General features: G+C 43.8%; 49 protein-coding genes (1 of these 49 only partly in view). 25 read left to right on the top strand and 24 right to left on the bottom strand.

Going from position 1 to position 57671, the window contains the following annotated elements; translation table 11 throughout:
- Positions 1-28: 28 nt before the first annotated feature.
- Positions 29-1057, bottom strand: a complete 1029-nt coding sequence (locus R7E29_RS08210; RefSeq protein ID WP_005376346.1) for a site-2 protease family protein — start codon at positions 1055-1057, stop codon at positions 29-31.
- A gap of 422 nt (positions 1058-1479) precedes the next feature.
- Here R7E29_RS08210 and R7E29_RS08205 point away from each other — a divergent pair, with 422 nt between their 5' ends.
- The 4 genes from R7E29_RS08205 to R7E29_RS08190 all read left to right on the top strand — a co-directional run bounded on the left by R7E29_RS08205 (position 1480) and on the right by R7E29_RS08190 (position 6337).
- A complete protein-coding gene (locus R7E29_RS08205; protein WP_005376347.1) occupies positions 1480-2715 on the top strand; it encodes an outer membrane protein transport protein in 1236 nt (411 codons plus the stop codon).
- A gap of 20 nt (positions 2716-2735) precedes the next feature.
- Positions 2736-5144, top strand: coding sequence for a VolA/Pla-1 family phospholipase (locus R7E29_RS08200; protein WP_054575996.1), 2409 nt, complete (start codon positions 2736-2738; stop codon positions 5142-5144).
- Between the two features lie 136 nt (positions 5145-5280).
- A complete protein-coding gene (locus R7E29_RS08195; RefSeq protein WP_054575997.1) occupies positions 5281-5490 on the top strand; it encodes a YgdI/YgdR family lipoprotein in 210 nt (69 codons plus the stop codon).
- 289 nt (positions 5491-5779) lie between these two features.
- Positions 5780-6337, top strand: a complete 558-nt coding sequence (locus tag R7E29_RS08190; RefSeq protein ID WP_054575998.1) for a PhnA domain-containing protein — start codon at positions 5780-5782, stop codon at positions 6335-6337.
- Between the two features lie 185 nt (positions 6338-6522).
- Here the strand turns inward: R7E29_RS08190 and R7E29_RS08185 are convergent, their stop codons facing one another.
- The 3 genes from R7E29_RS08185 to R7E29_RS08175 all read right to left on the bottom strand — a co-directional run bounded on the left by R7E29_RS08185 (position 6523) and on the right by R7E29_RS08175 (position 10378).
- Positions 6523-6714, bottom strand: coding sequence for a hypothetical protein (locus tag R7E29_RS08185; RefSeq protein WP_005376351.1), 192 nt, complete (start codon positions 6712-6714; stop codon positions 6523-6525).
- 279 nt (positions 6715-6993) lie between these two features.
- Positions 6994-8013: a TerC/Alx family metal homeostasis membrane protein gene (locus tag R7E29_RS08180; RefSeq protein WP_054575999.1), complete on the bottom strand. Its 1020-nt coding sequence runs from the start codon at positions 8011-8013 to the stop codon at positions 6994-6996.
- A 622-nt stretch (positions 8014-8635) separates the two neighbouring features.
- The gene (locus tag R7E29_RS08175; protein ID WP_005376363.1) at positions 8636-10378 is read right to left on the bottom strand and encodes a bifunctional metallophosphatase/5'-nucleotidase; all 1743 of its coding nucleotides are present in this window, start codon (positions 10376-10378) and stop codon (positions 8636-8638) included.
- 268 nt (positions 10379-10646) lie between these two features.
- Between R7E29_RS08175 and R7E29_RS08170 the strand changes: the two genes are divergently transcribed.
- Positions 10647-12281 carry an ATP-dependent endonuclease gene (locus R7E29_RS08170; RefSeq protein ID WP_017634174.1) on the top strand — a complete coding sequence of 545 codons (1635 nt, stop codon included), beginning with the start codon at positions 10647-10649 and terminating at the stop codon, positions 12279-12281.
- 153 nt (positions 12282-12434) lie between these two features.
- Here R7E29_RS08170 and R7E29_RS08165 read toward each other — a convergent pair whose 3' ends face one another.
- Both R7E29_RS08165 and R7E29_RS08160 read right to left on the bottom strand, forming a co-directional pair.
- A complete protein-coding gene (locus R7E29_RS08165; protein WP_054576000.1) occupies positions 12435-12917 on the bottom strand; it encodes a DUF1097 domain-containing protein in 483 nt (160 codons plus the stop codon).
- A 228-nt stretch (positions 12918-13145) separates the two neighbouring features.
- Complete coding sequence (locus R7E29_RS08160) at positions 13146-14051, bottom strand: LysR substrate-binding domain-containing protein (protein WP_005376369.1); 906 nt, start codon at positions 14049-14051, stop codon at positions 13146-13148.
- Positions 14052-14352: 301 nt separating this feature from the next.
- Here R7E29_RS08160 and focA point away from each other — a divergent pair, with 301 nt between their 5' ends.
- Positions 14353-15804: a formate transporter FocA gene (gene focA, locus R7E29_RS08155; protein ID WP_054576001.1), complete on the top strand. Its 1452-nt coding sequence runs from the start codon at positions 14353-14355 to the stop codon at positions 15802-15804.
- Between the two features lie 137 nt (positions 15805-15941).
- On the opposite strand, the gene R7E29_RS08150 is transcribed toward focA, so the two are convergent.
- The 3 genes from R7E29_RS08150 to R7E29_RS08140 form a co-directional block, all read right to left on the bottom strand.
- Complete coding sequence (locus R7E29_RS08150; RefSeq protein ID WP_017634178.1) at positions 15942-16511, bottom strand: YceI family protein; 570 nt, start codon at positions 16509-16511, stop codon at positions 15942-15944.
- Positions 16508-17047 (bottom strand): cytochrome b, encoded by a 540-nt coding sequence (locus R7E29_RS08145; protein WP_005390157.1) that lies wholly within the window; start codon positions 17045-17047, stop codon positions 16508-16510. The genes R7E29_RS08150 and R7E29_RS08145 overlap by 4 nt, the downstream gene beginning before the upstream one ends.
- A 174-nt stretch (positions 17048-17221) precedes the next feature.
- Positions 17222-17464, bottom strand: coding sequence for a DUF2164 domain-containing protein (locus R7E29_RS08140; protein WP_042520836.1), 243 nt, complete (start codon positions 17462-17464; stop codon positions 17222-17224).
- 183 nt (positions 17465-17647) lie between these two features.
- On the opposite strand from R7E29_RS08140, the gene R7E29_RS08135 reads away from it, so the two are divergent.
- Both R7E29_RS08135 and R7E29_RS08130 read left to right on the top strand, forming a co-directional pair.
- A complete protein-coding gene (locus R7E29_RS08135; protein WP_005376385.1) occupies positions 17648-18280 on the top strand; it encodes a hypothetical protein in 633 nt (210 codons plus the stop codon).
- 187 nt (positions 18281-18467) lie between these two features.
- On the top strand, positions 18468-19256 hold the full coding sequence (locus tag R7E29_RS08130) for an EAL domain-containing protein (protein WP_054576002.1): 789 nt from the start codon (positions 18468-18470) through the stop codon (positions 19254-19256).
- Positions 19257-19283: 27 nt separating this feature from the next.
- Here R7E29_RS08130 and R7E29_RS08125 read toward each other — a convergent pair whose 3' ends face one another.
- The 3 genes from R7E29_RS08125 to R7E29_RS08115 all read right to left on the bottom strand — a co-directional run bounded on the left by R7E29_RS08125 (position 19284) and on the right by R7E29_RS08115 (position 21468).
- Positions 19284-20543, bottom strand: coding sequence for a DEAD/DEAH box helicase (locus R7E29_RS08125; RefSeq protein ID WP_054576003.1), 1260 nt, complete (start codon positions 20541-20543; stop codon positions 19284-19286).
- Between the two features lie 67 nt (positions 20544-20610).
- On the bottom strand, positions 20611-21213 hold the full coding sequence (locus R7E29_RS08120) for an ACP phosphodiesterase (RefSeq protein ID WP_053303599.1): 603 nt from the start codon (positions 21211-21213) through the stop codon (positions 20611-20613).
- Positions 21214-21294: 81 nt separating this feature from the next.
- Positions 21295-21468 carry a hypothetical protein gene (locus R7E29_RS08115; RefSeq protein ID WP_017820948.1) on the bottom strand — a complete coding sequence of 58 codons (174 nt, stop codon included), beginning with the start codon at positions 21466-21468 and terminating at the stop codon, positions 21295-21297.
- Between the two features lie 314 nt (positions 21469-21782).
- Here R7E29_RS08115 and R7E29_RS08110 point away from each other — a divergent pair, with 314 nt between their 5' ends.
- Positions 21783-23213: a methyl-accepting chemotaxis protein gene (locus tag R7E29_RS08110; protein WP_005376380.1), complete on the top strand. Its 1431-nt coding sequence runs from the start codon at positions 21783-21785 to the stop codon at positions 23211-23213.
- 430 nt (positions 23214-23643) lie between these two features.
- Here R7E29_RS08110 and R7E29_RS08105 read toward each other — a convergent pair whose 3' ends face one another.
- Both R7E29_RS08105 and R7E29_RS08100 read right to left on the bottom strand, forming a co-directional pair.
- Complete coding sequence (locus tag R7E29_RS08105; protein WP_047103569.1) at positions 23644-24312, bottom strand: HAD-IA family hydrolase; 669 nt, start codon at positions 24310-24312, stop codon at positions 23644-23646.
- A 195-nt stretch (positions 24313-24507) separates the two neighbouring features.
- Positions 24508-25017 carry a hypothetical protein gene (locus tag R7E29_RS08100; RefSeq protein ID WP_005386088.1) on the bottom strand — a complete coding sequence of 170 codons (510 nt, stop codon included), beginning with the start codon at positions 25015-25017 and terminating at the stop codon, positions 24508-24510.
- 145 nt (positions 25018-25162) lie between these two features.
- Between R7E29_RS08100 and R7E29_RS08095 the strand changes: the two genes are divergently transcribed.
- The 4 genes from R7E29_RS08095 to glgC all read left to right on the top strand — a co-directional run bounded on the left by R7E29_RS08095 (position 25163) and on the right by glgC (position 30909).
- Positions 25163-25633 (top strand): CreA family protein, encoded by a 471-nt coding sequence (locus tag R7E29_RS08095; protein WP_005397614.1) that lies wholly within the window; start codon positions 25163-25165, stop codon positions 25631-25633.
- Positions 25634-25866: 233 nt separating this feature from the next.
- On the top strand, positions 25867-27171 hold the full coding sequence (locus R7E29_RS08090; RefSeq protein WP_005376376.1) for an inosine/guanosine kinase: 1305 nt from the start codon (positions 25867-25869) through the stop codon (positions 27169-27171).
- A gap of 234 nt (positions 27172-27405) precedes the next feature.
- Positions 27406-29154, top strand: a complete 1749-nt coding sequence (locus R7E29_RS08085) for a formate--tetrahydrofolate ligase (RefSeq protein ID WP_104976103.1) — start codon at positions 27406-27408, stop codon at positions 29152-29154.
- A gap of 537 nt (positions 29155-29691) precedes the next feature.
- A complete protein-coding gene (glgC, locus tag R7E29_RS08080) occupies positions 29692-30909 on the top strand; it encodes a glucose-1-phosphate adenylyltransferase (RefSeq protein ID WP_033906540.1) in 1218 nt (405 codons plus the stop codon).
- 97 nt (positions 30910-31006) lie between these two features.
- Here the strand turns inward: glgC and R7E29_RS08075 are convergent, their stop codons facing one another.
- Positions 31007-34168, bottom strand: coding sequence for a chitinase C-terminal domain-containing protein (locus R7E29_RS08075; RefSeq protein ID WP_136977116.1), 3162 nt, complete (start codon positions 34166-34168; stop codon positions 31007-31009).
- 277 nt (positions 34169-34445) lie between these two features.
- Positions 34446-35327, bottom strand: coding sequence for an AraC family transcriptional regulator (locus tag R7E29_RS08070; protein ID WP_005386077.1), 882 nt, complete (start codon positions 35325-35327; stop codon positions 34446-34448).
- 206 nt (positions 35328-35533) lie between these two features.
- Here R7E29_RS08070 and R7E29_RS08065 point away from each other — a divergent pair, with 206 nt between their 5' ends.
- The 7 genes from R7E29_RS08065 (at position 35534) to R7E29_RS08035 (ending at position 42075) form a co-directional block, all read left to right on the top strand.
- Positions 35534-36682, top strand: coding sequence for an iron-containing alcohol dehydrogenase (locus tag R7E29_RS08065; protein WP_047103556.1), 1149 nt, complete (start codon positions 35534-35536; stop codon positions 36680-36682).
- Positions 36683-36976: 294 nt separating this feature from the next.
- A complete protein-coding gene (locus R7E29_RS08060) occupies positions 36977-37633 on the top strand; it encodes a lysoplasmalogenase (RefSeq protein WP_005376394.1) in 657 nt (218 codons plus the stop codon).
- A 169-nt stretch (positions 37634-37802) separates the two neighbouring features.
- The gene (locus tag R7E29_RS08055; RefSeq protein ID WP_005376395.1) at positions 37803-38537 is read left to right on the top strand and encodes an amino acid ABC transporter ATP-binding protein; all 735 of its coding nucleotides are present in this window, start codon (positions 37803-37805) and stop codon (positions 38535-38537) included.
- Entirely contained in the window at positions 38537-39334 is a 798-nt protein-coding gene (locus R7E29_RS08050; RefSeq protein ID WP_005376396.1) for an amino acid ABC transporter permease, read from the top strand. The genes R7E29_RS08055 and R7E29_RS08050 overlap by 1 nt, the downstream gene beginning before the upstream one ends.
- Before the next feature lie 9 nt (positions 39335-39343).
- A complete protein-coding gene (locus R7E29_RS08045; RefSeq protein ID WP_054576007.1) occupies positions 39344-40162 on the top strand; it encodes a transporter substrate-binding domain-containing protein in 819 nt (272 codons plus the stop codon).
- 81 nt (positions 40163-40243) lie between these two features.
- The gene (locus R7E29_RS08040; protein ID WP_054576008.1) at positions 40244-41164 is read left to right on the top strand and encodes an amino acid ABC transporter permease; all 921 of its coding nucleotides are present in this window, start codon (positions 40244-40246) and stop codon (positions 41162-41164) included.
- Positions 41165-41256: 92 nt separating this feature from the next.
- Positions 41257-42075, top strand: a complete 819-nt coding sequence (locus R7E29_RS08035; protein ID WP_054576009.1) for an EAL domain-containing protein — start codon at positions 41257-41259, stop codon at positions 42073-42075.
- A gap of 106 nt (positions 42076-42181) precedes the next feature.
- Here the strand turns inward: R7E29_RS08035 and R7E29_RS08030 are convergent, their stop codons facing one another.
- Positions 42182-42715 (bottom strand): RNA-binding S4 domain-containing protein, encoded by a 534-nt coding sequence (locus R7E29_RS08030; RefSeq protein WP_005376400.1) that lies wholly within the window; start codon positions 42713-42715, stop codon positions 42182-42184.
- Positions 42716-42941: 226 nt separating this feature from the next.
- Between R7E29_RS08030 and R7E29_RS08025 the strand changes: the two genes are divergently transcribed.
- Positions 42942-43895, top strand: coding sequence for an endonuclease/exonuclease/phosphatase family protein (locus R7E29_RS08025; protein WP_258630355.1), 954 nt, complete (start codon positions 42942-42944; stop codon positions 43893-43895).
- Between the two features lie 17 nt (positions 43896-43912).
- On the opposite strand, the gene cra is transcribed toward R7E29_RS08025, so the two are convergent.
- On the bottom strand, positions 43913-44893 hold the full coding sequence (cra, locus tag R7E29_RS08020; RefSeq protein WP_005386066.1) for a catabolite repressor/activator: 981 nt from the start codon (positions 44891-44893) through the stop codon (positions 43913-43915).
- A 373-nt stretch (positions 44894-45266) separates the two neighbouring features.
- On the opposite strand from cra, the gene fruB reads away from it, so the two are divergent.
- From fruB to fruA, 3 genes are read left to right on the top strand one after another with little or no spacing between them, the layout of a single operon-like run.
- Positions 45267-46400, top strand: a complete 1134-nt coding sequence (fruB, locus tag R7E29_RS08015) for a fused PTS fructose transporter subunit IIA/HPr protein (RefSeq protein ID WP_054576010.1) — start codon at positions 45267-45269, stop codon at positions 46398-46400.
- A gap of 9 nt (positions 46401-46409) precedes the next feature.
- Complete coding sequence (gene pfkB, locus R7E29_RS08010) at positions 46410-47381, top strand: 1-phosphofructokinase (protein WP_054576011.1); 972 nt, start codon at positions 46410-46412, stop codon at positions 47379-47381.
- 18 nt (positions 47382-47399) lie between these two features.
- A complete protein-coding gene (gene fruA / locus R7E29_RS08005) occupies positions 47400-49133 on the top strand; it encodes a PTS fructose transporter subunit IIBC (RefSeq protein WP_054576012.1) in 1734 nt (577 codons plus the stop codon).
- Positions 49134-49215: 82 nt separating this feature from the next.
- Here fruA and R7E29_RS08000 read toward each other — a convergent pair whose 3' ends face one another.
- The 4 genes from R7E29_RS08000 to R7E29_RS07985 all read right to left on the bottom strand — a co-directional run bounded on the left by R7E29_RS08000 (position 49216) and on the right by R7E29_RS07985 (position 55295).
- On the bottom strand, positions 49216-49926 hold the full coding sequence (locus tag R7E29_RS08000) for a hypothetical protein (RefSeq protein ID WP_005376411.1): 711 nt from the start codon (positions 49924-49926) through the stop codon (positions 49216-49218).
- A 175-nt stretch (positions 49927-50101) separates the two neighbouring features.
- On the bottom strand, positions 50102-53161 hold the full coding sequence (locus tag R7E29_RS07995; RefSeq protein ID WP_005386052.1) for an efflux RND transporter permease subunit: 3060 nt from the start codon (positions 53159-53161) through the stop codon (positions 50102-50104).
- Positions 53161-54222, bottom strand: coding sequence for an efflux RND transporter periplasmic adaptor subunit (locus tag R7E29_RS07990; RefSeq protein ID WP_054576014.1), 1062 nt, complete (start codon positions 54220-54222; stop codon positions 53161-53163). Before R7E29_RS07990 ends, R7E29_RS07995 begins: the two co-directional genes overlap by 1 nt.
- Positions 54222-55295: an efflux RND transporter periplasmic adaptor subunit gene (locus R7E29_RS07985; RefSeq protein ID WP_054576015.1), complete on the bottom strand. Its 1074-nt coding sequence runs from the start codon at positions 55293-55295 to the stop codon at positions 54222-54224. Before R7E29_RS07985 ends, R7E29_RS07990 begins: the two co-directional genes overlap by 1 nt.
- A 160-nt stretch (positions 55296-55455) precedes the next feature.
- Here R7E29_RS07985 and vdeR point away from each other — a divergent pair, with 160 nt between their 5' ends.
- Positions 55456-56184: an efflux transporter transcriptional repressor VdeR gene (gene vdeR, locus R7E29_RS07980; RefSeq protein WP_017820966.1), complete on the top strand. Its 729-nt coding sequence runs from the start codon at positions 55456-55458 to the stop codon at positions 56182-56184.
- A 70-nt stretch (positions 56185-56254) separates the two neighbouring features.
- On the opposite strand, the gene gcvT is transcribed toward vdeR, so the two are convergent.
- On the bottom strand, positions 56255-57373 hold the full coding sequence (gene gcvT / locus R7E29_RS07975; protein ID WP_054576016.1) for a glycine cleavage system aminomethyltransferase GcvT: 1119 nt from the start codon (positions 57371-57373) through the stop codon (positions 56255-56257).
- Between the two features lie 260 nt (positions 57374-57633).
- Positions 57634-57671, bottom strand: partial view of a helix-turn-helix domain-containing protein gene (locus R7E29_RS07970; RefSeq protein WP_005376429.1) — the 3' end only. It continues 586 nt past the right edge of the window; only the last 38 of its 624 coding nucleotides appear in the window; its start codon lies off the right edge, out of view — the gene reads right to left on this strand; it ends in the stop codon at positions 57634-57636.

The following is a 57671-nucleotide window of genomic DNA, read 5'->3' as shown; positions in this document are numbered from 1 at the left end:
CTCCCTAGGGAGCTTTTAATGATTCTAATCAAGTGCCCAATATCTGTAGCGGCAAACTTAACAAACTATCTCCGAGAGTGGCAAAATACCAGATGATAGAAACAAAACCTCCGACAGAGACCAAGTACCAAGCCAGTGAGAATAGCTGCCCATAACGGGTTAATGGCAATAAATGGCTTTGATGTCGAGCTCTCCATTCCATCACCACTTCCAACATTCCCATTAACAATAAAAACCCTAGCAACGTCAGACCGAAATAGTAACTGATAAAAATGCCTAATAAAGCGGTCGCAATACTGCCAACTAACCCGACCCAAGTATTCATTGAGAAGGTAATACTTTTGAGCACATGGCCACCATCTAATGGTAAAATAGGCAGCAGATTAAATAGGTTTAGCAAGGCGTTAAACACAGCAAGCCCAGCGAAGATCACCTCACCAGTCATCCAATAAAGCAAAGTAAAAACAATACTAAGTACTAAACCGAAAAATGGTCCCATGATTGAGATAACCACATCCTGCCAGCGCGTGTTTATCTTTTCGTCACTTAGCGCCAAACCACCTAGGAATGGAATCAAATAGATTCCTTTGGTCTTCATTCCAAAATACTTCATCGCTCTAATGTGACCATATTCATGGAAAACCAAACAAGCGATCAACGCTAGCGCGAACTCGATGGAAAATAGCCAAGAATATGCAGCGAGACTTGCAGACGCTAACGCCACTTTAATAACTTTCGCACTTTTAAGTGCTTTCATCCCAAGAGATACGAGGCCTATTACACTTAAACGCTTTTCGGATGGTGGCGTAACTTCTGGCACTTGGCGCTCGATGTCTTTTTCATTTCGACAACCTTCATTGATGAGCTCACCGTTAATTGTGACCTTGTAACTCAATTCAAACGGTTGCCATGTTAAAGAACACTCCAAATGACAGTTCAGGATTTCCTCACCCGCAGAGAGCTTAAACTGGTGTAGACAAGTCTCTGCGGTATTGTCACTGGCATCGATTTGAGACACCAACGTATTATCCCAATATAACTGCTGCCACCCAGCCATCGATCCTTCGAGCCTTAGCGAACGACCTAAAAATTCAACATTCAGTAATTCCAATGCGGTTCCTATTGCGTCTATTGAATAACTACATAGCGAGCGCGAATTATGCCTGTGAAGTGAAGAAACCGCAAAGCGAGCTATCTCTTGATTTGATCGTTATTTAACTATAAAGCTCGCAAAACAATTCTGGTCGTACCATTCTCTTCAAAAATATAACGATAATACATGCCCTTACAAGCCATCGTTTGACCTATGCATCATATTTAAAACGCAAAATACGCTCAAACTTTGACAAGTTATTAAACATACAATTAACATTACATTTACATCACCGTTGTATTTCGCGTATTAACAATTGGTGTAAGTACCACACAACAATTACAAGGACTTCGGTCCAGCATTATGACACCCTAGGAGGGTCAAGGATGAACAAGAAGCACTGCTCTCTGCTTACAATTTCAATATTGTTTGCGTGTAATGCCCACTCAGCGGGCTTCCAGGTAGCTGAACATTCGGCATCTGGTCTTGGTCGAGCATTTTCAGGTGAAGGGGCTGTCGCAGATAATGCCAGCGTCCTTGCCCGTAACCCTGCAGCAATGACACTTTTCAAAGAAGCTCAATTTTCGGGCGCGTTATCTATCATCGACCCTGAAGTCGATGTGTACGACACTGTAAACAATGAACACGCGAAAGATGTCGCTCCTTTACAGATCGTGCCAGCAGGTTATTACATCAGCCCTATCAATGATAACTGGGCTTGGGGTATCGGTATGTTCACAACATACGGTGTTGCTACCGACTATCCAAATGATATTTCCGCAGGTGATATGGCGGGTGACACTTCCCTACTTTCAGTAAACATCAACCCCAATGTCGCTTACCGTATCAACGAGTCTTTCAGTGTCGGTGGTGGTATCAACCTCGTATACGCTGAAGCAGAGCTGACTCGTCACAAAGGCGCACTCGCCGGTATTTTAGGTGGTAATAAGTCCGATAACCTTGTCGGCATGGAAGGCGAAACTTTCGCTTGGGGTTGGAATGTCGGCGCTTTATTTGAGCTAAATGAAAACAACCGTTTTGGCTTTGGCTACCGCTCTAAGGTTGATCTAGATTTTGATGACGGTGAGTTTAGTAGTTACGACTCTGGTCGAGCTTCATCACCAAAAGTTGATGGCCGTTTAAAAATCTCTCTCCCTTCAATTATCGAATTATCGGCTTTCCATCAACTGAATGAACAATGGGCTGTACATTACGGCTGGCAACAAACCGACTGGAGCACATTTAAAGAACTAAAAGCGACCAGTAACGAATGTAATGACGGAGTATGTTTCTTTAAACCTGAGAAATATGAAGACAACAATCGCTACTCCATTGGTGCAACTTACATACTTAATACAGACTGGACATTCCGTGCAGGCTTTGCGTACGACGAACAAGCAGGTGAAGCGACATTGAGTATCCCTGACAGTGACCGTTTTTGGTACAGCGCGGGCCTAACTTACGCAATGAGTGAGAATTTAACTTTCGATGCAGGCTTTGCACTTGTTAAGAGTAAATCAGGCTCTTTCACTGAGACAAATGCTCTGGGTGAAGAGATTAAGTTTGACTCAGAAGGTACTGCTTACATCAGCGCGGTACAGATGAACTACACCTTCAAATAATGGGATTACGGAGTAAACCAATGAAACACACGTTTAAATTATCAATGCTTTGTTCTGCAATCCTTCTTGCTGGTTGTGGTGATGATACCTCCAGCTCTGGTACTTCCGACAAAGTTCAATTTGAAGATGAAGTCCAAGCATTGCTTGATCGCGAAACATCCATCAGTTTTACGCTTCAAGGAGCGAACGCAGATGTACCGGCACCGTCTTACTTATTAATGGACACAAGCGATGGTACGCTTGGTCTGCCAACTGATGGCGATGATGCTTTAACCAACCCTAGAGCCTCAATGAACACGATGGATGGATGGTCAACGTCTATGCCAATCGTTCTTAACTTCAACGGCGACGGTTTTGCAACGGGCATGCTGTCGTCTGGTGTTAAAGTCATCAAGATTAACCAACGCTTAACCGAGTGGGACGGTAAATCTAACCCAATCGAAGAGGTACTCGTTCAGAATCAGGACTACGTAGTTCAAGCAAAAGGTAGCTCTCTATACATCCAGTTCTTGGCTGCACTTGATGAGTCAAGCGAGTACATTTTTGCGGTTACACAAGATGTTACTGACGTGAATGGTGAGCCAATTGGTACATCAGCAAGTTATGCGACTGGTAAATCGAAAGAAATCGTTTATGAAACTGGCGACCTTGCTTCTGTTCAAGCAGTCACTCAGGCGGTTGAAGGCATTTTTGGTCTAGCTCAAGTTAATCCTAACGACATCGTTTACTCCTCATGGTTCAGTACCCAGTCTGTAGGTGATACGTTAGCGGCAGTCAAAGGAGTAACCGCTACTGGTTTTTCTACTGGCGCAAACACACTAAATACCGTTTACAAAAATGACTCAAACGAAGGTTCAGTAGACTTATCAACGGCCTACACAATAACGCTCGGTGAAACCCAAGACTTTAGCACTGCGCTAGACTCTGACGATGACTTTAGTAAATACATTAGCGATCTAGACGCAGCTAAAACGGCAATTAAAGGCCTTTACATGCAATCAGGTGCCGATGTAAGCGTGACACAAGGTGTGGTAAGACTGCCTCATTACTTGGAAAAAGGCGCAAGCTGGAACATGCAACCAATGGTATCTGCGATGCCAAGCCTAGCGAAGCTAAGCGCAGCATTAGCGGATCCGAACGAGCAAGCAAACATGGTTCAGCAGCTATCAACAGGCGTTTTTGCAAATGATCCTGTTGATGTGACAAAGCTTGCTACAGATCCTACAGAGCAGCTAAAACTTGTTGGAGCTAAGCTTACTCTTACCGATGGTACCCAGCTTGATAGTGAGCGTATTATTACTCGCTACTCGCCTGTTCCCGTAGTGAAATCGGTTGAAGATGTCGAAGTACTGGTCTTCACACCTAAATCTGGCGTCGCGACAGACGTTGTGATTTATCAACACGGCATCACCTCAGCGAAAGAGAATGCGTACGCGTTCGCGTTCAATATGGTAAAAGCAGGTGTGGCAGTTATCGCTATTGACTTACCTATTCATGGTACGCGCAGCTTAGATGAACAACGTTCCGCAAATGCGAATGTACTGGCTTATCTAAATCTTTCCAACTTAGCCGTTGCGCGTGACAACCTACGTCAAAGTGTTCTGGATGTGTTAGGTTTGCGCGCTAGCTTGGTAGTATCTGCTCAAGGCGGTCTTTTAGCTGGAAGTCCTCTGCAAGGCTTCAACCCAATGACGGGTTCAAAAGTCAAAATGCTAGGTCATTCACTTGGCGGTATTGTAGCTACATCCGCCGTCGCAGCAGCAAACAATACATTGGGCAGCCCTACTGCGGATGCGCTGTACACCTTTAGTTCTGCATCAGTACAGAACTCTGGTGGACAAATTGGTAATTTGTTACTGGGTTCAGACAATTACGGCCCTCAGATCAAACATAACCTCGCTTATGCAGCATCAAAAGACTATGCGAATTACGCTGATGCATCATGTGCGGATCTAGAAGATAAAACATGTTACGAAGCATTTGAGGCTGCGGCAACGGAAGCTCAAGTAGCAGCGCTAGAAGCAGGTTTCTCACAATTTATCTATGCAGCACAGACTACACTAGACACTGTCGATCCGTTCACAAACGCTTCAGATTTAGTGGCATCTGGTTCGCTAACGACACCATTCTTTATGACAGAAGTGGATGGCGATAGCACAGTACCAAACAGCGTTCCAAATGCACCATTCGCGGGTACTGAACCGCTTGCTAATAAGCTAGGGTTGAAGACTGTGAACAGTACGGACACTGATGTGAATGCAACTGCGAGCTTTGTACAGTTTAATGCTACTGCATCGCACAGTACTTTTGCTTCGCCAAATGGCACTCTGTCTGATATTGATCATCATGTAGAGATGCAGATGGAAAACACTGACTTCTTAATGGATGACGCACTAACAGGTGTCACTAACACTTCTGTTTTGAAGTAATCGCAACACCCTTCCTACCAAAGCCCAGTTTCTACTGGGCTTTTTCATTTCAATTCTATTCAAACCCACTCATATTTCCTCTGCTATAGTTAAATCGATGTCTTTGCCTAACTCACTTGTTTAAAAGGAAAACTCTATGCGCGTATTGACTGTTATTGCCACTGTATTACTTCTTTCTGCATGCGGAAGTAGCCAATATCTGATGTCGACAAATGAAGGGAAAATTATTACCTCTTACGGTAAACCAGACCTGAACGAGGAAACGGGTATGTACGAATATGAAGACATGGATGGTAAAGAAATGAGTATTTCAAAAGAGCATATTGTCCAGATTGTCGAACGTTAACGACAGGCCCTCTGTAAATTAGAGGGCTATGTTCTAGCCACCCTCTCTTTACATTTACCTCTTTTAGGCTTGTAATCGTTGTAGGAATTGACACAACCAATTCATAAGCCAAAACAATCAATAGTGTCTTTTATACTTCCGTATTATTTATTTAGCGAATATTTTACATCTTCACCTTAATCAGGTTGGAGTATTGTAAAATCTAGTCTTTAATTCGCTAACACCCTTTTATTTCTCAGGATAAAGTGGATAATACCGCCACAAAATAACATTACTAAGGTGAGTCCTTATGTCTATTGAAGCTACTCTGCTTGCGCGCTGCAAGTCAAAATGTGAACTGTGTTCTTCTGAATCTCAACTAACTGCATACGCTGTCCCACCTCACGGTAATGTGACGGTTGATACTGCCATCATGGTTTGTGATAAGTGTCTGGGTGAGATCGATGAGCCAAAAGACATTAACCACTGGCGTTGTCTAAACGAAAGCATGTGGAGCCAGGTTCCTGCTGTACAAGTGACGGCATGGCGCCAACTCACTCGCCTAAACACAGAAAGCTGGGCTCAAGATGCTCTTGACATGATGTACATGGAAGAAGAGCAAATGAACTGGGCAATGAAAGGGATGTCTGCTGACGATAAAACGGTTGACTGTAACGGCACTGAACTTAAGAAAGGTGACGATGTAACAGTAATTAAAGACCTACCAGTAAAAGGCACTAATCAAGTAATCAAGCAAGGTACCGTGATTCGTGGTATTAGCCTTGGCGATGATCCAAAGCTAGTTTCGGGTAAGGCAAATGGTGGTCAGTCGATGTACGTGATCGCAGAATACTGCCGCAAGAAGTAATATCGCACTTCAGTCATGTCAAAACGGGGCACCAATGGTGCCCCGTTTTTCTATACAACACTTAATCTACTCTCATGTCTACCTCCTCTAGAGTGTTTCTTTTCTAGGGCGTAGGTTGAGTAGGCATGTTTTACAAATAAAAAAATACCGGCTCATAGGCCGGTATTTCTTACATTATTTCAATATTAACGGTACATACCGATGTCTTTTTGAATATGTGCTGACAAGTCTTCTGCGTAGTAACTGCGTGGCGCAGTGTTATCTACAAATAGAATGTCCAGTAAGTGAGCAATCAGTCCTTTGAAGTTAACCGCGTAGGTTTTCTTATCCATAGAGGTTGGTAAAGCTACATTTGTCATTTGCATTGCTTGTGCCATGATTGCCTCTCTTTAAAAGCAGTAGTCTGTTTAGTTGGTTGTATATTAGTCAGTTTCTTATTGTTTAAGAAATGACAAATTTTACCCATTCAAATTAGAATTTCTAATAAAACAAACTCATTACAAAACTCAAAAATACAAATGAATAATAACGGCATAAATAATCACAATTTCCGTAATTACATTGAATAACTGAACATTACCTGCATAATCGCCCCTTAACTCACAACATATATTTAACAATATTTTTCGTTATTTCTTTTGATTTTTGTTCTTACTTTATATTTTTTGATTAGTAATATTAACGCTAGTTTGACGCTTCGCTTTATTTTTTAGGAGTGATGCCACCACTGCCGATGTCATCACAACAACTAAAAATGTGAGAGACCATGTTGTCGGAATCTCATATTCTGTTCCAACCAATAGCATTTTCACCCCGATAAACATCATGATTACTGATAATGCTGGTTTTAAGTACACAAACTTGTCTAACATTGCTTGAAGAACAAAGTACAGCGATCGCAAACCCAATAATGCAAATACGTTCGCGGCTAAGACTAAAAATGGCTCTCGCGTTACCGCGAATATAGCTGGTATAGAATCCAACGCAAACATAACGTCCATTACTGCAATGACACCAACAACGATCAGCATCGGTGTTGCCACCCACTTACCAGCTTGCTTTAAGATTAAGTGATTTCCTTGGTAGTCATCTGTAACTGGCAATACCTTTCGAATCAACTGCTCCGGATATGGATTAACCTCTTCTGCTTCGCCTTTGTCGCGAGCTAGCTTAACACCTGTCCAAATAAGGAAAGCAGCAAATAAGTACAATACCCAGTGATACTGTGCAAGTAACTGAGCGCCAACCGCAATCATGACAGCGCGTAAAACTAGCGCACCTATCACCCCCCAAAGCAATGCTCTCGGACGCAAATGCTCCGGCACACTGTATTGTGCAAAGATGATGGCAAACACAAACAAGTTATCCACGCTTAACGACTTCTCTAGTAAGTAACCAGTTAAGAATGAAATCGTTGCTTTGTCGTTCGTATAAGCACTATGTGGCGCGTAAAAGTCCCAGAATAAATAAATAGAACCTGCAAAAACAAAGGCAAGCAAGAACCAAAAAACACTCCAAACGATGGCTTTTTTCATCGTGATAACGCCACCACGTGTTTGATAGATATCAAGCGTAACAAGAACAAGGGTAAATAAACCAAAAGCACCATACATCGCTAATGATTCTTGAAGAGGCACCGATTGGCTCAATTGGGTGGTACTTTCGATAAGAGACATATTTCCTCCCATGGCGGAAGGACTTCGTTTGGTGACCTTCCGCATACAATAACAACCAACAGCCACATAACGATTATGTGCTGCTAGTCAATGAATGCGTTGGTCTCGTTGAAGTGTTGATGTGAATAAACCACGTAACACCTTTACTTACCGGATAAGCTGATGCTTAACGAGATGACGATAAGTAAACTTGCGCTAACTACTCCCCAAACGTCGACATAATAACGCCGAGCGTCAGGCTTTCCAACAAAAAAACCTTGTCTTATCGAAATAAAATTCTTATCAAAAATCAGGAAGCACTATAAAAAGAAAGAAATGGATTCAACCACCGCAACTATAGTAAACAGACAAAAAGCAGCAAATGGCTCAAGACAAACTCTTCATTGGTTAGAGGCCTAACGGGGAAGATAGATACAAAAAAGGAGCATTACTGCTCCCTTTTGTAGCATCCACATTCTTAGCAATTCAAAAGCCGCTTAGAGGCACAAAGTAGACCAGTGTTGACCAAATTGCGATCCAGGCAACCACGACTGCCGTATCTGCCCAATCTTTATTCCACATACTGCCATCCTCATCAACCCATGTAGTAAGTGGAGAGCAGCAAAATCAATACCAGTATCTATTATCGACGTCGCTTTGTGTAAAGTTTGTGACTTTGATTCAAACAGTTTGGCTCATCGGTCAGGAGTTCAATAAAACAATCAGCCATGGACAAACTGGTCACACGTCCTTCTCCTTTCATCTCCTGCAATGCGTCGTACCCCTCTTTCCCTTTCATCGTATAGGCAGAAGAAGTCCCTCGATACCAAACATCATCTTGAACACCAACCCATTGTTTGCCATCAAAAATCACTAATGATTGAACTCTTTCACCTTTTGGGGCATCTGCGTGGTACTCGAAGTTTAAATTGTAAGTGTACGGATAACTGCCAGATCCAGTGCCTTCTACGCCATTGTTGAGTGCATTATTTATCGCGCCTTCAAGTGCACGGCGAATAGCGCTGCCTTTTACATCGTAAAAGCCGATAGGAACGGCAAAAGGCAACAGCCGTCCGGCAATGTCTGCCACTGTAATGTTGCCAGGGTTCAAAGAGGTTCGCACGCCACCCGCATTATGAATTGCAAATTGAACGTCATATCCACGTTTGTTTAAACAGTGCAGAAATGATCGGGCAACGGAGGAAGCCAACTCACTCTCACCAAATTCATCGGGAATTCTCACATGACGCTTTTTGGTGTCAACACTAGCAATGACTTGTGACTGTAACTGCCTGACCTGAGGAATATATTTATCGCTCAGGATCGCTTGAGTTTCCGGGTGTTTCTTACAAACCACGACATTCGGTTGACCATGGATGAAGTCGCACGCGGTTTCGAATACACCTTGGTCGAGCTGTTGGTTTAGCGTCGAGTCCCAAAAAATACGTCGACCAAGCAACAGTTCATTTTGTCCACTCAACATCGTTGCTTTACCGTGTTCATCAAACTCAATGACGCAGTGCCCCATTGTCAAAGCATGGAAACCCGCTTGCACCACATAGGTATCATTAATTTTGATACCGTAGGGATCGTCTTGTCCTAACCCTATTGATGAAAAATCACCTTGCAACCGGTGGCTGTGTCCACCAACAATTATACCAATACCTGCGACTTGCTCAGCTAACTCTAAATCACCTTCATAACCTAAGTGGCTCAGAAGAATAATATTTTTTATACCTGATGAATGGATTTGTTTTACGGTCGCCTTGGCGGTTTCAATTGCTGAGTGAAAAGGCGTGTCTGCATCAGGGTTTGCGATGTCGCTCATTTTATCTATGGATAATCCGAAAATCGCGACCCGCTCACCATGGAATTCTTTAACAATGTATTGAGCGCTCTGTGTATCCGGTTGGTAACTATATACATCCTTGCAATCACTGATACGGTGAGGTTTTTTAAGTGATTCATTGGATAAATCCCAGTTGCCAGCAAGCAATGGGAACTGAGTACGTTGGCAAAACAATGCAACTGGCTCATTCCCCATATCTAATTCATGGTTACCTAACGCCATTGCATCAATCTTTAATGCGTTCAATAAGTCGGCATTGGCTTTGCCTTTAAATAGTGAGAAATACAGCGTGCCTTGGAAGCAATCTCCGGCATGGAGGAACAACATCCCATGACCTTGGCGCTGAGCATCATCTCTTAACTGCTCGACTCTGGTTGCGATACGAGAAAAGCCGCCAGCACTGACATAGGGTTCTAGCGTGAGTTCATTGTTTATCTTAAGCTTTAACTGTAATGACGTTGGTTCAAAGTAGGAATGTGTGTCATTGATGTGTGCCAGTTTGATTCTCACTGGCTTATGATTGTTATTCATCTTCATCTTCTCTTTTTTCATTCCTTATAATAATAAGAAGTGAATCATGACAGAATCATGAATTTTATGAAACTGCGATTTAGGATTTCATGTTTAAGTGATCACGATGCTGTCCCCCAGCTTTGAAAGCAAGCCTCGCTTGTAACGGTCTCTATTCAGTAAGAGGCTCTCGTAATTTTGTGAACTGAGCTTAACTCAAAAATTCCGAATTCATATATGCTTAGGAGTAGCAAAATAACTCTCGATAATTCAAATAATTGCAAGGAGGATTGAGATGAGACTAGAACGCATCGAAATCTCCGGGTTTAGAGGCATCAAACGCCTTTCACTCTCTTTTGACGAACTCACCACGCTTATCGGTGAAAACACGTGGGGCAAATCATCATTGCTCGATGCCCTTTCCATCGCACTACCTGCCAATGGCTCATTGTATCAATTCAAACTGAAAGATTTTCACGTTGACTACTCAATTTCTCATCCACAAACACAACACTTACAGATCATTGTTTGTTTTAAAGCACAGGATAAAAACGAAGTAAAAGCGGGACGCTACAGACGCATAAAGCCTACATGGTGCACCAACGAAGATGGTGAGCAAGTCATTTACTATCGTATTAGTGCGTCTCGCGATGAGCACGGCATTAATACAAAGTACGCGTTTTTGGATCATAACGGCAAACCCAAAAAACTTCACCACTCAGAGAAACTCGCTATTGAGTTAATGACACTTCACCCTGTAATCCGACTACGTGACTCCCGACGCTTCCCAGATTTAAACCATGTCAACGGCGATGGTAAAAATGCTCGGATTGAAAAACGAATCAACAACACCTGTCGACGCTTATTGGCTATGCCTGGCCATGTGAATAAAGGTGAGATTCGTAGTAGCCTCGACTCAATGCAAACGCTTGTTGAACACTATTTCGCGTTCAGAAGTGTCAGTAAAGGCAACCCACGCAAACCTCGTGATGGTCTTTTCTATACAAGCCCTTCCTCTGATAAAGGCTTGAGTCAGTTCTTGAAAGAAACCAATGACAAACAAAGCCGCTTGCTTTTAATGGGGTTACTCAATGCCTATCTTCAAGCTAAGGGTCCCACCGATTTAAGGCGCTGTGCGAGACCAATACTGATCATTGAAGATCCAGAAGGTCGACTGCATCCAACTCATCTAGCGAGAGCGTGGTCCTTATTGCAATTGTTGCCAATGCAAAAGATATTAACCACCAACAGTGGCACGTTACTTGGTTCTGTTCCACTGTATTCAATCCGACGTTTAATTCGGTTATCAGACAGAACCATCGCTAAGAGTTTAAACTCAACAAAGTTTGGTCGAGACGAGTTGCGCCGAATTGGTTTCCATATTCGTTTTCATCGTTCAGGAGCATTATTTGCGCGGTGCTGGTTACTTGTTGAAGGCGAAACCGAAGTTTGGCTTTTTCATGAACTGGCTCGTCAATGCGGGTATGACTTGGCTGCTGAAGGGGTTCAAATCGTTGAGTTTGCTCAATCAGGTCTAAAATCACTCATCAAAGTAGCAAAAGAGTTTGGTATTGATTGGCATGTCGTTACCGATGGCGACCCAGCAGGGAAAAAGTACGCGCATGCAGTGCGAGCACAGCTCGACCATGATCAGGAAAGGCATCGACTTACGGAGTTACCCGACCGAGACATCGAGCACTTTCTGTACAACAATGGTTTTGAACTTTTCTTTAAGGACATCATCAAAGTTCCTCATGACCACCCTATCCCTGCTAAAAAAGTCGTAAATCGTGTTTTGAAAAAACATGCAAAACCGGACTTAGCTTTGGCTATTGTTTCTCATTGTGAAGAGAAAGGCATGGAGTGTATTCCTGTTCTTCTGCGCTGGACACTTAAACGCGTTGTTACCATGGCCAACGGCAATACATGAGTTAGGCGTATTTTACACTCAGCGTATTGTCTTGTAATACAAAAAAAGCACACCAATTTGGTGTGCTTGTATCAAACATCATTAATTTTGATTAAGGGTATTGAGAGGGATAAAACTCAATACACAGTGGATACCAATAAGATCGGGGGTTCACTACTGTGCTTGCTCAGCAAGCGAAGAAGAAGTAGCGGTTGATTTCGTATGCAACCATAGCCCTGTCGCTTTCATTAGATAGCCAAACACACCACCTAGCAACAACGATGGAATGACTAGTTGCCAGTTTCCGTCAGCCGCAAATGTTGCGCATGAACCAATAAAAGTACCAGGGATGTACGCGAGCCAAGCCTGTTTAGCTTGAATACACATGAAGAATGCCACAATAGCGGTAATCACATAGCCAATAATTTCCAACCCCACGTAAGTGGAACCGTGAATAATTACCATTGCCCAGAATACGCCTGTCATATTGGTGATTAAGCTGATACCTAGTCCTTTCAATCCGCTCGTTGGCGCTGCAAAGTAGCTCGTGCAACCTAAAAAACCAGCCCAAGAAAGCAAACCTGAAGAGATGGCGATCCAACCCCATACGCCAGATAAAATTCCAGTAGTGATAGAAATAGCTAAAAGTGTCGTCATGGTAGTCATACCTGCTCGGCTATTATCGTACCTATATGGTTCAATAACTGCCTTCATACATTGAAATCAAGGACACATGTTAGATACATCAGCTCAGCTTATCGGTGATATTGATCACAATAAGATATTATTATTTTCACAATTTACATTAAAAGTTTGACGCAACCGATAAATCAACAGATTTAGGGAATAAACCCAACTCATCTCGTAGGCATGTTTAATCAACCTTTAAAGAACTGAAGGCTTCCCCTTCATCATTCGCAGTCCCTCTCTTTTAATGCAGTCGACTAATGGGTTTTCTGCCATATCTGAGCGCCATATAAATGAAAGCGTCCTTTCCATTTTTAACTCAGGTACATTTAATGCCACAAGATGACCTGCTTCTATATATCGCTCTACATCTAAATACGGTAAGCAAGTAAGGTACTGACCATTAGCAACTAAACTACGTAACACCGGAACGTGTTCGTACTCGCGCCACACATCCAAATCTTCAATAAGGTGGTGAATAGAACTATCAAATGTTTTTCGTGTGCCAGAGCCATGCTCTCTTAGTACCCACTTCGCTTGCTCTAACTGCGCAAGGCTAACAGACTGATTACGCGCAAAAGGATGATGAGAAGCTGCGACAACAGTAAGATGATCACGACACCATACTTCTTGGTGTAAACGGTTATCATCACAGCGCCCTTCAATAATCCCTAAGTCATACTTGTAATCTAATACCCCATCAATCACCCCTTTTGTACTTTGTACACCGAGGGAAATACGCATTTCTGGAAAGTCATTATCAATGATACTGATAAGGTCGGGAACTAAGTGCTCTGCTGGGGTTTGACTCGCTCCCATGCGAATCTCACCACTCAATAAATGTTGCTCATAGAAGCCCATTTCAATCTGCAATGCATCTTGTAGCAAGCGTTTTGCTTTTGGTCGTAACCACATCCCCCAATGGGTTAACGCCATTTGCTTGCCTTGCCTCTCAAACAACGGCCTGCCAAGCATCTTCTCTAATTGCGCAAGCGACATACTCGTCGCTGATTGTGTTAAAGCCAATTTTTCTGCGGCTTGGCTTACACTGCCGGTATCTGCAACTGCGTCGAAAACCGCTAATTGCTTAAGTGAGTAGCGCAAAGTGTCCTCCATTATTAGTGGGTATTTCCCAATCCCCACAATTGTTAAAGCATGCCCCAATAAGCAATAGAGTTCATTTTACCTGGCCCCGTAAAGTTATCAATTAATTTGATGAGGTTTCTAAATATTATCAATTTTACCTTACTAACCGTTCTCCCTATTCTGAGTACGCGGTTCGGGAACACCGCAAGCCTCAATGGTTTTGAAACCGAAGTCATTGAGGCTCTTAATAAAAACAACAATTTCATTTTTGAGTTAATAACCAAGGATTTTTTATGCGATTACAAATTAAGGAGTCAATATGGCGGTGACCAGTTCTCAAAATCACCAGTATTTTTCTCCAAAAGAGATGATGGTTGAAGCGGAAAAATTTGCGTTAAGTAAGGCAAACAAAACCAGCAGTATGACATTAAGCCTCGCCATTATGGCCGGCGCGTTCATCGGGTTAGCATTCTTGTTTTACATCACGGTGACCACCGGCAGTACGGGCGCTGGTTGGGGCTTGAGCCGCCTAGCTGGTGGACTCGCATTTAGCATGGGATTGATCCTCATAGTGATCTGCGGTGGTGAATTATTTACCAGCTCCGTCCTATCCAGTATTTCTTGGGCCAATAAGCAAATCTCGTTCGGTAAGATACTTTCGATCTGGGGCAAAGTTTACGTTGGTAACTTTATTGGTGCGATGTTCCTACTTGCGTTGGTTACTGCTGCTGGTCTTTATCAGATGGATGGCGGTCAATGGGGATTAAATGCGCTTAACATCGCACAACACAAACTTCACCACACTCTCATTCAAGCGTTTGCACTCGGTATTCTCTGTAACCTGTTGGTCTGCCTAGCGATTTGGCTGACATTTAGTTCTGCAAATGCAATGACAAAAGCAGCAATGACAATTTTGCCTGTGGCAATGTTTGTCAGCAGCGGTTTTGAGCACTGTGTTGCGAACATGTTTATGGTTCCACTTGGTATTGTTATCGCGAATTTTGCACCTGAATCTTTTTGGGCATCTGTCGGTGTGCCCGCGTCACAATACACAGACCTAAACATTAGCCACTTTATTACCGCTAACTTAATTCCTGTCACGCTTGGCAACATCGTCGGCGGAGCGGTATTAGTTGGCCTTTCAAACTGGTGTATTTTTCGCCGACCAGAACTAAAAGCAGCGAATATTTCTTCTATCACTACAACTACAACACTGTCGTCAGTTAAGGATTTCACCATGAAAAATGCCTCTTTTGTTAAAGACATTATGAACCAAAAACCAGTCACCATTCGTGCAGAAACGCCAATTGCAGCCGCGCTGGATGTGTTACTTGATAACAACGTAACTAGCGCACCTGTTGTAGACGTACAAAATCGATTAGTTGGCTTCTTCTCTGCTCACGATGTGATGGTAGAACTATGGTGTGAGGACTACATTCCGGTGAAAGACCAAAAAGTCGTCGACATCATGAGCCGAGATGTGGTCGCAATTGACGCTGGTGATCGTCTCGTTGATGTTGTGGAATTCCTATGTATCGATAAAGAGCAGTTGTACCCAGCGAGCAGTATGGGTATTGCCACTCGCTTGACGTCTTTGTCTCTCGAAGAACGCGCTAAAAGTATCAAAGTAAGTAAGCCACAAGTGCTTCCTGTGCTTGAAAATGGGCAGATGGTCGGGGTGGTTACTCGTACTGAAGTATTAAAAGCACTACGCCCGATTTTTGGTGAGCGTTTAAACTTGGTGGAAAAAAGTGAGTTAGAAACAGCGTAATTCGCTAAACATTTACAACGTCTATTGGCTTTCAATCGCTATCACTGACTGGTTTATCGATGTTAGTGATGTGATTAAGATAATAAAAAAGCGCTCTTCAAGTGAAGAGCGCTTTTAGTGTATCTAAAAGGAACTAATTACTTCTTAATACCTTCGATATGAAGTTCCATATCGACGTAGCTTGAAGCACCCATTACTGGGATGTCAAAGTCAGCAAGCTCTAGGCGAGTGTTGCCAACAAAGCCAGCGCGCTCGCCGCCCCATGGGTCACTGCCAGCACCAACGAATTCAGCCTCAATAGTAATAGGCTTAGTAACACCGTGTAGCGTTAGATCACCAGTTACATCTAGTTTGCCATTGCCTTTATCAACCACTTTTGTGCTCGTAAAGGTTGCTTCACTGTATTTACCAGCATCGATGAAGTCACCACTACGAATGTGTTTGTCACGTTCAGCATGGTTTGAATCTAGGCTGGTTGTATCAACAACAACATTTACTTTTGAGTCAGCAATGTTGTTTTCATCAAAAGAAAAGTCACCAGAAAATGTATTGAAACGACCTTTGATGAAACTGTAACCCAAGTGGCTAACTTTAAAGTTGATTGAAGCGTGAGCACCTTTGGTATCGATGACATAATCTGCAGCTTGCGCACCAAATGGCAGTGCCATAGCGATAGCTAATCCTGTAGCGAAAAGTGACTTTTTCATTTTGAAGCTCCTAACATTTTTCTTAATGTGTTGTCTTTATCGATAAAGTGGTGTTTTAGTGCAGCAATAGCATGTAAACCTGCAATCAGGATGACTGCCCAAGCTGCATAGAAGTGAATCTCACCTGCAATATCTGATTGGCCTGGGAATAACTCTCCCGCTCCTGGCACGGTGAACCAATTAAACACTTCGATGCCGCGTCCATCAGACGTTGAAATGAGGTAACCTGAAACAAAGATGGTGACCAATAGTAGGTACATGACACCATGCGCTGCTTTAGCAGCAAGCACTTCGTAACGTTTGCCTTCTACCTTTGGTGACGCCGTCACATGTTTCCATACGATGCGTGCCAAAGTTAAAATAGCGAGTAAAATACCGACAGAGCGATGGTAATGCGGCGCAGTTCGATACCATTCGCTGTAATAGCTAAGGTCGACCATCCACAAACCCACTGCAAATAGACCAATAATGCACAGCGCTGATAACCAATGCATCACGCGTGCAGTAAGGTTGTAATTCTTTACCAGTGTATCCATCTCAAGTTCCTAGATATATTCCTAAGTTAATGCTGAGCAAGAAACACTACATTAACCTATTTACGTCATATGAAACAGATTATTTACCATCATTTACATCCAGCCAATGGTACCGTATCTATCAAGTTGTTCGAATTTTTTGAAGGAACTTTAAATCGTTTGTAAAACTGAAACTTACAGCTTAATTTCTTGTTCTATCTCATACAGCTCTTCGGAAACTTCTAACATTCTGCGTTCAACCAGTAACTTAGCATCTTCAACACCCTTGTTATAGTAAATTGGCCCTAGTTTTTCTGTAATAAAATCAATTAGAAACTCACTATCGAACTGGCCAATTTCAACATCTAGCTCGTCTTGCATGTAATCTTGAATGGCGGTGGCCAGCGCCTCTTTTTGTGCGCGTTCTAGCTTTATCATTTTTTCCCTTTCAAATTTTTGTTCAACTTCTGCTTCTTTCGTGTTGTTCTATTAAAGATTAGACACGGTCATTTGTGAGAAATTTGGTGTTTAGATCAAGAAGTTGCCGAAGTAAATTAGTCTATTCTCAAAAGACTATGCTAACCTTTTGCAGTTCGTTTTGTAATTATTAAGGGATATTCTTTGCTACTCGACCTAGTTATTCAAAGTGTTAATGATTTTCAAGACGACTGTCTTAAGCTGTGTGAAAAGCATTACCCTGCGGTGCATAACCAAGGCATGAGTGAGCATCATCTTGGTCTCGCGTTTTCAAGAAGGATGGAACATACTTTTCGTCACTTTGGATACAACTGCGTGATAAAGCCAATCGAAGTGTTGGATTCTCCAGACCTTCCCCATCACTATCGAATTTCATCCGACATCGGCACTGTCTGGGTTCTGAGTCACCATATGGTCAGTGCCGGAAAATCTTGCCGGGAAAACTTACTCTCATCAATTACCGAATGGCAGAGTGAATATGGCTATGCCTTACAGCCTAATGACCTACTCTTTTTGGTTTGCGATCATTGGATAAGTCGCAGCAAAACGAGCCGAGAATTGCTTCATTGGTGGATGGGGGAACTACCCGATCAGATCAACGAATACACAGAACAAGGAATCACACTGTACACCAGCGAGTCGCAACTCACGCAATCGTTGGACACTCGATTCGGTATTAGCCCTTGTTACATTAAGTTTGGGCATCCTTTACGGCGTTCGAACAAACAGCAGTTAGTCAGAAAATATTTGCAGTTGTATGCCGTACTGCAATGGTAGCATCAAATTGAAGTGCTGAGATTATCAATTATTTCATCAATTTGTTTGATATCACTCGACAAAACTACCCATCCATTACCATCGTTCTTGCTTGAGTTAATGAGCACACTTAGATTCATTGCCAATGAAATAGAAAAATTAGCGCGATAACGCTGATGTTGAGACATTGATTTAGGTTGTGGTAACAATGATGAGCATCTCGCAACTACTTAGTTGCATCCGGAAACAAGCCGACGGGCAGTATATTGCGAAATACGCGAACTTCACTCTCCGCAGTGTCTTTCAACCCATATATAAGAACGATATTTCCATCGTTGGCCTTGAAGCACTGGTAAGAATTAGCAATGCCAATGGCACCATGGTTAGGCCAGATCAGTTTTTCCAATCCAAAGCGACTCCCACTCAAGATTTGCTCAACGTTGAACGCTTAAGTCGCCTAATCCATATCAAAAATTTCTCTCAGTCTCGCTTTCACACAAAACAATTGTTTCTCAATGTATTACCGGTAGCGGCAGAGATACTAGTTAAAGACATCACTTATAACCGACTGCTAAAACAAACCATTTATGAATCGCATTTGATGAATGAACAAATCGTCATGGAGTTACTTGAATTGAAGGTGGAGGATGAACTCTCTTTGTCTCAAGCTGCTCGGGAGTTAAGTCTTGAAGGATTTAAATTAGCGATTGACGATTATGGCGTCAATGCATCGACAACTGAGCGAGTGAGAAGCGTTTGCCCAGATATAATCAAGATGGATCGCTCTTTATTGCTAAGGTATGAAAACGGTGATTTTAAAGCGCTTAACGATGCATTATCACTCGCAAAAGCGTTATGCTCTAAAACCGTTATCGAAGGAATTGAAACCGAACATCAACTTCGCTTAATGAAAAAGCTCGGTTTCGATATGTATCAAGGGTACCTACTTGCTATCCCCCAGACGTTAGACGTCTATGAAGAGGCAAAAACAGCCTGACTATGTAAGAACAAAAGTTTGCGCGGTTTAGCGAGAGTTACGTGATTTACCACGATTCTTATGAATCGCCAATTTTGCTTTTAGCTTACGCTTCTCAGATGAACGACTACGACGACGCCCACCCCCATTTTGTTCAGGCTCAACTTCTTCTACAAGACTTGGTTCGAAACCTGCCAGCCATTCTTGGGGTAAGCGTTGATCAAGCAGGTTCTCGATAGCTTGCAACAAGTACTCCTCATCTCTACTCATCAGAGAAACCGCCAAACCTGACTTTCCTGCTCTTCCAGTGCGGCCAATTCGATGGACATAATCTTCTGCTTTGAATGGCATATCAAAGTTCACGACTTGTTCTAGCTCTTGAATGTCTAACCCTCGTGCTGCCACATCGGTTGCAATCAAAGCACGTACCTTACCTTGTTTAAATTCATCCAAAGCTCTTTGGCGGGCACCTTGTGATTTATCACCGTTGATAGAAACCGCTTTGATGCCATCTAACTTGAGCTCTTTCGCTAACTCATCACTGCCTTGCTTCGTTTTTGTAAATACAAGCACTTGCTGCCAATTCCGCGAGCCAATTAAGTACGCTAGCAATTCACGTTTCCGTTTTTTATCCACTGGATAAACCATTTGTGTTACCGTTTCAGCAGTCGTATTTGCTGGTGAAACTTCGACTTCAACTGGCGATTCCATGAGTTTATACGCAATAGTTTTGATTCGCTTCTCAAATGTCGCAGAGAACAATAGGATCTGTTTCTCAGCAGGCAAACGTCGGAAGATGCGCTGCAAGTCAGGCCAAAATCCCATATCTAACATACGGTCGGCTTCGTCTAACACGAGCATATCGGTTTTAGAGATGTTTACGTTACCATTAAACAGGTGATCCAAAAGGCGGCCTGGCGTGGCAATCAAAATATCAGCGCCCTCTTCTAACTTTCTCTTTTGTACGCCAATGCTTGTACCACCATAAACACACACGATGCGAAGTTCTGTTTCTGCCGAGTACTGATTCAAATTATCAAATACCTGCTGTGCAAGCTCGCGTGTTGGAACCAAAATCAATGCTTGAGGTGTGCCGTTAAGTTTCTTTTGCTGAACGGTTTGTATGATAGGTAAACCAAACGCAGCCGTTTTTCCCGTACCAGTTTGTGCAGCAGCAAGTAAGTTTTTTCCTGCAAGGACGTGTGGAATTGACTTTTCTTGCACTGGTGTTGGCGTCACGATATTTAGATTGCCTAGCGTCTCGATTAGCTTTTGTTCGATGCCTAAATCAGCAAAATTAACAGACATGTGTAACCTCATTATTTTTGGAGCGCAGAGTTTACCAGAGCCCCTAAAGCCATACTACTTTTCTATCTCATTGAGTTGAGTCATTAAGCTGTTGCTGAAAATCATACGACTGGCGCAAAACATCTCGATAAAGTGACGAGAACTTCTCTTCTAATTCGGTGTAATCACTTTCAATCACTTTAAATGTTGTGGTTAAGTCTGCCATCCTAGGACTTCTTTGCGACATCCGATGTAGTGCAAATTCTATATTGTCTAGATCTTGATAGGATTGAAGCCATCGGCCATGCCACATTCTGCTGTGGAGCACCAAAAAACGTGGCGGCAAATGTTCATGAACCTCTCGGTTTACTCTCTCGTATGCCGTTTTTACAAAGTGTTCGAGAGACACGGAGTGAAAGTCGTTCCAGTGTTTTGCGAGGCAATGATCCCAAAACATATCTAAAGCGATAGGTGCAAAACGTCTCGCAACACCAGTGAAATGAGGCTTACATTCGTTGACGATTGGATGATGGTCAGTAATACGGTCAACAAATCTATGTAATCTGATGCCATTTGAGATATCGCGATCATACAGCTTGCTTGGATCTCCTTTTACGAAGTCTCCAAGCAAGTTTCCCAATAAATGGCTGTTACTGTGTTCTGCGATATGCAGGTGGGCTAGAAAGTTCATTCGACGCCAGTTTTGGCCTCTAGGGCTTGGTGTGACATGAACCTAGTATAACGTCAATTACGACGAGATGAGAGTGTTCCGCTATTCGGCTTCGTTGTCTGAGCCAACGTATTCCGACAAGATAATGCCAATTTCAAGCGCATCTAGCAGCTCTAGGCTCTCATCGTTTTGGTATTGGTCGCTCATTGTGACCTCCTTTATTTTAAGCTCTCTTGCTTTTACTTGCTGACGGCCTGGCTCTTGCCATATCCACATCAGCAACTCCTTTTTATAGTCTTTATATGACACATTCATGACAGCGAGAAGTAAAGATTTAAAAACCTATGAGCATAATCAAAAGTAAACGATTGCAATTAGGTTTCATATCCACTTAACACTTTAGAGAAATGACTCTTTTATCAACATTCATGTCAATTTAAAGATATAACATACTGTTATAGGCGTCCTTAGATCTCATTTCTTAAACTAAATTTAGTATTCGTTACATATTTTGCTGATTAACTTCGCATATTTTGTTTCGATATAGCAATAGATTTGGTCAATATCTTTTATCTCTAATGGAGCTTTAAATGAGAGAAGTTGAGTTTAGAACGATAGACAGGCTGTTTATCAAGATGTCTATCAACGACAAAATGTGGGTTATATTCCTACTATTTTTAGTAGCCCTCACTTCAGTGGCTGGAAGCCGCTACTTCAATGAAATACAACAATTTGAGCAGCAAGCCATCTCGGCGAGCGAAGCGAAGCTTTCTGGTATCGTTGATGCTCAATCAAACCGCGCTACAGAAATTGACGGCGTATCGAAATCGAACCGCGTAAGCGAGAGTTCTTTTGTCGATGGGTCTGTGACCGCTTATGCCAAGTTGCATTCTGGAGAAGTTATTAAGCTGACTCAAAATGTGTCCACACAATACGAATCGTTAAAATCATCAGCTCTATCGTCACTATTACTTAGCTTCTTATGGGTTATTCCTTTTGCCCTATTCTCTTACTGGGTGGCAACGTTTATCGGAGGAGCTCTGTGGGTTTTATATACAACAACCGAAAAAATTGGTGACGGTGACTTAACCTCTCGTCTTGGTTTTCATCCAGGTCGAGATGAATTCGGTACCATCGGCTGTGCGCTAGACAAGTCTATGGATACCTTAAGTGAACTGGTTAATAGTGTTAAAAATAATGCAACGATGTTGAGCGAGACATCTTCTGCATTCGAAAAAGATATGCAGTTGAGTGAAACCCAGATATCTCATCAATATCAAACGCTTGATTCAGTCGCGACGGCAATGGAAGAAATGACAGCCTCTGCAAAGGAGGTATCAAGTATTTCTCAACAAGCAACGACGCAGTCAGACCAAGATGCCCAGAAGATCGAACTAAGCAGAAGCCGTGTACAAAACGTGATTGGCGAGATAGAGACGTTATCTAGCTATATTGAACAAGCCTCTACGTCAGTAACCAATTTAAACGAGAATACGACGCAGATTAATGACGTAATCACAACGATTAACGCCATTTCAGAACAAACTAATCTGTTGGCACTAAACGCAGCAATCGAAGCAGCCCGTGCTGGTGAACAAGGTCGTGGATTTGCAGTGGTTGCCGATGAAGTACGTACATTAGCAAGCAGAACTCAACAGGCAACAGTAGAGATCCAAGCCATGATTGAGAAGCTTCAAATTGAGAGCCAGAACATTGCTTCAATCACCAACCGAACCGTTCAGCAAGCTCAAACCAGCAGCCAGCTTATTGATGAAATCGGCCATGATGTTACCTCTATTGCCGAGTCAGCACGCTCATTAATGGACATGAGCATTCAGATTTCCACATCTGCTGAAGAACAAAGCGCAGTTGCTAACGATATTGCATCGGAACTTTCAGAAATTCGTAGTCAATCAAGCACAATCAGAGAAGTGGCGGAGCAATCTACCGCTGGCGTCGCTAATCTCACGCAAGCCTCCGTTTCTCTTGGTGAGATATTACAACGCTACCGCACCGCATAACGTTGTGGAACTTATGATCAACAAGGGCTCCTTAAGGAGCCCTTTTCTTTAAACCGTGTTCAACTATTACCTTCGATATTTTCTACGACATCCAAGTGGATATTTGAAGTGAATCTCAAGTTCTCGCTGTACCGGATGAAATAATGTTCTTAAACAAAGCGTTCCGCTATGCTTGATCTTGCCAATTCCAATTTGCTGCTGGAAAACAATATGAATAATTACAAAGACACAAAAGACATAGAGAACCTGAATTGCCCACTCTGCCAAGGAGATGAATATCTCATTTCATCGGATGGCGAGAAATTCACATGCGCTGCTTGCGGATTTCATACAAAAAACTTCTCATCTATCCAATGTCTACATCAAACGCCTTACCTACAGTCTAAACTTAAGCACATCCACAGCTTAAGTCCGGTTTGCCATTAGTAGGTCAAACAGAGCAGCCACACAGCTGCTCTTTTAATTCATCTAAATGATGGATGCGAATTACACGCTCGTCATCAACACGATTGATAGCTTCACCATTAAATAACTGTACCGTTTTGATACCGGCGTTTAATCCCGCCTCAACTCCTTTAGGCGTGTCATCAATATAAAGACAGTCACTTGGTAAAAAGCCCATGCTCATAGCACTGTACATGATTAAATCAGGCTCAGGCTTCCAACTATTCGCATCGAATGCTGAGAACACTTTGCCTCGGAAAGCATCGAGTAAACCGGTTAACTCCAAAGCGTATTCAATTTTATCTTTAGGTCCATTAGACGCCACACAATATTCGATATTATGCGAATCTAAAAACTGAATTAATCGTTTTGCGCCATCCATCGGCTGTAAGTGACGCACAAAAAGGGACTGGACTTCTTCTCGGTATTGCGGCTCTAAAACATCAATTGGAACTTTGATATCTTTCAATTCTTTAGTATCTAAAAGGATGTCAGCGAGCTTTCCTCCTTTAAAGTGAGAAACGCACTCTTCCATCGTTAACTCAGCCCCATGCTGGTTAAATACATTGACGAGCGCTTGGCAACACAGTCTTTCGCTGTCGACCAACGTACCATCACAGTCAAATATCACGCACTTAATATTGGTAATTGCCATAGCCATCTCCAGACGTCTTAAAGGCTTAAGCCCAAGCTGATTTTAAGAATGTTTGGATTAATCTTATTTGAGTTTGGGATTGTTGAAACGACGAGCTTGGCATTTCATGGAAATAGAAGGGAGCAATTACAGTTTTTCTAAGCAAGATCACCCAACGTCATCTTGCTTTACTTTTTATGCACATTGATGTGTAAGTTAGTCTTCGATAACCACTGAGTCTAACAGTTTTTGCTCGGTGCTTAGTCTTTTAGCCAGATCAGCCACAAACGAGCTTTTGTATTTTGATTCAGAAACAGCAACATCAGAGATGAGTGTATTTCCTTCGAGATGGCTAACAATAGCAGCACCAATTGGGACTCCTGATTTAAAACCAACATATAATTCAAAATCTGGCGTGAGGATAATCTGTGTCAGATATTCAATGATCATATCTTTATCATACTGCTGTTCCCAGCGCTGAGATTGCAAGATAGAGAACATAATGGTCAGTCGATGAAAATCGACCAGAAAAATATCGTCGGGGTTAAATTCAGAGTCACTTTCCAGTAGTGTGTCTTTGTCGACTACTTGATACGTTGCTTTTTCTAGCGTTTTGAAATAGACATCGCGCCCTTTCAAACTCTCTGGTGTCGGAAATTCAACTTCGACCAGATCATACAGCCATGTATTTTTACGCTCGATACTGGCTAACTGTTGTTCATTCATCTTGATACCTTCGTTTAGAGCAGTACATTAGCATGAAGCCCGCAACAAACCTAGCGCACATAGACCTTTCCGTGGCTAAATTTTGTTTTAGGTGCAAACCTCTGATAGATTTCATCAATATCTTTCCTAGTTAAGGACAAAAATAATGAAAAAGATGCTGTTAAGTGCATTGCTTGCTACTACTCTAGTTGGTTGTTCAGATAACGATGTTGCTGACGTGGGGCTCGGTTGGTTTACTTTGAAAGACATCAAAGTCGGTGAGTTGAAAGACGAGGTGGTAACAGGTGTCACATGTCACATCGCCTCTATCGAAGCGGATTTCAGCTTAGCAGATCCAAGTGATAGCTCAATATCATGTCGTCAGACTGGCGAAATCACACCGGAAATGATTGCAAAAATAGATAAGAGTAAGTCCGGTGAAATTGTATTTAAGAAGTCAAAAAGCATTTTCTTCAAAACAATGAAGGTTCGCCGTATTTATGATGCCGATAACCAAACCTTACTCTACTTGTCTTATACAACAAAAGAGACCGATGGTAGTTTTAAGCATAGCCTTTCGACAGTCCCACTTTGGGGTACCAAGGCTTACGTTGAGCCAACTGAAGTGAAAAAGTAACGCGGGTAAATTTAGTTAGCGCGGAGCAGGCTCTTTCCGGGCGCTGCTGAGCAACAAGTTTAAAAAACAACCCATTGCAATACGACAAGCGCCATAAATTGCAGCTGCTTTGGTTGCTATTTACTCAGCTCGCTGATTTTTTCAGCGAGCAGACTTCTTTGTAATAAATCACCACGATTTTCATTTTTTTGTGATACAATCCCGCCTCTTTTTTTTCTCACTCAAGAACAAGCATGAAGTTTCCTGGTCAGCGTAAATCTAAACACTACTTCCCAACTCACGCTCGAGATCCATTAGTAAACCAAATCCGACAGGCACCTAAGCTATATCGCCCAACTATTGTTGGTGTCGGTCAAACCATTGTAGATATCGAAGCACGTGTAGATGACGCGTTTTTAGAGAAATACAACCTGAGTAAAGGACATTCGCTCGTTCTTGAAGAAAGCAAAGCAGATGCACTTTACGAAGAACTGGTTGAGCAAGGCCTGATCACACACCAATACCCAGGTGACACGATTGGCAATACTCTTCACAACTACTCGGTTTTAGCCGATAGCAAATCCGTTTTGCTCGGTGTGATGTCTAAGAACATTCAAGTCGGTTCTTTTGCTTACCGCTACCTTTGCCGTACGTCTTCACGCATGAACCTTAACCATTTACAAACGGTAGATGGCCCTATTGGTCGCTGCTACACCCTAATTTCTCAAGACGGTGAGCGTACATTTGCTATCAACGAAGGTCATATGAATCAACTACTTCCGGAAAGCATTCCTGAAGAGATCTTTGAGAAAGCATCAGCCCTGGTTGTTTCTTCTTACCTAATGCGTGGTAAAGAAGAAGATCCAATGCCTAAAGCGGTACAAAGAGCGATCGACTTTGCTAAGAAGCACGATGTCCCTGTTGTACTTACGCTAGGGACAAAGTACGTTATCGAAGGTAACGCACAGTGGTGGCAAGAATACATTCGCGAAAACATTTCTGTTGTCGCTATGAATGAAGAAGAAGGTGCGGCGCTAACAGGTGAAACAGAGCCGCTAGCTGCTGCTGATAAAGCACTTGAGTGGGTTGATCTCGTACTTTGTACAGCAGGACCAAATGGTCTGTACATGGCTGGTTACACCGACGAGAAAGTAAAACGAGAAACCACACACGACATCCTTGAAAGCTCCCTCGAAGCCTTTAACCAGTACGAGTTTAGTCGTGCGATGCGTAAAGAAGACTGTCAAAACCCAATGAAGGTCTACTCTCACATCGGCCCTTACCTTGGTGGACCACTAGAGATTAAGAACACTAACGGTGCAGGTGATGCAGCCCTTTCAGCCTTACTGCATGACATGGCAGCAAACTCTTTTCACCAAAAAGAAGTGCCTAACTCAGAAAAGCACGAAGTACGATGCTTAACCTACTCCTCACTTTCTCAGATTTGTAAATACGCAAACCGAGTAAGCTATGAAGTGTTGACGCAGCACTCTCCTCGCCTATCGCGAGCGCTTCCTGAACGAGAAGATAGCTTAGAAGAGACTTATTGGGATCGTTAAAACGACAACTTTAAAGCTAAAAATATATCAAGGTCACCATTTGGTGGCCTTTTTGTTTTTATCTAGCACTATAACGAGTAGATTTCGTTAGTATGTCGCACAATACGAAGCAGTAAACTCTTTACAAGCCTAACCGAAACAGTACCATCACCAAGCAGACCTTTGCCTCACAATAATACTCGTTATAACTCAGGTAGTTTTTCAACGCTACCTGTGCCACTTTGGGGATTCTCCATGCAGTCAGATATCGAAATTTGCCGAAACACACCACTTTCTTCTATTGATGTTATCGCGGAAAAAGTAGGACTATTGCCCGAAGAGTATGACACTCACGGGAAGCACAAAGCCAAAGTCCACCCAAAATGTTTGGAACGACTCAAAGCAAATGATGACGGTAAACTTGTACTCGTCACTGCGATCACGCCGACTCCTCTTGGCGAAGGAAAAACCGTTACGACGATAGGACTGGCGCAAGGTTTAGCAAAGCTTAATCAATCTGTTATTGCATGTATAAGGCAACCTTCGATGGGACCCGTCTTCGGTATTAAAGGTGGCGCAGCGGGCGGTGGTTATTCTCAAGTAGCTCCAATGGAAGAGTTAAACTTACACCTTACTGGTGACATTCACGCAGTGACAGCGGCGCACAACCTTGCTTCAGCCGCTCTTGACGCTCGCTTGTTCCATGAGCAACGCGAGGGTTATGATGCCTTTGAATCACGCACCGGGTTAAGAGCACTTAAAATCGACACGGCAAGTATTACTTGGAAACGAGTGATGGACCATAATGATCGTGCACTACGTAAAGTCAAAATTGGCCTCAATGATGCAGGAAAAACCATCAATGGTTTCGAGCGTGACGAAGGGTTCGATATTTCAGCGGCTTCCGAGTTGATGGCTATCATTGCACTAGCCAAAGATTTAAAAGATTTACGTCAACGTATTGGGAAAATTGTCGTAGCGTACGATTTGAACGGAAACCCCGTCACTACGGAAGATCTACAAGTTGCAGGAGCAATGGCAGTAACACTAAAAGAGGCGATTGCACCAACACTGATGCAAACTCTAGAAGGTGTTCCTACGTTGATCCATGCAGGTCCATTTGCAAACATCGCCCATGGAAATTCATCCATTATCGCGGACGATATTGCGCTAAAACTGTCAGGTTACACGGTAACTGAAGCCGGTTTTGGTTCGGATATGGGATTTGAGAAAGCGTGTAACATTAAAGCTGCTGCCGCCAACAAAGCCCCGGACTGTGTAGTGATCGTAGCAACATTACGCGGCCTCAAAGCGAATTCTGGACACTACGATTTACGCCCAGGTATGGCTATTCCAGATTCCATTTTTAATCCGGACCAAGCAGCATTGGAGGCTGGGTTTGAAAATTTAAAATGGCACATAAATAACGTTCATAAATACGGTTTACCTGCTGTCGTTGCCATTAACCAGTTTCCACAAGATTGTGTGAAAGAGCTTAAAGCTCTTGAAGATCTGATTCACCAATTTAATCCCGAAGTTAAAGTAGCCATCAGCACCGCTTTTTCGCAAGGCGGACAAGGCGCAACGGAACTAGCTCAACATGTTATTGATGCGTGTACCACGCCTGTAGAGTTTTGTCCGTTATACAACAAAGAGCAATCATTACTCGAAAAGCTCATGGCAGTATGTGAAGCGGGCTATGGAGCAACCAATATAGAAATGACTCCTATCGCGACCGAACAGCTCAAACATTTTGAGCAATTAGGCTTTAACAACTTAGCGGTTTGCATCGCGAAGACACCACTATCTATAACCACGGACTCCGCAGTCAAAGGGGCACCAACTGGTTTTACCGTCCCAATCCGCGAGCTGCGCTTGTGTGCGGGTGCAGGATTCGTTTATGCATTATCTGGTACCGTGATGACGATGCCAGGCTTACCTGATAAACCCGCATTTATGAACTTAGATCTTGATGATGAAGGAAATATCGTCGGTCTCTCTTAGTGCAGTGATAACGTATCGCTATCAGTGAAGTGAGCATATTCATTGAGTGAGTGGTCTACTTACCTATCCACTCACTCTCAACAACTGTGAAAAGAGTTGTCTCAGGCCTTCTACTCTTGAATCGTTGATACAAAGCTCTCCTGCCTTACATCAACGCGCCTGTTTTAGGCCTTTAGAGTTAAGACGCTAACCCTAAGCCTTGTTTGACGATAGTTATTAAGCTAGAAAACCCTATTTATCTTCTTGTTTTGTCGCCACTTTACATTGTAAATCCATACTTGTTGACTTCTCCTTTCTACAATTTTGCGCCAATTTGATGCACGGGCTATTTAGCACTTCACTAATATGGTGCAGTTGTCTTACAGTGAAATTTTAACCTCCTTGATTTTTAAGGAGATATTCTATGGCTCGATTCTTGTAGTAGACTTTTCACTAATAAGCACATTAGCACATGCTTTTCAAAACCTCTGCGTTGCATACCACCTCCTTCAGGTTAGCACCGTTTTGATGCATGTCAGAAAAGGGAAAGGGAATACTATGGAAGACGCACTTGCCGTAATTTTAGCAGGAGGGATGGGGTCTAGACTCAGCCCACTCACCGATGACAGAACCAAGCCAGCCGTACCTTTTGGCGGAAAATATAGAATTATAGATTTCACACTAACCAATTGTTTACATTCGGGTTTACGCAAGATCCTTGTTTTAACCCAATATAAATCTCATTCACTTCAAAAACACTTACGAGACGGCTGGTCGATATTCAATCCAGAGCTAGGCGAGTACATCACTGCTGTTCCACCACAAATGCGCAAAGGTGGTGCATGGTATGAAGGAACCGCCGATGCGATTTATCACAACATGTGGTTGCTATCGCGAAATGATGCAAAGTATGTGGTTGTGTTATCCGGCGATCATATCTATCGAATGGACTACGCCGCAATGCTTGAAGAGCATAAAGAGAAAGGTGCTAAGCTCACCGTTGCCTGTATGGATGTTCCCGTAGAGGATGCTTCAGCATTCGGTGTAATGGGCACCGCAGAAAACGGGCTCGTTACTTCGTTTATAGAGAAACCTGAAACCCCACCTACTCTTCCTGGAAGCGCGACCAGAAGCCTTGTTTCTATGGGAATATATATCTTTGATATGGATGTTTTGAAAGAAGCGCTTGAAGAAGACTCAAAACTCGATTCATCAAGCCATGACTTCGGAAAAGACATCATACCTAAGCTGATTGATACCGAATCCGTTTACGCTTATCAATTCTGTGGCAGTAAAGGGCGCGTCGATAAAGATTGCTATTGGCGCGACGTGGGTACCATTGATTCCTTCTATGAAGCGAATATGGATCTACTAGAACCTGTGCCGCCAATGAACCTTTATCAGTCCAATTGGGCGATTCGTACTTACGAGCCGCAGTTTCCACCAGCTCGTACTGTATCGTCGGCCACGGGTAATGAAGGCATTTTTATTAACTCCATCATTGCTACCGGTGTCATCAATTCCGGAGGCTCAGTACAGCACTCCATAATCTCCTCTAACGTACGCATTCAAGATAGTGCAACGGTAGTCGATTCCATCATTTTTGATGACGTAGAAGTCGGTGAAGGAAGTCAGTTGGTCAACTGCATAGTTGATAAACATGTTCGTATTCCGCCACATACTCAAATTGGCATCAACAAACTTGAAGATGCGAAGCGATTTAAAATCTCAGACAAAGGTATTGTCGTCATACCCGAAAGTTACCAATTCGATTAAACGACAAACTATCACAACAAAAAAGCGCACGATAATCATCGTGCGCTTTTGTTTAAGTGCCTGTAAACATTAGGCTATAACAAATAATCCATAATAATTAGATGTTACATACCGTTGACCAGCTACCATCTGTACCCGGTTCAGCCGCTGTCCACCAGTTCGCTTGGTAAACCACACCGTTGTGGATGATCTTATCACCTTGGTTAGCGTGGCTTGGATTACCTGCCCAATCCGTTTGTGGCAGAGCTGGGTATGTCACTAAACCTGTCGTATCACACGTACCTGGTTCAGTGGTACCACCACCCGTGCCCGCATTGAGATCACCAATTGGTAGATCTGGCTGTTCAAACTTGAACGCAAACTCTTTACCACCAGAAATCACTGAGTAGTTAGCCGGACCAGAGATTGGTAGGTAGTAAACCATATCAAGCTCGTAAGTGCCGCCCGCTGGCAAGTCTTTCCATGCTGGTAGAGAGAACGACACACGGTGCATTACGCCATCTAAGCCACCAATGTTGTTTGCTCGAGTATGTCCAGAAGCAATCACTTTCAAACCACCACCTGATTGGTCTTTCGCGTTGTCCGGCGCAGATGCTGGGATATCGAATTGGAATTCAGTACCGCCAGGGATCGCTTGACCAGTGTTGTTCGTAAACGTGATTTTCGGGTTAATTGGGTAGTTTTGATCGCCAACTTTGAAGCCGCCAACACTAACAGTAATGTCTACTGCTTCAGTTGGTGTTGGACCAGTCGCTACTTTATTACCGTAAGGCGTCGCAGACTTAAACTTGTCGTAGATAGCTTTGGTCATAGTGTTACCCATGTGGTATTCACCATTACCTGCCGCACAAGCTTGTTCAGTGGCATCTACTGCCGTACGATTACCATTTGCATCCAGTACGTAACAGTTGTAGTCACCGGCTAGTTCCCAGAACATGATACCGCCGATCTCTTTATCGATAACGTAATCGGCTTTCACCTCGATAGAAGCTTTATCTTCCGTAGATAGGAATACGCTCTTCTCTGCGTTCCACAACCAAGGTGCCACAGCAACGCTATCGTAATGACGGGTATAAGTACCAACAAACTTATCTGAAGGATCGTTGACAGGGTCGAGACCGTAAGCAGCTGCGTAAGAGCCCCAAATACCGTTTTCTAGGTTCTTAGCATGCCACATTGGGTTAGAACCAGCGCCCATTTCGTTTCCTTTAGGGTCGGTATCATGCCACATGTTGTCGATACCAATAGCGCCGTGACCACAGTTGTTCTTCTCACCTTCACCTGTGCCCGGTTGGCACTCTGCTTGGTTTGGTAGTGCCGCTCGGCCCCAAAGGCCATTGTCGCCACCAGTAACACCTTGCCAACCACGGGTGTAGTAAGGAACACCAATGTTGATACGACCTGCTGGCATAGAGCCACGGAAGTAATGGTAAGCCCAGTCTGTGTTCAAGTAACCGATACCACCGTATGCAGCAGTGCCGTATACGTTCCACTGCGCTAGCTCAGAGTCTTTACCTGTATCGAATAAAGCCGCGTTATGACCAACGTGATCATTCCAAGCCCCATGCAAGTCGTAAGACATGATGTTTACGTAGTCTAGGTACTTAGTTACATCGAAGGTTTCCATCCCACGTAGCAAGTAACCTGAAGATGGTGCTGCGATAGTCAGCATATAATGAATACCATCTTGCGCGGATGCCGCATCAAGTTTCTCACGCAATACTTTCATCAGCTCTTGGTAAGACGCCCATAAATACTGACGACGTGGTTCCATGAAGTCTTTGTCGTAAGGGTTACCAGCACCAGCCATTGACGTCGGGTATTCATAGTCGATATCCAGACCATCGAACTTGTACTGACGCATCATTTCAACGGCTGAAGTTGCGAACTTCTCAATACCAGCATGATTAATAGAACCGTCCGCATTCGTCGTCATGGTGTAGAAGCCACCATCAGCTACACGATCGCCGTTCGTATCGAAGTGACCGCCCGTTTCAGCCCAACCACCAATCGAGATTAGCGTTTTAACATCATGTTTTTGCTTGTAAGTTGCTAGTGCACCAAAATGACCTTTAAAACCAAGAGCGGGATCTACCTCAACGCCTGGCCAAGTTTTACCTGTAGCAGGGTTGTTAGGATCATTTACGTCGCCAACGTTTACTTTGCCGTCAGAACCAATGCTCACAAACGCGTAGTTAATGTGAGTAAGTTGTTCCCAAGGAATGTCTTTAACAAGGTAAGTCGATTGTGGGTCGTCACCTGATCGCCAACTGGTGAAGTAGCCGATTACACGACGTGGGTGATCAGCCCCCATTTTCTCACGGCCTTCTTCGTCATAAATAGAACAGTAAGGAACATCTACACCCGTTGTTTGATAAAGACCATCAGGACGACAATTAGATGTCACTGCGCCGCCGTTTACTGTTAACGTCGCAATTGCAGAATCTGCTGTTGCTCCAGCATCATCGGTTGCTCTCGCATAAACACTTAATGAGCCAGCTTGTGAAGGGGTTACATCCAGCGTGTATGGCGCTGTTGTAGCAGTGCCAGCAAGCACACCTGCAACATAAAAATCAACTTTAGCAACGGTACCATCCGCATCCGTAGCATTTGCAGTCAGTGTTACGGAACCACCCAGGTCAATAGAGCTCGCAGAAAGCGCGACATCCACTGTCGGCGCTTCGTTACCAGGTTGCGCTGATGCCACAGTTAACGTCACAACACTTGCCGTACTAACGGCACCTGCATCGTCATAGGCCTTGGTAGAGAACTCGTGCTGTCCTTCAGTTGCTGTCCACGATGCAGCATACGGCGCAGACGTTGCCTGACCAACTAATACACCATCAACAAAGAACTCTACTTTGCTAACAGTCCCATCAGTATCTGCCGCATCTGCAGCTAGGTTAACAACATCACCCGCAGTCACAGAAGCCGACGCAGAAGGCGATGTCAGAGTAACCGTCGGGACTTCATTCTGAGGTGGATCAACCGGTCCAGTGCCATCACAAGCGCCAAGTGTTTCCCACTCGCCCCACTCACCAGATTGCGCTGGATTATTGTTTTGCGTCCAGTAACGCGCTTTATAAGCATTACCTTCATGCTGAACTTGGTCGCCACCGTTATAAACTTTTGATGATTGCCAAGTTTCTAGAGGGGCACAGTCAACTGCTGCGTAGCTATTGAAGGCCATAAGACAAGAAGCGGTGAGTGTGCTTAGTGTGAACACGTTTTTCACTGCGTTGCCGTTTTTAAGGTGCATAATCGCTCTTCCTTAAGTTATTGTTAAAACAATACTAAATGCGCTAAACGAAGCGCATCTATACTTTTATTTCGACGTAAAATAACTTAAGTACAAGTTGGTGATTTCACACTATCTATTTACGAGTTTTCCACACCGCCTCGCAACAATCCACTAAATGATTGCAACAACGTACCTATTATTTGGCACCAGTAACTAATTTTATAACTTAAATAAATATGTCACTCGCAAATTAATAAAAAAGGTAAAAAAAGTCGCCATTTTGAAATAAAGATCACTAAGCCTTTGTTGACCTTGGCGTTTCATTAAAATGCCGCTTGTACTCGCGACTAAACTGTGATGGGCTCGTGTAACCGACCATTCTCGCTGCATCATTAACACGTCTCCCCTCTAACTGGATCAATTCGCGCGCTTTGTTAAGTCGAACTTTCTTAATATATTGCAACGGAGATTCAAGCGTGACATTGCGAAATGCTTGATGGAAAGCAGACACACTCATGTTGGCTTCTTCAGCCAATGCTTGTACGTTCAACTGTTCATGATACGCTTGATGCACGCGATTTAGTGCTTTAGCGACCCTCGCGTAAGAACCTTCTTGATGTGCTAGGTCAAATAAAACATACCCCTCTTTGCTCACCAAAGTACGATACACAATTTCCTCAAGAAGCAGCTCGCCAAGCATGATGACATCAAGCTCGTTACACATTGCTTTCATTAACCGCTTGCACGCATCCAACATACCTTCATTCATACGTACCGACTTAAGGCCGCAACGGGTTGCATCCAGACACTTATTACTGAATTTCTCAGCCTCTAATTTTTTAACGAGTTTATGAAGAAGCGTTGGCGAAATATCTATCGAAATGCCAAGTAAAGGCTCATTGTTTGTCGCAAACGCTTCGCACTCTAATGGCATGGGAACCCCGACAACAAGGTAATCTTCGGGCCCATATTGCACTGGTGTATCACCAATATGAATGTTCTTATGCCCTTGACCCAATACGATGATGCCGGACTGATAGACAAACGGCTGGCGATGATTCCCTTTGCTACTGCGATAAAACCATACGCCATCTATCGCTGTTTTCTTCATACCTTCTAGGTCATGCAGCCCCTGCTTTTCAACATATTGCTGCATGATATCTGCGAGAGTGTGCATTAGAGTGCTCCATCAATGACCAACGAGTTTGGTCTCTATTATCGTTTCGAGCACTATACTTCCTCTCGACTTTAACTTTCTAGCTCAAGAGCATTAATTTTGTAGAAATAGGCAAATTATTTGCAGAAATCGACCTGTTAACGATCGTTAATCAGGACTAATATGCATGTATTCAATCTCCTTCACTGGAAGCAAGAGGGCTAATAATGAACTTTTCTTATGTAAACCCAACCAAGATTTTCTTTGGTCAAAAACAAATCGCTGCAATCAAAGAAGCTATCCCATCCGACCAAAAAGTTTTAGTGGTATACGGTGGTGGCTCCATCAAAAAAAATGGCGTGTACGACCAAGTAGCAGAAGCTCTTGAGGCACATGAATGGCTAGAGTTTTCAGGTGTTGAACCAAACCCAACCAAAGAAACACTCGATAAAGCAGTCGCAATGGTAAAAGAGCATGGCGTTGACTTTATTTTAGCGGTAGGTGGTGGTTCAGTCATCGATGGCTCCAAATACGTAGCAGCGGCATCAAAGTATGATGGTGATGGTTGGGATATCATGATTGGTAAGCACCAAGTCACTGAAGCGACGCCTCTAGCTGCAATTTTGACATTGCCAGCAACAGGCTCAGAGTCAAACATGGGCGCAGTTATCACTAAAAAAGAAACTCAAGACAAACTTCCGTTCATGTCTCCAGCAGTGCAGCCAAAATTTGCCGTGTTAGACCCAGATGTAATGAAAACACTGCCAGAACGCCAGCTTATCAACGGCATTGTTGACGCATGGGTGCACGTATGTGAGCAATACTTGACGCTTCCTACCGGTGCAATGGTTCAAGATGGTTACGCAGAAACACTGCTGAAAACTTTAAAAACACTCGGAGAACAGTTTGCGGAACGAGACGACGATATGTGGCGCGCAAACTTAATGTGGTCTGCTAACCAAGCATTGAATGGGTTAATTGGTAGTGGCGTTCCACAAGACTGGGCAACACATATGATCGGCCATGAATTAACGGCTCTATGGGGCGTTGATCATGCGCGTTCTCTTGCAATTGTCCAACCGTCGTTACTTCGTAACCAAATGCAGTTTAAGCGCCCTAAGTTAGAACAAATGGGTCGCAACGTATTTGGTCTTGAAGCAGGTGAAGATTTAGCAGAGCGCACAATCGAATCTATCGAAGCGTTTTATCATCAACTTGATGTCGCAACTAAGCTCGAAAACTATGGTGAGAGCCGTGAACAAGCTATCGATGCCATCATTGATCAACTAAACAAACACGGCATGACTGTTTTAGGTGAAAACCAGGCGATCACACTTGAACGTAGCCGAGAAATCTTAGAGTTAGCTGTCTCATAACTGCAACAATTCTTCACTGCCCTTCCTAGGGTTTAACGGTATTGTGACTTAACAGTCACAATACCGTTTTTTTATGCTATTTTGTAAGCCACATCACGTTCAAAACGAGGAGGCTTCTAAAAACAACGATTCCCTCCAGACAAAAAATCGGCCGTGTTGGTTAGTAAAGAGACAACTGTCCAGCTTTACACAAATAAAAATAATTGAGATCAAAGAACGAGTTAACTCGTTAATTAAGTTTTGATTTGTTGTAGTGATGTACTACATAATTTTGTCTGTTCGAGAAAACACTTTATGTGGCTAGTTGTTGTCGTATTAGCATTCATACATATCATCAGTATCCGTAAAGGCTCTAAATGGCTCTTTTACGTTTCTAAACCATTACCAGTGCTCTGTATGCTTGGTATTTTAATTCAGTCCCCGGCTTACCCAATGCCATATGCGCATTGGATTTTGATTGGCTTATCGCTCTCGTTGCTTGGTGACGTGTTATTAATGCTCCCTAGAGACAAGTTCATTACAGGATTAGTGCTCTTTTGCTCTGCACATCTCTCCTATAGTTATGGTTTTGCCATCATGTCAGCGTGGCATTTTACACCTTGGCTCCCAATTGCCTTGTTCGGACTCGGTATATGCGTCTACTGGTTGTTCCGACCGGATCTCGGTAAAGAAAAACGGCCAGTTGCTAGTTATATATTGGTACTGATGACTATGTGCTGGGCTTCGATCGAGTATTATTTGAGTGGGAAAACACAATCCTCCTCTTTTGCAGTGCTCGGAAGCTTTATCTTTATTATCTCTGGCATCGTATTGGCTTTCGAACGCTTTGGAGGACGGTCAATATTTTCACGACAAGTTGTCATGGTGACCTACTATTCTGCACAGACACTAATGGTTATGTCTGTTGTTGCGATTGTTGTTCGTTATCCGTATCTCGTTGAACTGAGTTAGTCATACTCTAGACTCTAGACTGCACCAACATTAAAGAAACATGGATGTATCTTGTAAGCGATCTGAATAGAGTCTTAAAATCATCGCCTAAACATTAGCTTATTCTTAATGAAATTACGCGCACAACTTGCTATTGTAAAAGGATATTTTTCCGTTATAGCGTGCCCCTTTGAAAGAGAATACTCCCGTCGTTGAGTTTAGCGACGTAAATAAGTGGTATGGCGATTACCACGCTCTAAAAGACATCAACTTCTCCGTGCATTCTGGCGAGATCGTCGTGGTGTGTGGCCCTTCAGGTTCCGGAAAATCAACGCTCATTCGTTGCATCAACCATCTTGAATCGATTCAAGAAGGCCAGCTTCATGTGTTCGACCAGCCTTCTCACGCAAAATCTCTCAAGCCCGGTAAAATCGGCATGGTGTTCCAACACTTTCACCTTTTTCCTCACTTGACTGTACTGGAAAACCTCACCTTAGCGCCGATTCGCACACTCAAATTATCAAAACAAGAAGCTGAAAAACGCGCAAAACATTACCTAAAGCGAGTCAATATTGAAGAGCAAGCGAGTAAGTATCCTATCCAGCTTTCTGGCGGTCAGCAGCAACGCGTCGCGATTGCCCGCTCCTTGTGTATGGAACCGGATTTACTCCTGTTTGACGAGCCAACTTCAGCGCTTGATCCGGAAATGATCAACGAAGTGTTGGATGTCATGGTTGAGCTGGCTCAAAGCGGAATGACGATGATTTGCGTCACGCATGAAATGGGATTTGCCAAAAAAGTAGCGAACCGCGTGGTATTTATGGATGAAGGCCAAATCTTGGAAATGAACTCTCCAGTCGCCTTATTTGAGACACCACAGCATCCACGAACCCAAGCATTTTTGAACCAAATTTTAAGTTACTGATGATAGTTCGCGTAATCAAACCTGTCCTTCAAGCTTTACTGCAAATGACGCTCCTCTTCATCGCGATCGTGTGGGTGTTGGACTCTGGTGCCGACGCTATGGGCTATCAATGGCAATGGGAGCGCGTACCTGATTACATCGCTTTTTATGAAGATGGCGAATGGTGGCCGGCAGAACTTATTGATGGGCTATTGGTCACGCTTAACATCTCGGCTATTAGTCTATTTTTTACCTTAGTATTAGGGTTGGTTACCGCGTTACTAAGGCTGAGCGATTCGAAAGTCGGCAATGTTATTGGTACCACTTATGTCGAAGTAATACGTAACACGCCGTTGTTGGTGCAAATCTATTTACTCTACTTCGTGTTTGGCCCCGTGATTGGTTTGGACCGATTCAGCACCGCCGTTTTGGCATTATCCCTTTTCCAAGGTGCCTACACCGCGGAAATATTCCGTGCAGGTTTAAACAGTATTCCTAAAGGGCAATTCGAAGCAGCACAAACTCTCGGGCTATCACCGTTTTACACCTACAAAGACGTAATTTTGCCTCAGGTTTTACAGCGCACATTACCGCCATTAACCAATGAAGTGGTTTCTTTGATCAAAAACTCTTCCATTGTAAGCGTGATGGCGATTTTTGATCTAACAACACAGGCACGCAACATCGTCTCAGAGACGGCGATGCCGTTCGAAATTTGGTTTACCGTGGCAGCAATTTATCTTGCTCTCACTCTGTCACTTTCTGGCTTGTCTGCATGGCTAGAACACAAACTCGGAGCCAGTTGGCGCAAATTATAAGGAGATAACATGAAGTTATTCAAAGCGACCATTACTGCATTATTAGGGCTAGCCATAGCTATGCCTACAATCGCGAAAGAAGATGTCGCCACACCCAATGTAGATCAAATCAAAGAACGAGGCACTTTGCGCGTTGGTATGTCAACATTTGTACCTTGGGCAATGCGTAACAAGCAAGGCGAGTTAATCGGTTTTGAAATCGATGTTGCCAAACGCTTAGCAGAAGATTCAGGTTTGAAAGTGGAATTCGTACCGACTGCGTGGGATGGCATTATTCCCGCACTACTGGCGAAAAAGTTCGACGTGATCATCGGTGGCATGTCAGTTACGCCTGAGCGTTCCAGAAGCGTCTTGTTTACTGAGCCCTACTCGCACTCAGGCGTTCAAGTAGCAGCAAACAAAGAACTCGCCTCTGGTTTTAGCGAATTTTCGGATTTTGACTCACGACGCGTAAAAATTGCGGCTCGTCGCGGCGCATTCACCGTTCAAGTAGCCAGAGAAACCTTCCCGAAAGCGAAGATCCTGCAATTTGATGACGACGCGCAAGCGTTCCAAGAGGTGCTGAATGGTAACGCCCACGCGGTTATTGCTTCTAGCCCAAAACCAGAACATGAGACAGTGAAACACAGCGACAAACTATTCCTTCCATTCTCTGAGCGACTATCAAAAGGTAACGAAGCCTTTGCAGTTCGCTTGGGGGAAGAAGATAAAAAGGCCTTTTTCAATAAATGGATTGAAGCAAGAACCCAAGATGGATGGTTAAAACAACGTTATGAATACTGGTTCTCGACATTAGATTGGCAAGATCAAGTCGCGCAAGGCCAGTAATCTAAATGGCTCGTGGACGCCGCGAGCCTATACTCTCCAATCATCCATTTTACTTTTCCATAACTTATCGGAGTCAAATTTTTGGGCGAACACACTACCACTCGCACAGTACCCGCGAAATCCAGCACAGGCTACCTTTTACCGCAATTAAACACACTAGACTGGGTACTACTTGTTATGTTCGGTATCGGTGGTGTTTGGCTGTACCATCGGTCCGCTGTTGGTGTGCATTATTTGTGGCAGTGGAAAGAGGCGCTTGAATTACTTTTCACGCCTAGAGCAGATGGTGGTTTGCCCTACTTCTTTCAAGGTTTGATTTCGACGTTAAGGCTTAGTGTTTGGGGCATAAGCTTCGCATTAGTGTTTGGCACTTTGTTAGGCTTAGCACGCTTCTCTCGTTCCGTTTGGTTGCGCACACCTGCCAATGCGTTTATCCAGTTAGTGAGAAACATCCCTCCGTTGGTGTTTGTTTTTATTTTCTACTTTTTCATTTCTAACCAATTGATCCCGTTACTCGGTTTGGAAGATCTTCTACGAAACTACAACGGCGAACCAAATGCGCTACAGCACTTTCTGTTTGGGCCTTCGAACCTTTGGGAAAACCTTGCCTCTGGCGTGTTATGTGTCGGCTTACTCTCTTCTGCCTACATTGCAGAAGTTGTGCGCGGTGGTTTACAAAGTATCGACCAAGGTCAGTGGGAAGCGGCTGACTCATTGGGCTTGTCTCGATGGGTGAAATACCGATTTGTTATCGCGCCACAGGTGCTTAAATCAATCACACCTGCACTTGCCGGTCAAACCATCTCTTTGGTGAAAGACACCTCTATTGTTTCACTGATTTCGATACAAGAAATGACGTTTGTTGGGACAGAGATGGCAAATTCATCAGGGTATATATTTGAAATTTGGTTGATTGTCGGCCTTGCTTACTTCTTAATTTGTTTTGGTCTGTCACTTATTTTTCGCCATATTGAAGCAAAATCGGAAGCCATTTCAAATTAACTCAACCGCATATGTAATTAGGCACATTTGATTCTTCAAATCAGAATTGCACCCTGTTACATTGACAAGATGCTAAATTTTCGGCGTTTTTCATGGAGTTAAAGAATCAATCCGACTACGAGCGATACATAAAACAAGATAATCTTGGTGAATATTACGTAGTTCTCAATCAATTCACTTTTCACAGTGTTTATCAGCCAATTTTTGATAGACGCCAACGTATTATTGGTATGGAAGCCTTACTGCGTATTCGTGGCATTGATGGTTCCCTAATTCGCCCTGACGTGTTTCTGGCCAATAATGGTCTTGATCCCTACTTTCGCTTATGTGTAGAGTTTTTATCCAGAGCAATGCACATTCGAAATTTTGCACGCTATTTCGCAGGGACACCGATCAAACTGTTTCTTAACGTCATGCCTCAAACGCTACTCACACTAACCAAAGACATGGGCTTTAAAGATAACGGCCTGCTTTACAAACGCCTTTCCGAACTTGGTATGAGCCCAACAGACGTAGTTTTTGAAGTAGTCGAAGAGTCATGCGGAGATACGGATTTATTAATCAAAGCCGTACAGTTAATGAAAGCGAATGGTTTTATCTTTGCTATCGATGATTTTGGCGCCCAACATTCTGATATCGCACGTGTTCAGCAGCTCTGCCCTGACATCATCAAAATCGATCGTTCCTATTTGCTAGACTACTGTGCCGGAGAAACCTTTTCCATACATAGCGCCGTTGATCTAGCGGATCATATGGGAGCAAAAGTCATTATAGAAGGGGTTGAAGAAGACGTGCAGCTACAAGCTATGTATCAACTTAATTTGGATTATTACCAAGGCTTTTACTTAGGAAAGCCTTGCGCCATTCATCACTGGACAGATAGCCTAAACATCGAGACGACAGTGCATTAACACTGCCCACTTACAGCACAGTGAAACCAAAAAAGCGCCGATATAATATGCTCGGCGCTTTTTAGTTTTACTCAGATGTCACTTATTTAGTTAAGCGTTCATTTCCCTAGAAAAAATCAATAGAATTACGTCCGCTCTTCGGATCACGAGTGGCTTGCGGTTTGTCTTCTTTTTTGCCTTTCTTAGCAGACTGAGACAACGCTTCTTTCTGCGCTTTACGCTCTTTATGTGCCGCTTTACGGCCTGTTGATTTAGGCCCAGAGGCTTTAGGTGACTTACTTTGACGAGACTTATCTTTACGAGAAGACTGCGCTTCTTTTTTCGCTTTCTTTTCTGCTTTTTGCTCTGCCGTTTCAGGTTCGGTTACTGGCGCATCGCAAACCACAACATAATATTCCTGGTTAAACTCAAAAAAGTCACCATCATACATCTTGCGGCGCTTACGTGTTTCTAGTTCACCATTCACCGCGACATAGCCTTCCTCGATGATATGTTTTGCTTCGCCGCCACCGCTGACCAAGTTTGCGATTTTAAAAAGCTTGTATAGTTCGATTGGATGCGCATCAACATCGATGCCAATCGCTTCGATCTCAATCTCTTCGCCTTCTAAATACTCTTCGTGGTCGTAATCTTGGGTCATGTTACTTACTCTTACTATTTGATGCCCTGAAGTTTAAACGCAATGCTTAAAAATAGAAACCTCTGCCGATGTTCAATCACCGATTCGCCTTGGCGTTTGAGCACCTCTTAACCCATTTAACTTGTCGCTCGTTAGCTTGTATCTCGATGCGTAGCTCAAACGAAGCTGCAATTACGCAACCTGAAGGTATATACTCTCTAAGTTATTGTTGAAAAGAGCGAATACTTTGTCTCAACCAAGTAGAATTACCTTTGTCACTGCGAACTTGTTTAATTTTGTCGCACCGCCTAACGCCTACTATGATTTCGAGAACATATACTCGTTAGAGCAATGGCGAGACAAACTTTCGTGGACGCAACGTCAAGTTGAAAAACTGGAAGGCGACGTGATTGGCTTACAAGAAGTGTTCAGTATCGAGAAGACCCAGGAATTTTTTTCAACCATCGGCTACCCCTACTTTGCGACCGTTGACACCCCACATGTTGAAGATGAGTACATTTACTCAAGCCCTGTTGTGGCAATTGCATCTCGGTTTCCAATAGAAAAAGTACAAGCGGTAGAGTTTGACTTAGCAACGCTTGAGCCTTTTGGAGTAAGTGTTGTTCCAGAGTTCAGTCGCAAACCTATCTATGCCCAAGTAATACATCCTGTACTTGGTCATATCGCCGTTTACGTAACGCACCTGAAATCTCAACGCCCGGCCGACTCAGAACAACCAGAAACGTCTAGCACGATTATTGGGCGCTGGTTATCCACCCAGCAAAGAGGCTGGGAAGCAGCGATGTTAAGAGACGCGATGCAAAAGAGGTATCGAAAAGAACCAATGCCGACAGTGTTAATGGGCGATATGAATCAACCTATCACTCCTATCAGCGTTAACAGCGCATTGGTATCCAACGCTGGTGACAGTGTCACTGAATTACAACTCAAAGATGGTTGGATATTGCAAAGTGACGCTCAGAAGGATGAACGCCCCGCCACGCACTATCATTTTTCCACTGGGAACGTACTCGACTATATCTTGCTCTCACAAGAGTTTGACACCTTATCAGATATATCGGTTGCCGAGGTTGTTGACTATCAGGTGTCTAACCAACATCTGATCAACCCGATTTATGACAGAGATAAAAACGCCAGCGACCACGCATTTGTGGCGCTGACGGCTGAAGTAAAGCTTTGAGCAACCTATTTAGTTACTTAGTGACGTTTCACAATTTTACGCGGGATAAGTTCTACGCCAGGCTTGTAACGCTTAGCGGAAGCATTGAGTGCTAACTCCATTGCGCTGTCCGCGATCAACTCAAACTGTTGAGGCAAAGAGTTGATTTTCACAGGCAAAAAGTCCAGCAGTCGATTATCACCAAATGTCGCTAAACGCACCTTTCCCATCAGTTCTGGTTTTTCTAGCATTACATCCAACACACCTTCTAACAGTGTGTATGACGTTGTAACAATGGCATCTGGCAATGCGTTCTCTGTTAACCATCTCTCTAAGACTTTCTTGCCTTCTTCCCGGGAGAAGTGTTGTCCATAACCCACTGTTGCCGTTTTACCACCTTGTTGAGAAGCAGATAGAAAACCAAGCTCACGCTCTTTTGAGACTTGAAGATCTTGCAATGCACCGATTAAGCCAATGGACTTTATATCCTCTGACAGTACTGACTGAGTGAGTTCAAGTGCGGCATCAAAATCTTCGCTGATGACACAACAAAAGTGCTCATCATCCATTGGACGGTCTAGCGCGATAACTGGCGTACCAGAATTTTGCAACTTAAGATAATACTCGTTTGCAGTGGGCATACCACTTGCCACAAACAACGCATCAATACGACGACTGACTAATGCTTCCGCCACCTTTTGCTCTGTATCAGGATCATCATCAGAGCAGCCAATCAAAATTTGGTACCCCGCTTTCCGAGAGTTCTGCTCTATCAACTTTGCAAGACGCGCATAACTGGTGTTCTCTAAGTCTGGGATGATAAGCCCAAATGAGCGTGAATTACCTGCCCGCAAGGAAGACGCCGCATGATCTGGCTTATAATTGTACTCATCTACAACGGCCATCACCTTTTTCTGAGTCTTCTCGCTGATGCGGTATTTCTGCGCTTTTCCGTTAATCACATAGCTAGCAGTTGTCTTAGAAACACCCGCTAATTTGGCTATTTCATCCAGTGTCATATTCTAAACCTTATTCTGTGCGCGCGATCATATTAATACATCAACGATCTTTCGATAAGTTGAATTATAAGCTGAACCGATTCAGTATAAAAGCTGAAAGGATTCAGCAAAACTTAAAAATTGACGTAAATCACCTGAATACACAACAAACCAATTTGTAGGCTAGGCTATAGGACAGCGCCAAAGACTCATTTGTTAACGTCAGTTTTTAAAACAGTTTTTCTGAGTCTTTTAAAAAATTTACCAACAAGCTGAATCGATTTAGCTTGAAAGATAAAAGGTTTGAGGAGTGATAAGCGCTCAGAAGAAGCGGCGTTCAACTTCTCACACAGAATACATTTTTAAATTGATACCTTAAGGCTGGAGAAGCACCATGCTTAAGCTAAATAAGAACGACATTACCCTCTCGCAATCAGCGACAAATAAGTTTGAAGCAATAAAGAGTATTGCTCATAGCCTGACTGATAAAGGCCTAGTTGAACGCGGTTACGTTGAAGGCATGCTAAACCGTGAAAACCAAAACTCTACGTTTTTGGGGAACGGTATCGCCATCCCGCACGGTACAACCGACACTCGTGCAATGGTGAAAACAACGGGTGTTGCTGTGCATCACTTCCCACAAGGTGTCGACTGGGGTGATGGCAATACTGTGTTCGTCGCTATCGGTATCGCAGCTAAATCTGATGAACACCTTGGCATTCTTAAACAGCTCACCAAAGTGCTAGGCGCAGATGGCGTAGAAGAGCGTCTGCGTAATGCAAAAAACGAAGACGAGATCATCGCCCTACTGCACGGTGATGTTCAGCTTGAAGCAGACTTTGACGCTTCTTTAATTCAACTGATGTTCCCTGCGAGCGACATGCTACAGATGAGTGCTGTTGCTGGTGGTCTGTTAAAAAATACTGGATGTGCTGATAACGAGTTCGTTGCAGATCTCGTTACCAAACAACCAACTCACTTAGGTAATGGCCTGTGGTTAATTGGCAGTGACAAACATGTCACTCGCACAGGTGTGTCATTTGTCTCGACGGCAAACGACTGCGAATATGAAGGTCAAAAAGTGCGTGCACTTGTCGCGTTCGCGGCATGTAACAATGCTCACCAACCTATCCTAAAAACGCTTTCTAACATTGTGTTTAACAATGAACACGGCAAGCTTTTAGATGCATCAGTAGAACAGATTCTTGCTTTGTTCAAAGGTGAAGAAGTCACAGCCGCACCTTCAGAAGAAGGCAATACCGCTGTATTTAAAATCAAAAACTCTCACGGCCTACATGCTCGTCCGGGGGCAATGTTAGTCGCAGAAGCGAAAAAGTTTGAATCCACTATACGTGTTTCCAACCTAGACGGAGATGGAAAAGCAGTAAACGCGAAGAGCCTAATGAAAGTCATCGCGCTGGGCGTTAAGCACGGTCACCAACTTCAATTTACAGCAGAAGGCCCTGATGCGCCGCAAGCCTTGGAGTCTATCGGAAATGCAATCGCTTCTGGCCTTGGTGAAGGTTAAGGATCCGATATGACAAACAAAACAAATAAGGTTGTCACTATTACGCTCAACCCAGCATTGGATTTAACAGGTTCAGTAAATGAACTAAACGTTGGTTCCGTGAGCTTAGTACAGCAAAGCAATCTCCACGCTGCTGGTAAAGGTGTCAACGTAGCAAAAGTATTGAGCGATTTAGGCGCAGACGTCACGGTTACCGGCTTTCTCGGTAAAGATAACCCTGAGCTATTTCATCAGCTTTTCAATGACATCAACGTTAAGAATGAGTTTGTAGAAGTACAAGGTGCAACTCGTATCAACGTTAAGCTGGTTGAGGCCAATGGCAACGTCAGTGATATCAACTTCCCTGGCGTTCAAGTAGCGGCCGACGAAATTACTCGCTTTGAGGAGACACTATTTCGTCTAGCGGAGACGCATGATTACTTTGTACTTGCAGGTAGCTTACCTAGAGGCGTAACCGCCGAACAATGCGCTGCATGGATAGAAGCACTGCATCAACAAGGCAAAAAGGTGTTGTTCGACAGTAGCAAAGCCGCATTGAAGTCAGGTATTGAAGCTCACCCATGGTTAATTAAACCTAACGATGAAGAACTTGGTGATTTTGTTGGCGAACATCTAGAAACGCCTGAACAATGCCAAGCTGCTGCGCAAACACTGAGCGACAAGGGCATAGAAAACATCGTGGTTTCTATGGGACCTGACGGTGTTATGTGGCTCAACCAAGGCGAATGGCTTAGTGCAAAACCGCCTCGAATGAATGTAGTGAGCACCGTTGGCGCAGGCGATACGCTGGTCGCTGGCTTGTGTTGGGGCCACATGCAACTGATGCCTAAAAACGATTTATTGCGCTTCGCTACGGCACTTTCTGCTTTGGCAGTTAGTCAAGTTGGCGTAGGGCTAACCAGTCAGGAAGAACTGGAAAATATCAAGCGACAAACTGAAGTTAGCGCGCTTTACCCTATTACAAACTTAGAACAAAACTAAGGAACAGAAGGTTATCGTATGAATATTGCCATTATTACTGCCTGTCCGAGCGGTGTAGCAAATAGCATCCTTGCGGCAGGATTACTAGAACAAGCCGCCGCAAAATTAAACTGGAATGCCAAAATAGAATGTCAATCAAGTGTGGTTGAACCAACACTATTGACGGAAGCTGACGTTGAACAAGCAGAAGTCATTGTCATTGCGGCAAATACTAGCGTCGACACTTCTCGTTTTGTAGGAAAAAAGGTTTACCAAGCGGAAATTAACGAAATAGCAAAAGACGCAACTGCGTTTCTCCAGCAAGCGGTTGAAAACGCCACTTTACTTGAAAAAGCAACCACACTTGCAGCCCCTATCATTGCTGAAGCAACATCAAAGAAGATTGTTGCAATCACGGCATGCCCTACTGGCGTTGCGCATACCTTTATGGCGGCAGAAGCTTTAGAAGAAGAAGGCAAGCGTCGTGGTCATCAAATCAAGGTGGAAACTCGTGGTTCAGTTGGCGCTAAAAACCAACTGACTGAGCAAGAAATTGCAGATGCCGATCTGGTGATCATTGCTGCGGATATTGAAGTGCCACTTGATCGCTTTAACGGCAAAAAGATGTACCGCACGAAAACAGGCCCAGCTCTGAAAAAAACAGCCGAAGAGATGGACAAAGCATTCGAGCAAGCCACTGTGTATCAGCATTCTGGTTCAGCTAACTCTTCATCTACCACCGAAGAGAAAAAAGGCGCTTACAAACACCTAATGACGGGTGTTTCGCACATGCTTCCTGTTGTCGTTGCAGGTGGTTTGATCATCGCACTATCTTTCGTGTTCGGTATTGAAGCATTTAAAGAAGAAGGCACACTAGCAGCAGCCTTGATGAACATTGGTGGTGGCTCTGCATTCGCATTGATGATTCCTGTACTTGCTGGTTACATCGCGTTCTCAATTGCTGACCGTCCGGGTCTGGCTCCTGGTCTTGTTGGCGGTATGCTAGCGAGTTCAACGGGTGCTGGTTTCTTAGGTGGTATCGCAGCTGGCTTCATTGCCGGTTATGCAGCGAAGCTCCTTGCGGACAAAGTAAAACTCCCACAATCGATGGAAGCGCTTAAACCGATTCTGATCATTCCATTTGTAGCAACATTGTTCACTGGTCTTGTCATGATCTACATCGTAGGCGGCCCAGTTTCAGGCATCATGAACGGCCTAACTGACTTCCTAAACAACATGGGATCTGACAGTGCAGTACTACTGGGTATTATCCTTGGCGCAATGATGTGTTTCGACCTAGGAGGCCCGGTAAACAAAGCCGCTTACGCATTTGGTGTTGGCCTTCTGGCTTCACAAACTTACGCACCAATGGCGGCAATCATGGCCGCAGGTATGGTTCCTGCGCTAGGTATGGGTTTAGCGACCTTCATTGCGAAGAACAAATTTGAACAAAATGAACGTGAGGCTGGTAAAGCATCATTTGTCTTGGGCCTGTGTTTCATCTCTGAAGGCGCAATTCCATTTGCTGCGAAAGATCCAATGCGCGTGATTCCATCTTGTATGGCAGGTGGCGCGCTTACTGGTGCCCTATCGATGCTATTCGGTGCGAAATTAATGGCACCACACGGCGGTCTATTCGTGCTGCTAATTCCTAACGCAATTTCACCAGTATTAATGTATTTAGTGGCTATTGCAGCGGGTACAGCGGTAACTGGCTTTACTTACGCATTCTTAAAAAGCAAAGCAGAAGCGAAGCAAGAAGTCGCAGCTTAATTAGAGCGACTCCGGTTAACAATGCCACCCTCGAATTTGGCATTTAGCACCTCCCTTTAATTCCGGTTAAGGGAGGTGTTTTTTATTCCGCAGCCGGAACGGCTACAATGTCTACTTCCCCACTGCTCATATCCACCGTTGCTTGATAAGCGCTATGCGGGTCACCGTAGTGCTTGAAGGTAAAGTGGTAAACGTTAGCTGGCGTCCACAAGGTTTTTGACTCTGCGGGCAGAATGTCATAGCCGTCTTGCTGATAAAGCTCTGTCGCCATTACATTTGCGATTGCCGCCTGCTGGTTAGCGTCTCGATCCACCTTTGGCTCTAGTGACGGGTTACTTGGATAAGACTCACCGTTGTAACTCATGAGTCGATATGAGCCATTACTCCAAACGATAAAGTCCTGCCAACCATTACTGTAACTGTCGGCTAGTACAATAGGCGTGCGAGTTACCGACATTCGATTAATAACGTTTCCCTCATTATCAAACATATATGCAGAGCAGCCACCACTACCACAGAAATAGCGATCTTGAAGCAACACTATGTGTTCTGCCTTTCCGTCGCTGTTTAGGTCGGCGCTACCCGATAGATAACGTAGATTGTCTTGCTCGAGCGACAGCCCTTCAGGGGCTAAAACCTTACTATCAATCCAACTGGAAATTACTTCAGCACTAACACTGTTGACTTTAGGGGCAGGTTGTTTGGTTTCTGTCGGCATGCTATCCGTCGCGGTGCAGCCAACCAAGGTGAAAGAACCAACGAAGAAGAGTCCGTTTAATATGCGCTTATTCATGTAATCTCAATCTTTGATGTGTCGTTACATCAGTATACGCATGATTTGCATTGTAATCGTAAGAAAATCATTAAAATCAAGCAAATGAATGGTTTGGTATATATTAGTAAGATCAAAAAAGCCCCGAAGAAAACCTTCAGGGCTAGGCAGGAAGCTGGCAAATAGCCAGGAGTCCCTATGCAGTGGTCGGTTTTACCCTAAACAGAATTGCAAACATCACTGGCACCACTATCAGTGTCAGTACAGTAGCAAAACCAAGACCTGCCATAATCGTTATTGCCATCGAGCCAAAGAAGGCGTCGAAGACCAGTGGAATCATCCCCAAGATAGTTGTTAGTGCCGCCATACTTACCGGACGAACGCGGCTTATCGCACTATCAACAATCGCGAGGTAAGGATCTTTACCAGACTCCAACTCAAGGTTAATTTGGTCAAGCAACACAATACCGTTTTTCAAAATCATGCCACTTAGGCTTAACAAACCAAGGAATGCTGTAAAACTGAACGGCATGTTCGTGGTAAGCAAACCAAAAGCAACGCCAATGATCGCTAACGGAACGGTGAACCAAATGACCAACGGCTTTTTGATTGAGTTAAACAATAAAATAGTAATGATGAACATCAACAAGTAACCCATCGGCAATGAACCGAATAGGCCTTCTTGTGCATCTTTGGATGATTCGTACTCACCACCCCATGTGATTTCGTATCCTTCTGGAACATGCAATGCCATCACTTTAGGCTGTACACGAGCAAATAAGCTTGCTGCCGTGTCGTCACTCAACACATCATGGTCCGCGAGAACGGTTAACGTACGCTTACGGTCACGACGCTGAATTAGCGGCTCACTCCAATCCAGTTGAACGCCATCAATCACTTGATCAACCGGAATATACGTTTGCAACGAAGGACTCCAAATGGTCACGTTTTGTAGTGATTCAAAATCTACGCGTTCTTCTTCAGGAAGGCGTGTCATAATTGGCAACGTATGTGTACCATCACGCAAGTAACCTAAGGTGCTACCACCAAACGCCATTTGCAGTGTGCTTGAAAGATCTTCTTTCGAAATACCTAAGCGACGAGCTTTAGACTCATTGAAAACGGGTACAAGTTCCTTGGTGCGTTCTCGCCAATCGTGACGAATGTTTCGGGCACCAGGATCGGTATGAAGGATGTCTTCAACTTGCACCGCCAAGTCACGTAAAACTTGTGGATCAGGGCCAGTAATACGCGCTTCGATCTTAGACGCTGGTGATGGACCAAATTCCATCAATTTAAACTGGAACGTAGGCGCATCAAATGTTTTCGCCAGATTCGCATCTAACTTATGCAGCAAACCAAACATTTTCTCACGATCAGTCGCGCGAACTTGGAACTGCGCGTACGCTTCGTAACTTTTTTCTGGTTGATAGGTTAAAGCAAAACGCTGTAGGCCCTGCCCAATCGAAGCAGAAACAAAGTCAATATCATCTTGCTGACGAATGTAGCTTTCGACCTCTTCAGCTTTTTTGATCGTTTCACGAATGTCAGTACCCTCTGGCATCCACATATCCACGTAGAACATCGGCGTATTCGATGGTGGGAAGAACTGCTGTTTTACATTACCAAATGCCACGACAGCACCCACTAATAGCGCCACCATGCCAGCAACGGTAAGCCAGCGGAATCGCAATGCAAATTTCAGCGATGCCCCAAATACGACAAACAACCAGCCTTTATAAGGATCATCTTCGCTAGTACCCTGCTCTTTGTTTTCCTCTTTCAACAAAAGATCGGCAAGGAAAGGCGTCAGTGTAATGGCGGTAATCCAGCTTAAAAATAGTGAGAAACACAGCACCCAGAATAGAGAGCCCATGAACTCACCTGTCGCATCTTGCGACAAACCGATAGGTGCAAAAGCCGTAATTGCAATAACAGTTGCGCCCAGCAAAGGCCATTGTGTTTGCTTTACAATATCGACAGCCGCTTGAACTTTGGTACGCCCTTTCTTTAGGCCAACCAATATGCCTTCCACGACAACAATCGCGTTATCAACCAGCATACCCAAGGCAATAATTAACGCGCCAAGAGAAATACGATGCAGTTCGATGTTGTTGTAATTCATCAAGATGAAGGTACCAAATACCGTCAATAACAACACAACTCCTATGATGACACCACTGCGTAAACCCATAGTAAACAGCAACACAATGATTACGATCGCCACTGCCTCCGCTAGACTAATTACAAACGCTTTAACAGATTCATCCACCTCATTGGCTTGGTTGTAAAAGTAGTTCATATCGATGCCAGCAGGCTTGATAGACTCAAGGCTCGCGAGCTCCGCATCCAAACGTTCACCAACCTCAACCACATTCACACCCGATGCAAACGAGATACCGATATTAATCGCTTTTTGACCGTTAAAGAGTACGACGTTGCTTGGCTTCTCTTGAATACCGCGAGAAATCGTTGCTACGTCTTTTAGACGAATTAGATTTCCTGTGTCACGGCCATGAATGATCAGATTTTCTAGTGCTTCTACTGTGTTTAAGGTGCCGCTTGGGCGAATAACAAGGCTTTCGCCATTGACCATCACTTCACCTGCTGAAACCACATTGTTTTGCTGGTTCAACAAGCTCGAAACCACATTCATGTCTAAGTTCAGTGCAGCAAGGCGATCAAGTGAGATCTCAACGAATAGCATTTCTTGCTGATCGCCCGTGATGTCTACCTTACCAACACCATCAACAAGCTCGATTTCACGGGTCAGGTAATCCGCATAACGTTTCAGCTCTACATAGTCGTAATCGTCACCAGTGAGCATTAACATCACGCCATAAACGTCACCGAAATCATCAATGATCTGTAAAGACTGAACACCTTGAGGCAATGATGGTCGTAAATCATTAATTTTACGGCGCATTTCATCCCAAATTTGCGGCAGTTCATCAGGACCATAGTCCATTTCCATGCTCACCGTTATTTGAGACATACCATTAGAAGACGTAGAGGTAATTTTGTCGATATAAGGGAGTTTTCGAATCTCTTTTTCTAGAGGATACGTCAGCTCTTCTTCAACTTCTTTTGACGTCGCGCCAGGGTATGTTGAGATGATCATGGCATCTTTGATCGTAAATGCCGGGTCTTCTAATCGTCCAAGCTCCAAAAATGACGTTAAACCACCAACAGCAAGGATAATAATGAACAACCAGCTGATGACTTTGTTTTTTATTGAATACTCAGCAATGTTCATTATTGGTTATTCTCCACAACATCCACATGTTTACCTTCGCGTAATTTACGCAGATTTGAATTAATCAGAATATCGCCCTGGCTAACACCTGACGACACAATGGCTCCATTGCCATTCACTTGAGAAATCATGACAGGCACTCGTGTGACAATGTCACCTTCTTTTTTCCACACAAAGAACTCATTCCCTTCACTGCCTGCTTGAAGCGCCGTGACAGGAACACTGTAACCATCGATAGAGGTAATGCCCGCCTTCACCATATCGACCAAAACGCTTACGCTGGTTCCCGGCAATATCTCTGTTTTTGGCTGTGGCATCGTCAAGTACATTTCGTAGGTTTGAGTTTCAGCGTTGGGTTCACTTGTGTGCTCTAAATAGTCCAAAGCAAATCTGCCATCGATGCCGGAGAAGGTTGCTCTAGGCTTGTAGCTCATGCTGTCTGAGTTTGGGTCTACCATCGCTAAAACATTGTCGGAAAGCTCAATACGCACGTAAACCAAATCGTTTTGGTATAGGTTTAACACGGGTTCACCAATTGCCACACGCTCAAAACGTTCTTTGAAAACATCGGATACTTTACCGGCGAACGGGGCGAATAAACGGGTGTAATTCAATTGATTGGTCGCGTTATAGAAAGTAGCCTCAGCTAGCTCTTTATTGGCGGTTAGCTCATCAAGTTCCGCTTTTGAAATCATTTGACGTGCATGCAAGTCTTCACCGCGTTTAAGCTGACGAATTGCGAGTGTGTATTGTGCTTCTGCGTCATTCACGGCTTGCTTCTCTTTGCTATCATCTAGCTTTGCGATCATTTGCCCCTGCTTCACAACGTCACCCGCTTTAACCAATACGTGCTGAACTTCCCCAGCGCGGCGAAATGCCATTGGCGTTTGCTCTGCAGGCACTACTATGCCTTTGAACGCGCGATGTTGACTTTGTACTGGTGCATCCACCGAGATAGTCGACACAAAAAGTGGCTGCTCGACGATAGCTTGGTTTTCATTTTTGCACCCCGTTAAAACTGCAAGTGCAATCGCAGAGATCGTAAATAGAGAACGTTTCATTAAATGCCTCCCTCACGAACCCAAGCTTTCACCACTTGTCCTTCAACCAGTCTCTCAACACCAGCAATAACAACGTAATCATTGTTATCAAGCCCGGCTTTCACACCACCTGCTGCGTCAAGTGACACAGTGACTTTATTGACCTGCTGCGTGCTTCTGTCCATTACCCAAACTTCACCTTGCGTCCCATTTTTGTTGACCCAAGCAGACTGAGGTAACGTCATCGCGTCCGATACATGTTGTTTAGCAATGTGTACCTGCCCTGTCATACCTGTCAGCAAATTGCGATCTTCTGGTCGAGTGATGGTCACGATCGCCTCATAACTATTGGTATCGATGTTTGGCTGTGTCGAAATTTCTTTAAATTGCCCAGGAATACGTTTTCCTGGCTCGCTATCCATCGTCACCCACATATCGGAGTTTTCCAGTGACTCAAGTGATACAGATTCCGCATAACTTACTGGCAAGGTGAACGACACATCCAACGTCGTGTTATCAATGAGATTCAAGATCTCCTGCTTCTCTGCTACTACCTGAAATGGGTTGACATAGGTATATGACACTATGCCATCAAACGGTGCGTGAATTTTGGTATAGCTCAAATCGGTTTTAGCTTGTTCGTAGTTCGCCAATGCCGCTTTATATTGAGTTTCTTTCTGATCGTACTCATCAGTACTAATGAGTTTTTTTCCGTAAAGGTTTTTCGAGCGGTCCCATTGTGTTTTCGCTAACGCGTACTGCGCTTGAGCGGCATCTAACGCAAGCTGAAGATCTTTAGGGTCTAACGTTGCGAGCACTTCACCTTTTTGGACCTTTTGACCCATGCGTACACGTAATTCATCTACCTCTCCACCAACCTGAAAAGAAAGCTGCGCGCGATGTGTTGCATCAATACGCGCTAAAAAGGCGTGCGAGTCTTCAAGTTCTAGGTCTTTCACCGCCAGTAATTTTACAGGTTTGATTAAAGGTTCAGACGGCTCAGAAATGGCTTTATTACACCCAGTTAGCATCCCAGAAAGACTTAATGTCACCACTGCGCCAACTAAAGTGCGCTTTAAATATTGTTTTCGCACCCGCTTTCTCCGTAGGTTTTATATATTACACAGCCGTGCAGTATAAGCAGAATTTGAAATTGATCAACATATTTTCCAGGTGGATAGCAAATTAATTAGTCAAAGCGTTCGGTTTCTGGTAAAAGTAAGCGCGTGATTAATATTCGGGAAAATTCGAACTATGAATGAAAGAAAGCAGGGGCGTAGAAGTGCTGAAGCAGCAGAACAAACTAAGTGTCTGATCCTTAAAGTGGCAGCAGATATGTTTTGTGAACTTGGTTACGAGCGTGTCTCGCTGCGCAATATCAGTGAAAAGGCTGGTGTTTCACATAGTTTGATCCGTCACCACTTCGGCAGCAAAGAGAAAATCTGGCAAGCGGTTAGCGATGCAATGGACGAGTTCATGCAGTGCTATATGGCTGAACTCATCAATGAAATGCCGGAGAACACACCTTCGAATAGAAAAATTTATCTGTTTATGGTTCGCATGCTAGCATTTGCTCTCGTCAATCCTCATCCAGTACAGATGATCGCCGATGCCATTCGACAAGGCGATGACGGTGCTCTGCTGCAGTATTTCTTAAAGTCAAAAGATGAGTTCGCTGCGATATTTACCGGAATTTTCGAGCAGTACAACAGCGAAAACCCTAATGCACAGTTTGATCAGTGGGAATCAAAATGGCAAATGTTGATCTTCGCACATGGTGCTGTCAGTCTCGCGCCAATGATGCAAGAAACATGGCCGGATATTGCAGATAATCGCGAAAAACTGCTGATCAAGCATTGGGAATTGTTTAATACCATTATGGCCTCTCAATTTGGGATCGCAAAAGAAGAGATGATTCATCCGGAAAAGCTTGAAGATATCGTTATTGATATGTGCTGTACTATTGATGAAGCAGTAAACTAAAAGCAAACAAGCGAAAAGAAGACATAAAAATGCCGAGCTACAAAGCTCGGCATTTTTGTTTCAATTCGTTTTAACCACGGTAGTAGCGTTGTGGTACGAACGGCATTTTTTCAACTGTCATTGGTAGCATTTTGCCACGCACTTCAGCGAACACTTCAGTACCAATCGCCGCCAAATCCGCACGAACATACCCCATTGAGACTGGCTTACCTGCATTCGGGCCCGCCGTACCGCTGGTTACAACGCCAATTTTAACGCCGTCAGCATCAAACAGTTCAACACCTTCACGCACTGGCGCTTTGGTTTGACCTACTAGACCCACACGCTTACGCGCCACATCTTTAGTCTCAATCTGCTTAAGAATAATGCCTGCACCAGGGAAACCACCTTCACGTTCACCACCAATACGACGAACTTTTTGGATACCCCATAGCAAGCTCGCTTCAACAGGTGTTGTTGTTGTGTCTAGGTCATGACCGTATAGACAAAGGCCACACTCAAGACGAAGTGAATCACGAGCACCAAGGCCAATCCATTCAACTTCATCTTCCGCAGTCAGTTTACGTGCTAGCTCTTCCGCTTTGTCAGCAGGAACCGAGATTTCGTAACCGTCTTCGCCTGTATAACCACTACGAGAAACAATGCACTCGGCGCCTAAAATATCGACTTTACGAATATCCATGAACAGCATTTCAGAAACTTCTGGTGCAAAACGCGCCAATACAGCCGCCGCTTTAGGGCCTTGGATTGCAAGTAGAGCTCGGTCTTCGATAATTTCTAGCTCAACACCAGATGGTAAATGCGCTTGTAGGTGTGCGATATCTCGCGCTTTACATGCTGCGTTCACAACCACAAACAGATGATCGCCTAGGTTAGCCACCATCAAGTCGTCCATGATGCCGCCCTCTTCATTAGTGAAAAAAGCGTAACGCTGTTTACCAGACTCAAGATCCACAATATCCACTGGGACTAATGTTTCTAGGAACGCAGCTGCACCGTCACCAATTAGGCGAAGCTGTCCCATGTGAGAAACATCAAACAGACCTGCCGCATCACGAGTATGTAAGTGTTCCTTCTTTACGCCTAGAGGATACTGAACAGGCATATCGTAACCCGCGAACGGGACCATTTTGGCACCAACTTCAACGTGAAGTGCGTGTAGTGGTGTTTTCAGTAGTTCTTGAGTCATTTTCGTCTCCATTTAGATAGACCCGAGAATGCTATCGGCATTCGATGTGTTTCCAATAATAAACATGGCTCATTCTATTTTGCACGAACAAGACGTAGATCGACTTGCAAAAGTGTGACTCTTAACATTTTAATCACAACAAATCGTACAAAAAAAGCGCTTTAATGAGCAAGTTCTCATCAAAAAAGCGCCTTTTCATCATAACGACCACCAACAGCAATCGTTTGCTTTCACTATAGGAAATTTACAAGTATTTATCACTATTTGGCTGTCACCCACAAAATGAGCGCATCTTCCT

The organism is Vibrio sp. Vb1729 (assembly GCF_033338655.1).
Classification (GTDB): Bacteria; Pseudomonadota; Gammaproteobacteria; order Enterobacterales; family Vibrionaceae; genus Vibrio; species Vibrio alginolyticus.
This window is presented reverse-complemented; position numbering and strand designations above follow the sequence as displayed.

What these genes read in the sequence shown, in the direction of transcription:
- R7E29_RS08090 (WP_005376376.1), top strand. Translation starts at nt 25,867, where the DNA reads ATGAAGTTTCCTGGTCAGCGTAAATCTAAACACTACTTCCCAACTCAC.
- pfkB (WP_054576011.1), top strand. Translation starts at nt 46,410, where the DNA reads ATGACAAACAAAACAAATAAGGTTGTCACTATTACGCTCAACCCAGCA.
- R7E29_RS08095 (WP_005397614.1), top strand. Translation starts at nt 25,163, where the DNA reads ATGAAAAAGATGCTGTTAAGTGCATTGCTTGCTACTACTCTAGTTGGT.
- R7E29_RS08150 (WP_017634178.1), bottom strand. Translation starts at nt 16,511, where the DNA reads ATGAAAAAGTCACTTTTCGCTACAGGATTAGCTATCGCTATGGCACTG.
- R7E29_RS08190 (WP_054575998.1), top strand. Translation starts at nt 5,780, where the DNA reads ATGTCTATTGAAGCTACTCTGCTTGCGCGCTGCAAGTCAAAATGTGAA.
- R7E29_RS08070 (WP_005386077.1), bottom strand. Translation starts at nt 35,327, where the DNA reads ATGCACACTCTCGCAGATATCATGCAGCAATATGTTGAAAAGCAGGGG.
- R7E29_RS08000 (WP_005376411.1), bottom strand. Translation starts at nt 49,926, where the DNA reads ATGAATAAGCGCATATTAAACGGACTCTTCTTCGTTGGTTCTTTCACC.
- glgC (WP_033906540.1), top strand. Translation starts at nt 29,692, where the DNA reads ATGGAAGACGCACTTGCCGTAATTTTAGCAGGAGGGATGGGGTCTAGA.
- R7E29_RS08175 (WP_005376363.1), bottom strand. Translation starts at nt 10,378, where the DNA reads ATGAAGATGAATAACAATCATAAGCCAGTGAGAATCAAACTGGCACAC.
- gcvT (WP_054576016.1), bottom strand. Translation starts at nt 57,373, where the DNA reads ATGACTCAAGAACTACTGAAAACACCACTACACGCACTTCACGTTGAA.
- R7E29_RS08120 (WP_053303599.1), bottom strand. Translation starts at nt 21,213, where the DNA reads ATGAACTTTCTAGCCCACCTGCATATCGCAGAACACAGTAACAGCCAT.
- vdeR (WP_017820966.1), top strand. Translation starts at nt 55,456, where the DNA reads ATGAATGAAAGAAAGCAGGGGCGTAGAAGTGCTGAAGCAGCAGAACAA.
- fruB (WP_054576010.1), top strand. Translation starts at nt 45,267, where the DNA reads ATGCTTAAGCTAAATAAGAACGACATTACCCTCTCGCAATCAGCGACA.
- R7E29_RS08130 (WP_054576002.1), top strand. Translation starts at nt 18,468, where the DNA reads ATGATGAGCATCTCGCAACTACTTAGTTGCATCCGGAAACAAGCCGAC.
- fruA (WP_054576012.1), top strand. Translation starts at nt 47,400, where the DNA reads ATGAATATTGCCATTATTACTGCCTGTCCGAGCGGTGTAGCAAATAGC.
- focA (WP_054576001.1), top strand. Translation starts at nt 14,353, where the DNA reads ATGGCGGTGACCAGTTCTCAAAATCACCAGTATTTTTCTCCAAAAGAG.
- R7E29_RS08180 (WP_054575999.1), bottom strand. Translation starts at nt 8,013, where the DNA reads ATGTCTCTTATCGAAAGTACCACCCAATTGAGCCAATCGGTGCCTCTT.
- R7E29_RS08100 (WP_005386088.1), bottom strand. Translation starts at nt 25,017, where the DNA reads ATGAATGAACAACAGTTAGCCAGTATCGAGCGTAAAAATACATGGCTG.
- R7E29_RS08170 (WP_017634174.1), top strand. Translation starts at nt 10,647, where the DNA reads ATGAGACTAGAACGCATCGAAATCTCCGGGTTTAGAGGCATCAAACGC.
- cra (WP_005386066.1), bottom strand. Translation starts at nt 44,893, where the DNA reads ATGACACTGGATGAAATAGCCAAATTAGCGGGTGTTTCTAAGACAACT.
- R7E29_RS08060 (WP_005376394.1), top strand. Translation starts at nt 36,977, where the DNA reads ATGTGGCTAGTTGTTGTCGTATTAGCATTCATACATATCATCAGTATC.
- R7E29_RS08125 (WP_054576003.1), bottom strand. Translation starts at nt 20,543, where the DNA reads ATGTCTGTTAATTTTGCTGATTTAGGCATCGAACAAAAGCTAATCGAG.
- R7E29_RS08045 (WP_054576007.1), top strand. Translation starts at nt 39,344, where the DNA reads ATGAAGTTATTCAAAGCGACCATTACTGCATTATTAGGGCTAGCCATA.
- R7E29_RS08105 (WP_047103569.1), bottom strand. Translation starts at nt 24,312, where the DNA reads ATGGCAATTACCAATATTAAGTGCGTGATATTTGACTGTGATGGTACG.
- R7E29_RS08075 (WP_136977116.1), bottom strand. Translation starts at nt 34,168, where the DNA reads ATGCACCTTAAAAACGGCAACGCAGTGAAAAACGTGTTCACACTAAGC.
- R7E29_RS08110 (WP_005376380.1), top strand. Translation starts at nt 21,783, where the DNA reads ATGAGAGAAGTTGAGTTTAGAACGATAGACAGGCTGTTTATCAAGATG.
- R7E29_RS08030 (WP_005376400.1), bottom strand. Translation starts at nt 42,715, where the DNA reads ATGACCCAAGATTACGACCACGAAGAGTATTTAGAAGGCGAAGAGATT.
- R7E29_RS07995 (WP_005386052.1), bottom strand. Translation starts at nt 53,161, where the DNA reads ATGAACATTGCTGAGTATTCAATAAAAAACAAAGTCATCAGCTGGTTG.
- R7E29_RS08065 (WP_047103556.1), top strand. Translation starts at nt 35,534, where the DNA reads ATGAACTTTTCTTATGTAAACCCAACCAAGATTTTCTTTGGTCAAAAA.
- R7E29_RS08050 (WP_005376396.1), top strand. Translation starts at nt 38,537, where the DNA reads ATGATAGTTCGCGTAATCAAACCTGTCCTTCAAGCTTTACTGCAAATG.
- R7E29_RS08210 (WP_005376346.1), bottom strand. Translation starts at nt 1,057, where the DNA reads ATGGCTGGGTGGCAGCAGTTATATTGGGATAATACGTTGGTGTCTCAA.
- R7E29_RS08165 (WP_054576000.1), bottom strand. Translation starts at nt 12,917, where the DNA reads ATGACGACACTTTTAGCTATTTCTATCACTACTGGAATTTTATCTGGC.
- R7E29_RS08115 (WP_017820948.1), bottom strand. Translation starts at nt 21,468, where the DNA reads ATGTGGATATGGCAAGAGCCAGGCCGTCAGCAAGTAAAAGCAAGAGAG.
- R7E29_RS08185 (WP_005376351.1), bottom strand. Translation starts at nt 6,714, where the DNA reads ATGGCACAAGCAATGCAAATGACAAATGTAGCTTTACCAACCTCTATG.
- R7E29_RS08035 (WP_054576009.1), top strand. Translation starts at nt 41,257, where the DNA reads ATGGAGTTAAAGAATCAATCCGACTACGAGCGATACATAAAACAAGAT.
- R7E29_RS08140 (WP_042520836.1), bottom strand. Translation starts at nt 17,464, where the DNA reads ATGATAAAGCTAGAACGCGCACAAAAAGAGGCGCTGGCCACCGCCATT.
- R7E29_RS08085 (WP_104976103.1), top strand. Translation starts at nt 27,406, where the DNA reads ATGCAGTCAGATATCGAAATTTGCCGAAACACACCACTTTCTTCTATT.
- R7E29_RS08195 (WP_054575997.1), top strand. Translation starts at nt 5,281, where the DNA reads ATGCGCGTATTGACTGTTATTGCCACTGTATTACTTCTTTCTGCATGC.
- R7E29_RS08200 (WP_054575996.1), top strand. Translation starts at nt 2,736, where the DNA reads ATGAAACACACGTTTAAATTATCAATGCTTTGTTCTGCAATCCTTCTT.
- R7E29_RS07990 (WP_054576014.1), bottom strand. Translation starts at nt 54,222, where the DNA reads ATGAAACGTTCTCTATTTACGATCTCTGCGATTGCACTTGCAGTTTTA.
- R7E29_RS08205 (WP_005376347.1), top strand. Translation starts at nt 1,480, where the DNA reads ATGAACAAGAAGCACTGCTCTCTGCTTACAATTTCAATATTGTTTGCG.
- R7E29_RS08145 (WP_005390157.1), bottom strand. Translation starts at nt 17,047, where the DNA reads ATGGATACACTGGTAAAGAATTACAACCTTACTGCACGCGTGATGCAT.